52 protein-coding genes, 2 tRNA genes and 1 pseudogene (1 of these 55 running past the window's edge) are annotated in these 57,671 nt (G+C 48.6%); 46 read left to right on the forward strand and 9 right to left on the reverse strand.

What is annotated here, in order from left to right:
* Positions 1–46 precede the first annotated feature (46 nt).
* The 10 genes from PGL02S_RS21990 (at position 47) to yajC (ending at position 8,148) form a co-directional block, all read left to right on the forward strand.
* A tRNA-Leu gene (locus PGL02S_RS21990) sits at positions 47–126 on the forward strand.
* Between the two features lie 8 nt (positions 127–134).
* Positions 135–208, forward strand: a tRNA-Pro gene (locus PGL02S_RS21995).
* Positions 209–355: 147 nt separating this feature from the next.
* Positions 356–1,069, forward strand: coding sequence for a BofC C-terminal domain-containing protein (locus PGL02S_RS22000; RefSeq protein ID WP_036644846.1), 714 nt, complete (start codon positions 356–358; stop codon positions 1,067–1,069).
* 213 nt (positions 1,070–1,282) lie between these two features.
* Positions 1,283–1,786 carry a crossover junction endodeoxyribonuclease RuvC gene (gene ruvC / locus PGL02S_RS22005; protein WP_036644844.1) on the forward strand — a complete coding sequence of 168 codons (504 nt, stop codon included), beginning with the start codon at positions 1,283–1,285 and terminating at the stop codon, positions 1,784–1,786.
* Positions 1,783–2,400, forward strand: coding sequence for a Holliday junction branch migration protein RuvA (gene ruvA, locus PGL02S_RS22010; protein ID WP_036644842.1), 618 nt, complete (start codon positions 1,783–1,785; stop codon positions 2,398–2,400). The genes ruvC and ruvA overlap by 4 nt, the downstream gene beginning before the upstream one ends.
* 34 nt (positions 2,401–2,434) lie before the next feature.
* Positions 2,435–3,442, forward strand: a complete 1,008-nt coding sequence (gene ruvB / locus PGL02S_RS22015) for a Holliday junction branch migration DNA helicase RuvB (protein ID WP_006208833.1) — start codon at positions 2,435–2,437, stop codon at positions 3,440–3,442.
* 57 nt (positions 3,443–3,499) lie between these two features.
* A complete protein-coding gene (locus PGL02S_RS22020; RefSeq protein ID WP_036644840.1) occupies positions 3,500–5,590 on the forward strand; it encodes a SpoIID/LytB domain-containing protein in 2,091 nt (696 codons plus the stop codon).
* Positions 5,591–5,595: 5 nt separating this feature from the next.
* The gene (gene queA / locus PGL02S_RS22025) at positions 5,596–6,627 is read left to right on the forward strand and encodes a tRNA preQ1(34) S-adenosylmethionine ribosyltransferase-isomerase QueA (RefSeq protein WP_006208835.1); all 1,032 of its coding nucleotides are present in this window, start codon (positions 5,596–5,598) and stop codon (positions 6,625–6,627) included.
* Between the two features lie 21 nt (positions 6,628–6,648).
* Positions 6,649–7,788, forward strand: coding sequence for a tRNA guanosine(34) transglycosylase Tgt (gene tgt / locus PGL02S_RS22030; RefSeq protein WP_006208836.1), 1,140 nt, complete (start codon positions 6,649–6,651; stop codon positions 7,786–7,788).
* A 48-nt stretch (positions 7,789–7,836) separates the two neighbouring features.
* The gene (gene yajC / locus PGL02S_RS22035; protein WP_036644838.1) at positions 7,837–8,148 is read left to right on the forward strand and encodes a preprotein translocase subunit YajC; all 312 of its coding nucleotides are present in this window, start codon (positions 7,837–7,839) and stop codon (positions 8,146–8,148) included.
* A 141-nt stretch (positions 8,149–8,289) separates the two neighbouring features.
* Here the strand turns inward: yajC and PGL02S_RS22040 are convergent, their stop codons facing one another.
* On the reverse strand, positions 8,290–8,679 hold the full coding sequence (locus tag PGL02S_RS22040) for a TIGR04086 family membrane protein (RefSeq protein WP_006208838.1): 390 nt from the start codon (positions 8,677–8,679) through the stop codon (positions 8,290–8,292).
* Between the two features lie 195 nt (positions 8,680–8,874).
* On the opposite strand from PGL02S_RS22040, the gene PGL02S_RS22045 reads away from it, so the two are divergent.
* The gene (locus PGL02S_RS22045; RefSeq protein WP_006208839.1) at positions 8,875–9,672 is read left to right on the forward strand and encodes a DUF421 domain-containing protein; all 798 of its coding nucleotides are present in this window, start codon (positions 8,875–8,877) and stop codon (positions 9,670–9,672) included.
* On the opposite strand, the gene spoVB is transcribed toward PGL02S_RS22045, so the two are convergent.
* Positions 9,669–11,273, reverse strand: a complete 1,605-nt coding sequence (spoVB, locus tag PGL02S_RS22050) for a stage V sporulation protein B (protein ID WP_036644836.1) — start codon at positions 11,271–11,273, stop codon at positions 9,669–9,671. The genes PGL02S_RS22045 and spoVB overlap by 4 nt on opposite strands.
* 188 nt (positions 11,274–11,461) lie before the next feature.
* Between spoVB and PGL02S_RS22055 the strand changes: the two genes are divergently transcribed.
* The 6 genes from PGL02S_RS22055 to PGL02S_RS22080 all read left to right on the forward strand — a co-directional run bounded on the left by PGL02S_RS22055 (position 11,462) and on the right by PGL02S_RS22080 (position 18,116).
* Complete coding sequence (locus PGL02S_RS22055; protein WP_006208841.1) at positions 11,462–11,719, forward strand: post-transcriptional regulator; 258 nt, start codon at positions 11,462–11,464, stop codon at positions 11,717–11,719.
* Positions 11,720–11,849: 130 nt separating this feature from the next.
* Positions 11,850–13,100 (forward strand): protein translocase subunit SecD, encoded by a 1,251-nt coding sequence (gene secD / locus PGL02S_RS22060; protein WP_006208842.1) that lies wholly within the window; start codon positions 11,850–11,852, stop codon positions 13,098–13,100.
* Complete coding sequence (gene secF / locus PGL02S_RS22065) at positions 13,090–14,007, forward strand: protein translocase subunit SecF (RefSeq protein ID WP_006208843.1); 918 nt, start codon at positions 13,090–13,092, stop codon at positions 14,005–14,007. The genes secD and secF overlap by 11 nt, the downstream gene beginning before the upstream one ends.
* A 140-nt stretch (positions 14,008–14,147) precedes the next feature.
* Positions 14,148–15,113, forward strand: a complete 966-nt coding sequence (locus tag PGL02S_RS22070; protein ID WP_006208844.1) for a cation diffusion facilitator family transporter — start codon at positions 14,148–14,150, stop codon at positions 15,111–15,113.
* Between the two features lie 58 nt (positions 15,114–15,171).
* Positions 15,172–17,574 carry a single-stranded-DNA-specific exonuclease RecJ gene (gene recJ / locus PGL02S_RS22075; RefSeq protein ID WP_036644833.1) on the forward strand — a complete coding sequence of 801 codons (2,403 nt, stop codon included), beginning with the start codon at positions 15,172–15,174 and terminating at the stop codon, positions 17,572–17,574.
* A gap of 26 nt (positions 17,575–17,600) precedes the next feature.
* Positions 17,601–18,116, forward strand: coding sequence for an adenine phosphoribosyltransferase (locus PGL02S_RS22080; protein WP_006208846.1), 516 nt, complete (start codon positions 17,601–17,603; stop codon positions 18,114–18,116).
* Between the two features lie 94 nt (positions 18,117–18,210).
* Here PGL02S_RS22080 and uraA read toward each other — a convergent pair whose 3' ends face one another.
* Complete coding sequence (gene uraA / locus PGL02S_RS22085) at positions 18,211–19,509, reverse strand: uracil permease (RefSeq protein ID WP_036644832.1); 1,299 nt, start codon at positions 19,507–19,509, stop codon at positions 18,211–18,213.
* A gap of 302 nt (positions 19,510–19,811) precedes the next feature.
* Here uraA and PGL02S_RS22090 point away from each other — a divergent pair, with 302 nt between their 5' ends.
* From PGL02S_RS22090 to PGL02S_RS22130, 10 genes are all read left to right on the forward strand, one after another.
* On the forward strand, positions 19,812–21,989 hold the full coding sequence (locus PGL02S_RS22090; protein WP_006208848.1) for a RelA/SpoT family protein: 2,178 nt from the start codon (positions 19,812–19,814) through the stop codon (positions 21,987–21,989).
* A 133-nt stretch (positions 21,990–22,122) separates the two neighbouring features.
* Entirely contained in the window at positions 22,123–22,566 is a 444-nt protein-coding gene (gene dtd / locus PGL02S_RS22095; RefSeq protein ID WP_006208849.1) for a D-aminoacyl-tRNA deacylase, read from the forward strand.
* Between the two features lie 52 nt (positions 22,567–22,618).
* The gene (locus PGL02S_RS22100) at positions 22,619–22,837 is read left to right on the forward strand and encodes a hypothetical protein (RefSeq protein ID WP_127502952.1); all 219 of its coding nucleotides are present in this window, start codon (positions 22,619–22,621) and stop codon (positions 22,835–22,837) included.
* 186 nt (positions 22,838–23,023) lie between these two features.
* Entirely contained in the window at positions 23,024–23,530 is a 507-nt protein-coding gene (locus tag PGL02S_RS22105; RefSeq protein ID WP_036644831.1) for a type 1 glutamine amidotransferase domain-containing protein, read from the forward strand.
* Positions 23,531–23,607: 77 nt separating this feature from the next.
* On the forward strand, positions 23,608–24,057 hold the full coding sequence (locus PGL02S_RS22110) for a hypothetical protein (RefSeq protein ID WP_006208852.1): 450 nt from the start codon (positions 23,608–23,610) through the stop codon (positions 24,055–24,057).
* Between the two features lie 361 nt (positions 24,058–24,418).
* A complete protein-coding gene (locus PGL02S_RS28550) occupies positions 24,419–24,556 on the forward strand; it encodes a hypothetical protein (protein WP_167666160.1) in 138 nt (45 codons plus the stop codon).
* Between the two features lie 244 nt (positions 24,557–24,800).
* Positions 24,801–26,054 carry a histidine--tRNA ligase gene (gene hisS, locus PGL02S_RS22115; protein ID WP_036644829.1) on the forward strand — a complete coding sequence of 418 codons (1,254 nt, stop codon included), beginning with the start codon at positions 24,801–24,803 and terminating at the stop codon, positions 26,052–26,054.
* A gap of 47 nt (positions 26,055–26,101) precedes the next feature.
* Complete coding sequence (gene aspS / locus PGL02S_RS22120) at positions 26,102–27,877, forward strand: aspartate--tRNA ligase (RefSeq protein WP_036644828.1); 1,776 nt, start codon at positions 26,102–26,104, stop codon at positions 27,875–27,877.
* Between the two features lie 35 nt (positions 27,878–27,912).
* Entirely contained in the window at positions 27,913–28,668 is a 756-nt protein-coding gene (locus tag PGL02S_RS22125; protein WP_006208854.1) for a tRNA threonylcarbamoyladenosine dehydratase, read from the forward strand.
* 255 nt (positions 28,669–28,923) lie between these two features.
* Entirely contained in the window at positions 28,924–31,101 is a 2,178-nt protein-coding gene (locus PGL02S_RS22130; protein WP_036644826.1) for a HelD family protein, read from the forward strand.
* A gap of 110 nt (positions 31,102–31,211) precedes the next feature.
* Here PGL02S_RS22130 and PGL02S_RS28900 read toward each other — a convergent pair whose 3' ends face one another.
* On the reverse strand, positions 31,212–31,343 hold the full coding sequence (locus PGL02S_RS28900) for a hypothetical protein (protein ID WP_255308661.1): 132 nt from the start codon (positions 31,341–31,343) through the stop codon (positions 31,212–31,214).
* Between the two features lie 242 nt (positions 31,344–31,585).
* Between PGL02S_RS28900 and PGL02S_RS22135 the strand changes: the two genes are divergently transcribed.
* The 4 genes from PGL02S_RS22135 (at position 31,586) to nrdG (ending at position 36,491) form a co-directional block, all read left to right on the forward strand.
* On the forward strand, positions 31,586–32,893 hold the full coding sequence (locus tag PGL02S_RS22135) for a replication-associated recombination protein A (protein ID WP_036644823.1): 1,308 nt from the start codon (positions 31,586–31,588) through the stop codon (positions 32,891–32,893).
* A gap of 54 nt (positions 32,894–32,947) precedes the next feature.
* A complete protein-coding gene (locus PGL02S_RS22140; RefSeq protein ID WP_036644821.1) occupies positions 32,948–33,484 on the forward strand; it encodes a PCYCGC motif-containing (lipo)protein in 537 nt (178 codons plus the stop codon).
* A gap of 278 nt (positions 33,485–33,762) precedes the next feature.
* Complete coding sequence (locus tag PGL02S_RS22145; protein ID WP_081742881.1) at positions 33,763–35,991, forward strand: anaerobic ribonucleoside triphosphate reductase; 2,229 nt, start codon at positions 33,763–33,765, stop codon at positions 35,989–35,991.
* Positions 35,988–36,491: an anaerobic ribonucleoside-triphosphate reductase activating protein gene (gene nrdG, locus PGL02S_RS22150; RefSeq protein ID WP_036644818.1), complete on the forward strand. Its 504-nt coding sequence runs from the start codon at positions 35,988–35,990 to the stop codon at positions 36,489–36,491. Before PGL02S_RS22145 ends, nrdG begins: the two co-directional genes overlap by 4 nt.
* Before the next feature lie 88 nt (positions 36,492–36,579).
* On the opposite strand, the gene mnmA is transcribed toward nrdG, so the two are convergent.
* Positions 36,580–37,689 carry a tRNA 2-thiouridine(34) synthase MnmA gene (gene mnmA, locus PGL02S_RS22155; RefSeq protein WP_172963981.1) on the reverse strand — a complete coding sequence of 370 codons (1,110 nt, stop codon included), beginning with the start codon at positions 37,687–37,689 and terminating at the stop codon, positions 36,580–36,582.
* A gap of 302 nt (positions 37,690–37,991) precedes the next feature.
* On the opposite strand from mnmA, the gene cymR reads away from it, so the two are divergent.
* Entirely contained in the window at positions 37,992–38,411 is a 420-nt protein-coding gene (cymR, locus tag PGL02S_RS22160) for a cysteine metabolism transcriptional regulator CymR (RefSeq protein WP_006208860.1), read from the forward strand.
* 298 nt (positions 38,412–38,709) lie between these two features.
* Here the strand turns inward: cymR and PGL02S_RS22165 are convergent.
* The 3 genes and pseudogenes from PGL02S_RS22165 to PGL02S_RS22170 all read right to left on the reverse strand — a co-directional run.
* Positions 38,710–39,597, reverse strand: a pseudogene (locus tag PGL02S_RS22165) (IS3 family transposase); the annotation flags it as partial.
* Positions 39,537–39,890 (reverse strand): transposase, encoded by a 354-nt coding sequence (locus tag PGL02S_RS29135; protein ID WP_051449327.1) that lies wholly within the window; start codon positions 39,888–39,890, stop codon positions 39,537–39,539. The gene PGL02S_RS29135 and the pseudogene PGL02S_RS22165, both read right to left, overlap by 61 nt.
* Before the next feature lie 589 nt (positions 39,891–40,479).
* Entirely contained in the window at positions 40,480–41,343 is an 864-nt protein-coding gene (locus tag PGL02S_RS22170) for a hypothetical protein (protein WP_006208862.1), read from the reverse strand.
* A 511-nt stretch (positions 41,344–41,854) separates the two neighbouring features.
* Here PGL02S_RS22170 and PGL02S_RS22180 point away from each other — a divergent pair.
* The 14 genes from PGL02S_RS22180 (at position 41,855) to PGL02S_RS22245 (ending at position 57,542) form a co-directional block, all read left to right on the forward strand.
* Positions 41,855–43,000, forward strand: coding sequence for a cysteine desulfurase family protein (locus tag PGL02S_RS22180; protein WP_036642978.1), 1,146 nt, complete (start codon positions 41,855–41,857; stop codon positions 42,998–43,000).
* Between the two features lie 141 nt (positions 43,001–43,141).
* Complete coding sequence (locus PGL02S_RS22185; RefSeq protein WP_006208864.1) at positions 43,142–43,663, forward strand: PRC-barrel domain-containing protein; 522 nt, start codon at positions 43,142–43,144, stop codon at positions 43,661–43,663.
* 11 nt (positions 43,664–43,674) lie between these two features.
* Positions 43,675–43,884, forward strand: a complete 210-nt coding sequence (locus tag PGL02S_RS22190) for a hypothetical protein (protein WP_006208865.1) — start codon at positions 43,675–43,677, stop codon at positions 43,882–43,884.
* 158 nt (positions 43,885–44,042) lie between these two features.
* On the forward strand, positions 44,043–45,110 hold the full coding sequence (locus PGL02S_RS22195; protein WP_006208866.1) for an AI-2E family transporter: 1,068 nt from the start codon (positions 44,043–44,045) through the stop codon (positions 45,108–45,110).
* A 417-nt stretch (positions 45,111–45,527) separates the two neighbouring features.
* Complete coding sequence (gene alaS / locus PGL02S_RS22200) at positions 45,528–48,155, forward strand: alanine--tRNA ligase (protein WP_036642980.1); 2,628 nt, start codon at positions 45,528–45,530, stop codon at positions 48,153–48,155.
* 210 nt (positions 48,156–48,365) lie between these two features.
* The gene (locus tag PGL02S_RS22205; protein ID WP_006208869.1) at positions 48,366–48,626 is read left to right on the forward strand and encodes an IreB family regulatory phosphoprotein; all 261 of its coding nucleotides are present in this window, start codon (positions 48,366–48,368) and stop codon (positions 48,624–48,626) included.
* 12 nt (positions 48,627–48,638) lie between these two features.
* Positions 48,639–49,052, forward strand: a complete 414-nt coding sequence (ruvX, locus tag PGL02S_RS22210; protein ID WP_006208870.1) for a Holliday junction resolvase RuvX — start codon at positions 48,639–48,641, stop codon at positions 49,050–49,052.
* Between the two features lie 17 nt (positions 49,053–49,069).
* The gene (locus tag PGL02S_RS22215) at positions 49,070–49,372 is read left to right on the forward strand and encodes a DUF1292 domain-containing protein (RefSeq protein WP_006208871.1); all 303 of its coding nucleotides are present in this window, start codon (positions 49,070–49,072) and stop codon (positions 49,370–49,372) included.
* The gene (locus PGL02S_RS22220; RefSeq protein ID WP_006208872.1) at positions 49,372–49,683 is read left to right on the forward strand and encodes a DUF1292 domain-containing protein; all 312 of its coding nucleotides are present in this window, start codon (positions 49,372–49,374) and stop codon (positions 49,681–49,683) included. The genes PGL02S_RS22215 and PGL02S_RS22220 overlap by 1 nt, the downstream gene beginning before the upstream one ends.
* 95 nt (positions 49,684–49,778) lie before the next feature.
* On the forward strand, positions 49,779–50,822 hold the full coding sequence (gene mltG, locus PGL02S_RS22225; protein WP_006208873.1) for an endolytic transglycosylase MltG: 1,044 nt from the start codon (positions 49,779–49,781) through the stop codon (positions 50,820–50,822).
* Positions 50,823–50,898: 76 nt separating this feature from the next.
* Positions 50,899–51,831 (forward strand): peptidase U32 family protein, encoded by a 933-nt coding sequence (locus PGL02S_RS22230; RefSeq protein ID WP_036642983.1) that lies wholly within the window; start codon positions 50,899–50,901, stop codon positions 51,829–51,831.
* A gap of 12 nt (positions 51,832–51,843) precedes the next feature.
* A complete protein-coding gene (locus tag PGL02S_RS22235) occupies positions 51,844–53,187 on the forward strand; it encodes a peptidase U32 family protein (protein ID WP_036642985.1) in 1,344 nt (447 codons plus the stop codon).
* Positions 53,188–53,401: 214 nt separating this feature from the next.
* Positions 53,402–55,576: a methyl-accepting chemotaxis protein gene (locus PGL02S_RS22240; protein ID WP_036643039.1), complete on the forward strand. Its 2,175-nt coding sequence runs from the start codon at positions 53,402–53,404 to the stop codon at positions 55,574–55,576.
* A 169-nt stretch (positions 55,577–55,745) separates the two neighbouring features.
* Positions 55,746–57,542 carry a peptidoglycan D,D-transpeptidase FtsI family protein gene (locus PGL02S_RS22245; RefSeq protein ID WP_036642986.1) on the forward strand — a complete coding sequence of 599 codons (1,797 nt, stop codon included), beginning with the start codon at positions 55,746–55,748 and terminating at the stop codon, positions 57,540–57,542.
* Here PGL02S_RS22245 and PGL02S_RS22250 read toward each other — a convergent pair.
* Positions 57,485–57,671 carry the 3' end of an AI-2E family transporter gene (locus tag PGL02S_RS22250; protein WP_006208878.1) on the reverse strand. It continues 983 nt past the right edge of the window, so only the last 187 of its 1,170 coding nucleotides appear in the window; its start codon lies beyond the right edge, outside the window — the gene reads right to left on this strand; the stop codon is at positions 57,485–57,487. The two genes, PGL02S_RS22245 and PGL02S_RS22250, sit on opposite strands and share 58 nt — an antisense overlap.

A 57,671-nucleotide genomic window follows, 5' to 3' on the forward strand; every position in this document is an offset into this window, starting at 1 on the left:
CTTAAAAAAACTATTAAAATATTTGATTCATACGAAATTTCATTATGCCGGTGTGGCGGAATTGGCAGACGCGCGCGACTCAAAATCGTGAGGGAAACCGTGGGGGTTCGAGTCCCTTCACCGGCATTTATTAACGGGATGTAGCTCAGCTTGGTAGAGCACCTGGTTTGGGACCAGGGGGTCGCATGTTCAAATCGTGTCATCCCGATTCAAATAGAAAGACTGCTTTCAGATGATCTGAAAGCAGTCTTTCTTTGTTGCAGGTAGAAAATAATTCTAATTATAAATGCTCTGCTGAATAATTTGGCAGTGTCCCGGTCACAATATGAAAAACATTGAATAGAAGGGGATTACCTTGAGTGTTTTTCATTTTTTCAAGAAACTGTTCAGAAAACGCTGGAGACGCTGGAGACGCGCCATTTGGTCTTGTGCGATCGTTCTGATCGCAGGTGTCGTGATATGGTCCGGCCAGAATATAAAAGATCAGATGAAGAAGCTGCTCACGGCTACATCAGATGAAACACCACTGGCTGTGGAAACGATGCACTACCTGAAGATTGAAGACGACAAGCAGGAAGAGCGCATAGAGGATCAAAGGGAATTCATGCAGAAGTTGAATACGTCAAAGGGTAAGAAACATGTTCACGTTCGCATAACGTATGTGTGTGGCACCGAAGAACAAGATTTGGGACGGCTCACGGCAGACGGTATTTATGAATTGATGAATAAAAATCCTTTATGGCAGGGACGGTTGGATGATAAAGGCGAAGTCTGGCTGGAGCAAACCATTTCAGATCTTTCGCCAGCTTGTAAGAGACAAGCATATATTAGCGTCGATTCCAAAGGCAATTTAACGCTGTTTGATGGTCCGCCGGAAGAGGAGAAGGTCATGCGAACCTTTTTTCAGCTCGATGTCGGTTCGATGGAGTCTTCTTTGCCTAAGGATGTCATTAAGCAATTAGAAGACGGTATTCGTATTCAGGACATTGAAGAGTATAACAGTGTACTGTCAACCTTTAGCGACTACGCTCGGGATATGGCCGAGAATGTCATGAAGCCAAGCCCTTAAGTAGTTTCTGTTTTCGTATTTGCCGAATTAAGATAAAAAACTGCCCGAATCATTCGGGCAGTTTTTTGCGTTTCCGGGACAGCCGGAGAGAGCAAATATGAAAGTTATATTACGGCTAATCAAAGGTTTAAAGTTTTTCCTCAACTGAAGTCGATCTTTTGTTATAATGAGAGAACGATACATATGTTCGCTTCATCAGAGGAGAGATTGGTTTTGCGTATTTTAGGGATCGACCCGGGGATTGCGATTGTGGGTTTCGGGTTTGTAGATAAGGTTGGGAGCAAGGTGACTCCGGTGCAGTATGGCTGCATCCAGACGGAAGCCCATACACCGGATGAGGAGAGGCTGCTTCATGTATATGAAGGCATGCAGCAGCTTATTGATAAATACGAGCCTGAGGCTGTGGCATTTGAGAAATTGTTCTTTAACCGCAATGTAACGACGGCCATGTCGGTATCCCAAGCCAGAGGTGTTCTCATTCTTGCTGCCATCCAGCGGGGACTTCCGATTGCAGAGTATACACCGATGCAGGTGAAGCAGGCGATCGTCGGTTATGGCAAGGCAGAGAAGAAACAAGTTCAGGAGATGGTCAGGATGTTCCTGAAGCTGCAGAGCATCCCTAAACCTGACGATGTGGCAGATGCATTGGCGGTAGCGATTTGTCATGCGCATTCATATACACTTAATTCCATGTTAAATGAGGTATTGCGAAAATGATCGATTTTTTACGGGGACAGGTTGTCCACTTAGAAAGTGAATATATTGTACTGGATGTTCAGGGAGTCGGATACCGCGTGTTCTGCCCGAATCCGTATGCTTTTGCGAAAACCGAAGGGACAGTGACGGTGTATACACACCATCATGTGCGTGATGATGCGATCCTATTGTTTGGCTTCCCGTCAAGGGAGGAGCAAAAATTATTCCGTAAACTCATTGAGGTTTCGGGGATCGGACCGCGCGTGGCCCTTGGCATTTTGGGTGGGGGGTCTCCGGACCATGTTGTTTCAGCGATCTATCAGGAGAACGTATCCTTTCTCGTCAAACTGCCAGGAATCGGTAAGAAAACAGCGCAGCGCATGATTCTGGATCTTAAGGATAAACTCGAAGGATTCGGCAATGCGACGATGATGACAGGACTTTTTGCAATACAGGAACCGGAAGCGGAGAATGATGGTTCGGCATGGTCAGAGGCTCGCGAGGGATTGAAGGCTCTGGGTTACACGGATAGTGAACTGGACAAGGTCTGGCTCAAGATTAAGGATTCTGGGGCCAGCGGTGAATCCGTCGATGTGCTGATGAAACGGGCGCTGCAGCAGCTATTTGCCGGTTAGATAGAGAAATCGCTGCAGGAAAGGAGTTTTGTAGATGGACGATCGAATTATTTCCGCCAATCTGATGATGGACGAACAGGCTGTCGAGCTTAGTTTGCGTCCGCGTTATTTGGCTGAATATATAGGACAGAATCAGGTTAAGGAAAATCTCAAGGTATATATCGAAGCTGCAAAAATGCGCAACGAAGCGCTTGATCACGTGTTATTGTACGGTCCACCGGGGCTTGGCAAAACGACCCTGGCTAATATTATTGCCAATGAGCTTGGTGTTAATCTACGGACGACGTCCGGTCCGGCAATCGAACGACCGGGAGATTTGGCTGCACTTCTTACCAATCTGCAGGAAGGGGATGTCTTGTTTATTGATGAGATCCATCGCCTGCACCGGACGGTAGAGGAAGTGATGTATCCGGCCATGGAGGATTTTGCGCTGGATATTATGATTGGCAAAGGGCCAAGCGCACGCTCGGTGCGTCTGGATCTGCCGCCGTTCACGTTAATAGGCGCCACAACCAGGGCTGGGCTGCTCTCTGCGCCGCTTAGGGACCGTTTTGGAGTGGTTAGCCGGTTGGAATTCTATACGGTGGACGAGCTAAGTTACATCGTGTCACGCAATGCGGATCTCTTGGGGATCGAGATACTAGGTGATGCCGCTGACGAGATTGCCCTGAGATCGAGGGGGACGCCTCGTATCGCTAACCGGCTCTTGAAGCGTGTACGTGATTACGCCCAGGTTCGCGGCGATGGGATGATAACACCAGCCATTGCTCAAGAGGCTTTGAAGATGCTCCAGATTGACCCGATGGGTCTGGATTTTATCGATCATAAAATGCTTAATGCTATGATTCGAAGTTTCCGAGGCGGGCCAGTGGGTCTGGATACGATTGCGGCAACGATCGGAGAAGAGAGTCAAACGATTGAAGATGTGTATGAACCGTATCTCTTGCAGATTGGCTTTTTGCAGCGGACACCGCGAGGCAGGGTCGTTACTCCCACAGCATATCAACATTTAGGCATTCCTTTTCCGGAGGACCGCCGTTAGTTTATAGAGTCATGAAATTCATACTACATCCTAATAGCTACAGGAGGAAAGACGCAAATGGATAGGAACTGGACGAAATCATTATTCCGCTGGTCCGCAAAAGGATTCTTGGCACTGACAATTGCAGGAAGTGTATGGAGCGCACCAGCCGTGCATGCGGCTGCTCCTTCATTGGATACGATACGAGTCGCGATGTTTTTGGATCTGGGAAGTCAGTATAAGTCAACAACGAATGCAGTTACTCTGCAATCCATGGAAGCTTTAACGGCTTCAATGCTTGCTGCTGGCACTCTGGAAACACTCGTAAATATTCCTGCCAATCAGCAGGTTCGGATGAGTGTGGATACATACCGCGTCAAGGTGCTTGAGACAACGGATTGGAAAACAGCTTCAGAAGCAGCGAAGAAGCTGCAGGGCACGAGCGACAAACCGATGCTGTTTATTGATGGCAAGGTATATAAATTGTATGCCGGTATGTATGGAACCGAGAAATCAGCTATTGAAGCAGCAGCGAGAACAGCAAAGACTGCGGCTGCTCATCTGAACGGACAGACCCCTTCCGTCAAAGGCGGATTGCATCTGTCGGCTGGATCGTATGGCTCAGAAGCCCAGGCGGAGACGGTTCGTAAATCGTTTGCGGATGCAGGCATTGATGCATTCAACGTGCTGGTGCCGGCGGGAGGAGCTTCTACTTATGAGGTATGGGTAGGGGAAGCCGCGAACACATCGGATTTGGCAGCAATCAAACAGGAAGCGGGAAAAGTTTCTGCTGCACTTGTCGAACAGGATGCTAATACTTCAGGACTGATTCTGAGACGCGATGTCAGCCTGAACCTGGCAACCCCTCAAGAAACACAGCATTACATGTTGGCGGGCGCTCAGTCCACACTGCGCCTGGAAGGGAAGACAGGGGCTGCAACAAATGTGAAAGAGCGCACGGATCGTTCTTATCGAGGGACATTTGAGATCGGGCAAAAGAACGGCCAACTCTATCTTGTGAATGAATTGCCGTTCCAGCAGTACCTGTATTCCGTTGTCGGCGCCGAAGTGCCGTCTTCCTGGGGAGCAGAGGCTCTGAAAGCTCAAGCCGTTGCAGCGCGCAGTTATGCTCTATTCCAAGGCAGCAAGTTTGAAGTAGCACATGTGGTGGATACAACATTAAGCCAAGCCTATTATGGAACAGCCTATGAGTATGTCAGCATTATTCAGGCTGTAGATGCCACTGAAGGCGAAGTTGTTTTGAAGGACGGCAAGCTCGTGGAAACCGTATTTTCCTCCAACAGCGGGGGGATGACGGCGGACTCCACTGAGGTATGGGGAAACCGGAACGATCTGTTTACAGCAGTGGAAAGCCCAGGGGATTCTTCGTCCCAAGCTGCGCTCAAGTCATGGTATCATGTGCTCCTTCCGAGCGGGGTTACCGGTTATGTCCGTGAGGACAATGCAAAAGAAACCGGCAATAAAACCTCGGCAGGGCTTCTGTACATGACCGTCACTTCCAAGGATACGAATGTGCGGCAATTGCCGTTAATCCAATCGAACGTTGAGCCTGTGGGCAAGATGAATCCGGGAGACACTGCCGTTATTCTTGAAAAGGTGGCGGAGTCCAACAGTTATGATTGGGTTCGCGGTCCTTATACTTCAGACGAATTGCTGGCCTCTCTAAAAGGAAAAACAACTAACAGCCTGCCAGCCTCTATTTCTTCATTGGATGTAACGGAGCGAGGCCCATCCGGGCGTGCCCTTACGATTAAAGCTAATGGACAAGTGCTGGACGTCAAATATCCGGATATGTTCCGCTCTGCTTTCAACGGTCTGCCAAGCACGCTGTTTGATATTGAATCGACCGGAAGTTATACTGTATTGAGCGCGAATGGTGCGGTATCAACGGTTTCAAGCGGTCAAACGGTATCGGTCATCTCTGGAAGCGGAAACGGAAATGTTAGAGGCTCCGGGACCGTTGTGATGAATGGAACAGGGAAAGCACGTGTAATCGAGAACTCTTCCGGCTTCAAATTTACCGGCAAAGGCTTCGGTCATGGACTCGGCATGTCGCAGTGGGGTGCCAAAGGAATGGCCGATGAAGGGTATGATTATAAGCAGATACTCCAACACTATTACCGCAACACGATTATTACGAAGGACTGACCGACATGAATGTAGATTTGTATGATTTTGAATTACCCGAACAATTGATTGCGCAGACACCGCTGCTTGATCGAAGTTCGTCAAGACTTCTCACCCTTAACAAAGAGAGCGGGCAAATCAATCATCAAACGTTCGCAGATATCATAGACAGCCTGAATGCGGGAGACACGCTTGTATTAAATGATACGAAGGTGATTCCTGCACGATTGTTCGGCGAAAAGGAAGATACCGGTGCCAAGGCAGAGGTCCTTCTGCTGAAGAGTATGGGGCAAGACCGATGGGAAGCACTGGTGAAACCCGGCAAGAAGTTGAAAAAGGGAAATGTGATTTCCTTTGGTGATGGCAAATTAAAAGCGGTTATTGAGGAGGAAGGAGAGATGGGTGCGCGCACCCTTTCCTTCTCTTATAAAGGGATTTTTCAGGAGATTCTGGATGAGCTGGGTCAAATGCCGCTCCCGCCTTATATTAAAGAGAAGTTGGATGACCGGGATCGTTATCAGACCGTATACGCGAAGCACGAAGGATCCGCAGCTGCACCGACAGCAGGCCTTCACTTCACAGAGGCACTCCTGGAACAGATCCGTGCCAAGGGGGTGGACATCGCCTTCATCACCCTGCATGTGGGACTGGGAACATTCCGTCCGATGTCCGTGGATGTGGTCGAGGATCATGTCATGCATGAAGAGTATTATTCTCTCTCTCAGGAGACGGCAGATCTGCTTAATGAAACGAAGCGGCGCGGCGGCCGGGTCATAGCTGTTGGAACGACCTCATGCCGAACGCTGGAAACGGTAGGCTCACAGATGAACGGCGAGCCTCTCCGGGAGAGCAGCGGCTGGACAAGTATTTTTATCTATCCCGGGTATTCGTTTACGGTCGTGGATGCACTGATCACGAATTTCCATCTTCCCAAATCCACGCTGGTTATGCTGGTCAGTGCGCTGGCTGGACGTGAACACATTATGAAAGCGTACAAGGAAGCAGTTGAAGACAAGTACCGCTTCTTCAGCTTTGGCGACGCTATGTTTATCTATTAACTTCGGAGGTTGGTAATCACAATGGCAGCAGCTGTTACGTATGAACATATTAAAACGTGCAAACAATCAGGCGCTAGGCTTGGCAGGGTGCACACTCCTCACGGTGTGATCGATACACCGACTTTTATGCCGGTCGGAACATTGGCAACCGTAAAAACCATGAGCCCGGAAGAACTCAAAGCCATGGATGCTCACATTATTTTGAGTAATACCTATCATCTCTTTCTTCGTCCCGGGCATGACATCGTCAAGGAAGCAGGCGGACTTCACAAATTCATGAACTGGGACCGGCCGATCTTGACCGACAGCGGCGGCTTTCAGGTATTCAGCTTGGCAGAAATGAGGAAAATAACGGAGGAAGGCGTACATTTCCGTTCCCATCTGAACGGTGATAAACTGTTCATCTCTCCCGAGGTTGCCATGGAGATTCAGAACGCGCTGGGATCTGATATTATGATGGCCTTTGATGAATGCCCGCCTTATCCTGCGGAGTACGAATATGTGAAACAATCCACTGAGCGTACTTCCCGCTGGGCTGAACGCTGCCTTAAGAGTCATGCCAGACCGGAAGATCAAGCCCTGTTCGCGATCGTCCAGGGAGGCATGCATGAGGATCTGCGCCGCCAGAGCGCCCGGGATTTGACTTCCATGGATTTCCCGGGTTATGCTATTGGTGGACTTAGTGTGGGAGAATCGAAGCAGCTGATGTATGAAGTGCTGGATCACACGGTACCCCTGCTGCCGAACAATAAGCCTCGCTATTTGATGGGAGTCGGATCACCCGATGCGTTGATTGAGGGCTCGATTCGTGGTGTGGATATGTTCGATTGCGTGCTTCCGACTCGGATTGCCCGCAACGGGACAACGATGACAAGTCAAGGCCGTCTTGTCGTTCGAAATGCTCAATATGCCAGGGATTACGGACCGCTGGATCCGGAATGCGACTGCTACACTTGCCGTAACTACTCGCGTGCTTATTTGCGTCATCTGATCAAGAGCGATGAAACGTTCGGAATGAGATTGACGACGTATCATAATCTGCATTTCCTGCTCAATTTGATGCGGGGCGTACGCCAGAGTATTATGGAAGACCGTCTGCTTGATTTCCGCGATGAGTTTTTTGATAAGTACGGCCTACATGATAATAAAAAAGGGTTTTAAATTAAAATCATGGCCATCATGATAAGTTTTATGAAAGGGGGGAAAGATATGATAGAAACTTTTGATTTAGCAGCAGCGGCGAATGGCGGCAGTGGCAACATATTAGGTCTGATCTTGCCATTCGTATTGATGTTTGTTATCTTCTATTTCCTGCTTATTCGTCCACAGCAGAAGAAACAGAAGACTAGAAACGCAATGCTTAGCGCCTTGTCCAAAGGCGACAAAGTGGTAACAATTGGAGGACTTCACGGCACGATCGTGGAGATTACCGACGATATTGTGGTCTTGAAAGTGAACGATGTAACGAAGTTGACGTTCGACCGCAACTCGATCAGCCACAGTGTAAGCACGGATGCATAATCACGTCTCACCTACATATGGGATGTAATCGTGAAGATATGACAGCCATAACAAAGGCCGGTTCCTGATGGAATCGGCCTTTGTTTTTTTTGTGAGTAAAAGTGTAGCAATGGACTGTTCATGGAAGATTTAGGAAGTGTGTTATTTCTTCAAATTGACCCCGAACATTCCCCCGATTGCGCCAGCAGCAAAAACCATGGCAATCAGTGTCAAGTCTCCAAGAGACAAGGAGCTATCCAGGGCAAGAAAGCCAATGACGAGCAGTGTAACGCCGTATAACAGCCCTGTGAGGCAGCCGTAATACCAGCCTTTGTTTCCTGCTCGCTTCCCGCTTACACATCCACCGATAAACGCTGCGATAGCATGTACGAGAAACGTATAAAAGGATAAGTCGTCTTCAGCCAGCCCGCTGCTCCATAGCAGCAGTGATAAAGCCAGTGCACCCAGAAACATCCAGAAAAAAGAATACAAAAGACCTGAAAGAATCGGATTGGAGATCCTAAAGGTAAATACTCGTCGGATTGGTTCCATGAATCGTCCCCCTTAACTAATCTTGATTATTAAACATTGTATGGCCAAGCCTGTACATATAGTACAAACTGAACATTTTGCAACCGGTTTTGCATGATTACCATTAATTAAGCAATTGTAATCGAATGGGAAGAGGTGCAGCAGGCCAGAATAGCTGTACATGAGAATGTTCGACAAGCTAGGGAGGGATTGTTTATGTCTCATATGACTATTCTGATTCTGCGGACCATTCTGATGTATGTGGTCATTTTTGTCACCATGCGAATCATGGGCAAAAGGGAAATCGGAAAGCTGTCCATCTTCGATTTGGTCATATCCATCATGATCGCTGAAATTGCCGTTTTTGTACTGGAAGATGTCAATAAACCGATTTGGGAAGGGCTTGCTCCTATCGCCGTTCTGGTGGGCATTCAGGTAGGGCTTGCTTACATTGGCTTGAAGAATCGAAAGATACGCCTGTTTGCAGACGGAAGGCCAAGCGTATTGGTGTCCCGTGGCAAGCTGCACCGCAAAGAGATGACAAAATTGCGCTATAATCTGGATGATTTGATGCAGCAGCTAAGAGGCAAAGACATCGACAGCCTGGCGGATGTGGAGTTTGCGATTCTCGAAACTTCCGGCCAGCTCACCGTCATTCCAAAGGATGCTGACAGCAGTTCGAATAGCTCCAACAGCAGCAGCCACTCTTCAAGTTCATCAGAGACCCCGAGTTCCGCAAATTCTTCCGGTTCTTCTTCATCCAAATCCACATCCAAGGAAGTAGATCCAACCGTCGTCGATATTCCATACCACAAAATTACGTACGAAGGGCTTCCCATTCCGCTTATACTGGATGGAAAGGTACAGGACGAAAATCTGGAATTAATTGAAAAAACACGATTCTGGCTTAAAAACGAGATTCAAAATCATGGTGCCAAAGATTTTAAAGATATATTTTTGTGCTCGATTGACCATAAAGGACGTATTTACATTGACCGCAAGAATCGGGATTAACGGCGGCTCAATCGGCTGAACCAGGAACCAACGACGGGAACACGCTCCAGGTCACGAGGAGTGACCAGCCTGGTCATAAAAATAACGATCAAATAGACCATGACTCCAACCGTCGCAGAGGCCAGGAATTGCAGCCACGGTAAGGATGCAAACGGAAGATGTTTATAGCCATACAGAACACAGGCGCCCATAATGATCATAACGGCTCCGATTTTCACATAATCAAGCAGGCGGAACCGAAAGCCGATCAGTCTCGACAGGCTAAATCCATGCAGCAAAGTGACAGCGATGCTGTTTACGATGATGGCGATCACGGCACCCTTGATGCCGAAGGCCGGATTGGATGCCAAATAAACGATGAGGCTCATTTTGATGATAGCTCCGACCAGAGTATTCAATAGAGCACGACCTGGTCGGTCGAGTACCTGCAGTGCAGCTTGCAGGGGGGACTGCACGTACAAAAACAAAGCGAAGGGCGCCATGATTTTGAGCATATCGCTAATCTCGCTATTGTCGTATAACAGCAGACATAGCGGCTCGGCCAAAACAAACATGAGGATAGCAAAGGGAGCGCCTGAGACAAGGGCAAGCCGAAGGGATTGGTTCATCCGTTTGTGTATGGTAGCCCGATCATTACGCGCGGCTGCTTCTGAGAGTGAAGGAACAAGGGAAATGGCGAGAGAGACGGTCAGGGCACCGGGCAATAGCAGAAGCGGGATAATCATGCCCTGGAGAGCTCCATACTGGGCGGTAGCTACGGATGTCGCAATACCTGCCATGGCCAGACTGCGATTCGTCAGAATGGTCTCCAGCAAGTAAGAGAAGGAGCCAACCATTTTACCGCCGGTGACGGGTAAAGCGATACCGAATAAACGTTTCAGGATGCCTTTATTGGTGGGGGGCGTTTCCTTCACAATCGGTGCCGTGATTGCCTCTTGTGGTGATCTCGGCATCAGTTTGTTGGTTCTGCGTCCCTCACCAGAATATTGCAGCAGCAGTGCAATCATCCCGATCAGCTCTCCGACAGCTGTGCCGAGCATGGCTCCTGCCGCGCCGTATGCGATACCTTTGGGCATCAACAGATGGGCAAACCACAGCATGCAAATAATTCGGACAATCGTCTCGATCACAGAGGAGCTTGCGGAGGGAATCATGTTTTGTTTTCCTTGGAAGTATCCTCGATACACGGACGAAACGGCAATGATGATCAGCATGGGTGTCATGCTGATGAAGGTTTGATATACACGCTCGTCCGGCAAAAGAACACCGGTTACCCAAGGAGCAAGCAGCAGACTGAGTCCTGTAAAGAGGGTACCTGCTATCAGGGTCAGCATAAGGCTTACATGAAGAATCTGCTTGGAGGCATCCTGCTTCCCGGCTCCTTCGGCTTCAGCAACCATTTTGGCAATGGCCAGCGGAATTCCGCCCGTAATGATAGTTACGAGCACGATAAAGAAGGGATACCCCAACTGGTAAATGCCGACACCCTCGGGTCCAATGATCCGGGGGAGGGCGATACGGGGAATAAACCCGAGTAGGCGGTTTAATATGCCGGCTGCAAGTAAGATCAGCGTTCCTTTAATAAATGATTGCTTGTTCACTGTCCATCCCACTCCCTGGTTAAGACTGAATACGATGACACAACATGGCTATTCTTATGGATATGCCCTACCTGTCCCATCTGATGACTTTACTTTTTTTTCAGGACATGGTAGGAATAGAAGGAAAGCAAAGTAGGATGTCGAATGTATTTTAGGGACAACAGGGAGTCAGTGAGGAGGCCATATGCATGGAACTCGAGCAAATGAGCGAGGAAGAATTGATGAGCACCATTGAGATGGTATGCTTGAGCAAAGTTGAAGAAATGCATCTGATCGGGTACGAATATGTGACCAGCGATGATATTTGGAACTGTGTCAGCAGCAAGTATGAGAAGGAAGGCGTCCCATCCCTCCACAAACTGGTCAACGACATTCTGTCCTTGAAGGCAACAGCATTAATGAACTATATGACAATATCAGCATATAAGGGATCTTCTTTCGATTAATCGGAGAGGTCCCTTTTGCCTTGCGGAATAAGGGTTCATCCATAAGCCCGACAAATTTTGATAAATTGACTGGGTTTTATGACATCGCTATAATAGGAATATTGAGTAAAAAGGGGGAACAAGGGACGGCATGAAGAGAATTATCAGTTTCGTTGGAACCGTGCTCGTGATCACTATTTTAATGGCCGTTACAACTCCAGGCTTGTTGAAAGAGGTCCGTCTTGGTTTGGATCTAAAGGGTGGATTTGAAATCCTTTATGAAGCCGAGCCATTAATGGAAGGTCAGCAAGTCACAAAAGAAGCACTGCAGGAAACAGCGAAGAGCTTGCAAAAGCGCGCTGATGCGATGGGAACGTCAGAGCCGGAGGTTACGCCGGAAGGGACAAACCGGATTCGCCTGAAAGTGGCGGGCGTAACGGATGAGGCCGAAGTTCGAAAAACAATGAAAGAACCTGCAAACCTCACATTCCGAAGCAATGACGGCTGTAAAGAAGGCGAGGAGTTTTGTAAAATAGAGCTCCGCGGCGACGATTTTGTCGAGAATGGCGCATCGGTTGCCTATGACACGCTTAATCAGCCTATGATAGATATTAAAGTGAAGGACAAAGGGAAGTTCGCTGAAATTACAGAACGTCTTCTTGGTCAAGAGCTCGCTATCTTCATGGATGACCAACTTCTGTCGGCTCCGACGGTACGAGCTGTATTGACAGACGGCACTGCGCAAATTACAGGGAATTACTCCCTAGATGAAGCAAAACAGATCCGGGATACGATTAATCTCGGTGCTTTGCCACTGAAACTGGTAGAGAAATACTCCCAGAGCGTAGGGGCAACACTCGGTATGCAGTCTCTTACTAAAACGCTGCAAGCAGGTCTTATAGCGTCTGCTGCGATTCTGTTATTCATGATCATTAGATATCGTGTACCAGGTTTGCTTGCAAGTTTTGCACTCATTTTGCATACATGGCTGCTGATTCTTATTTTCGTATGGGCTGACTTTACCTTGACGCTTCCAGGTATCGCGGCATTCATACTTGGTATTGGTATGGCCGTTGATGCCAACATCATTACCTATGAACGTATTCGGGAAGAGATCAAGACAGGTAAGAGTGTGCCATCCGCAGTGAAATCGGGCGGTAAGTCGTCCCTGCGGGCAATTATGGACTCTAACTTGACAACGATTCTTGTTGCCGCTGTGATGTTCGGGTTTGGTACCGGTGCGGTTAAAGGTTTTGCGCTCGTATTGATCTTGGAGATTATCGTAAGTATTGCCACGAACGTTTATTTCTCCCGTTTCTTGCTCAATCTGCTTGTGAATATTGGTTGGGCCCGCAAACCGAGCCATTATGGCGTAAAGGAGCGTGACATTCGTGAGCTTTAAGAAATACGATTTCGTAAGCAAAAGCAGATTTTTCTATATACTATCCATAGCTATTACGATTCTGGGGTTGGTATTTCTCCTGACTCGAGGGCTTAACTACGGGGTTGACTTCCAATCAGGCTCCAACGTGGATATCTCACTCTCCAAACCGTTGACAACGGAGCAGATTGAATCCGTGCTAGCAGAAGCAGGGATCGGTGAAGATGCAAGTGTTACGCCGGGTAATGATCGTGTGAACATCCGGTTCAGCCAGGTACTCACCGAGGATCAGGATTTGAAGCTGAGATCCGGCATCGAGAAGCTGGATGACACGGCAACATTCGAGATCAATACGGTTGACCCCGAGATGGCCAAGGAGCTTGGACGGAACGCAATATATGCCGTACTTCTCTCATGTATCGGGATTATCATCTATGTCAGCATTCGCTTTGAATGGCGGTTTGCGATTGCAGCGATTGTAGCGCTCCTGCATGATGCATTTGTGGTTATCAGTATTTTCTCGATTCTCGGGTTGGAAGTGGATTTAACGTTCATCATTGCCGTTCTGACAATCATCGGTTATTCGATTAACGATACGATTGTTATCTTTGACCGGATACGGGAAAACTTAAGGTTTGCCAAGATTAAAAGATCATCGGATCTAAAAGATCTCGTAAACAAAAGTTTGCACCAGACGCTCGGTCGTTCGATTTATACGGCTTTGTCCGTATTCATCGCTGCGTTCTTCATGCTCTTGCTTGGCGGTGAGTCGATTCAGATGTTCTCGCTGGCGATTTGTATCGGTTTGGCTTTCGGTGCGTATTCTTCGATCTTTATTGCGAGTCCGTTGTGGCTTGTGCTTAAAAAACGTAATGTCAGCAATAAACCGAATGCACCTAAACCAAACAAAGATAAAATTGAAATTTAATCCAATGGGCTGATGGCGTTGCAATCTAGACAGCAGAGATCCTATACAAGTGAAAGCCGCGTCGTAGGCGACGCGGCTTTCTAAAGTTAACAGCATGATCATGTGCAGGATTGACTGGACACGATTGAGGGGGGCCTCAAGTGAACAATGAACGATTGAATCATACCGAAACTATCGTCTGGACAGGGATTGTAACTGATTTTGCATTGGCATTGTGCAAAGGCATTGTCGGTTATTTATCCGGCAGCAAGGCTCTAATCGGAGATGCTATGCACTCTGCGGCGAACGCAGTAACTTTATTGGTGAACCGGATGCCAAGCACAGGAATCTTTGGCTATAAGAGTTCCATTCGGAGCAAACGGGATGCACCTGAAACGGCGGAGCCAGTAATTTCGATCTTGTTTGCCGTATTGTTTATTATGGGCGGCATCCAAATTGCTATTTCAGCCATTCAGCACATGGCATCAGGCAACCTCCAGCCGCCAACCAAAGGCGCAATAATTGCAGTCCTTGTCTCACTGGCAGTAAATGAAGCCGTATTTCAGTACCAATACCGGCAGATCAAAAGAAACAATGATCCAAGGCACGCGATGCTGTCCGCTGACCACCGATTCGCACTATATTCTTCTCTTACGGTCTTGGTCGGGGTGTCTCTTTCCATGGGAGGCTTTTATTTCGAATGGGCTCCGCTGGTATACATGGACTCGATTGCAGCTCTTATTGTGTCTTGTCTCGTAGTGAGAAAAGGGTATATACTGATCGTTCATTCCGTTTATGGAACGCTTTTAGAAGAGAAGCGACATGAGCATGAAGCGGAGTTTATGGATACGATTCAGCGTGTGCACGGTGTCATAACGGTCACGGAACTGAAAGTTCAGGAATACGGACAGTTTCGCCATGTGAACATCGAGGTGAAAATCACCGTGAATCCGCGTACTTCCGTATTGGAGGCACAGGAAATTGCCGAGCGGATCCGAAAGCTTTTAACCCATCGCTTCATTCAGGTTACGGATGCCAAGATTGCCGTAGTTCCCTATGAACCGGGTTATCCGTATAAATCGAATTATGACTTGATGGACAATGATATGCCGACACTGACGCAGTAACGGATGAGTTACAGGCTAAGACAGCAGGAAAAAGGCAGGAAAAGGAAGGTGAGTCCCTGTGCTGTATTCCAAATACGAATGGCGAATACACCCGGCAGAGTCATCAATCACCGATAGGCTGGCTCAGGACCTGTCGTTGTCGCCCATTGTGGCTTCACTTATGGCTTCGCGGGGGATACAATCGGCCGAGGATGGACACAGATTTCTACATGGTACACTTGAGCTGACGCATGACCCTTCTCTCATGCAGGGAATGCAAGAGGCAGTACCGCGAATACGCAAAGCGCTGGAGGATCGTGAGCATATTCTGATCTATGGCGATTACGATGCAGATGGAGTATCCAGCACATCGTTGATGATTCATCTGATGCGTCATTTGGGCGCATCCTATGATATTTATATACCTCATCGTTCCAATGAAGGTTATGGTTTACATAATCATGCACTGGATTGGGCCCATCAACAAGGGGTCAGTTTGGTGATTACCGTAGATACGGGAATTAGTGCAGTCGAGCAAATTGCGTACGCGAACAGCTTGGGCATCGACGTGATTGTCACAGACCATCATGAGCCGCCTGAGACGCTGCCTGAGGCTTATGCACTGATCAACCCGAAGCTTCCCACATGTCCTTATCCTTTTAAGGGTTTGGCGGGCGTAGGCGTGGCGTACAAGCTGGCTCAGGCTCTTGTGGGGGAGCCGCCTGAGGAATGGCTCCAGATCGTTTCCATCGGGACGATAGCTGATTTGATGCCACTCACTGGAGAGAATAGGGTGCTGGTGAAGCACGGAATTGAATCGATGCGGAACACTCGTTATGAAGGCATTCGATGTTTGCTCGAGGTATCGGGGGTTCACGTGGAGCAGGTAACCGCAGTAAACGTGGCTTTTTCTATGGCACCACGAATTAATGCCAGCGGCCGCCTCGATCATGCAGGTCGTGCGGTTACGCTCCTCACAACAGAGCACAGGGAAGAAGCGGAGCGTTTAGCCTGGGAGCTGGATGGACTGAACAAGGAACGGCAGCAAGTGGTTGAGACCATTGTTGAGGAAGCCCTTGGAATGGTGCAGACCCGCTGGGGAGGGCGGGAGATTCCTCCCGTCATCGTGCTGGCCGGTGAAGGCTGGAATGTTGGTGTTGTTGGAATTGTGGCTTCCAAAATATTGGAGCGATTCTACAGACCTGTTGTCATACTCGGGATTGACCCCGATACGGGGAATTGCAAAGGCTCTGCCCGTTCGATTCCAGGATTCGATATCTATGCGGCTTTACACTCCTGTCGGGACGTGATGGACCATTTTGGCGGTCATCATTCTGCTGCCGGCATGAGCCTCCAGCGGGACCGCTTGGAAGAGTTTGAACGGGGACTTCATGTGTATGCAGAAGAAGCACTTGATGCAGAGCATCTCATTGCCGTATGTGATGCAGACCTCGAAGCCAGCATGTCGGAGATATCTGTGCCTGTTTTGGAGCAAATCGAACAGTTAGGACCGTTTGGGATGGCGAATGCTGTACCAAAGATTGTCTTTCGTGATGTTGTCATTAAGGATGTTCGGAAAATCGGCAAGGAAGGAAAACACCTGAAGCTTCGTATCCAGCAGAAGCGGGAAGTGATGGATGCCATCTCATTTGGATGGGGGCATCTTGCCGATATTTTGCCCGTAGGTACTATCGTGGACGTGTTGGGAGAGCTCTCCGTGAATGAATGGAACGGCAGCCGCAAGGTGCAGCTGATGATTCAGGACATTCGCGCCTCCTATCAGCAGGTATTTGATTATCGGGGAATCCAAGAGCCTTTGAAAGAAATTCAGAGGTGGAGAGCGGATCTGGAACCGCATCTCCGTTGTCCGGCTGCCCGTTCGGCAGTGGTATACGCAAAAGATTCACACCCGGAAATAAAAACCCAATTGTATGATATGTGCCTTTGGGTATATGATAGGAATGCTGGCGTCTTGCCGGATAATGAAATTGCTGAGAACCACAATCAAGAAGACATTTCCGTTTTGTTCGTACTGGACGTACCGGAGACGGCTGAACAGCTGGATGGGTTCATGTCAGCCTTCCATTCCGTTCCCAATATATTCATGTTACATCCGACCCGGAGTCAGCGTGAACGATTGCTAATTCCGGACCGGGAACAGTTTAAAAAGCTGTACGTTTCACTCGCTGGAATGACGTCCAGTCCCATGCCGGAGAACGAGGTTGTTGCGCGTCTGCAGCAGCAGGCTTCCTTGTCTCCACGCATGTTAGTCAAAGTGCTGGACGTGTTTGAAGAATTGGCGTTCATTCAGCGTGTCGAGGGACAAATTACTTTTATACCGAAGCCGGAGAAAAAACCGCTGGATGCTTCCCGTCACTTCAGGGAATTAAGCGATTTGGCGGATATGGAGCAGCATCTGCTTCATGCCGGTACCGAACAATTAACCCAGTGGATGATGTCCCGCACAAAAGGTGTATCTTAGCCGCAACCATACAGGAGGAGATTATTTTGGATTTTAAAGATTATATTCGTGTCATTCCCGATTTTCCGCAGGCGGGGATCAGCTTCAAAGATATTACCACACTGCTGAAGAACGGTGAGGCATATCGCAAATCCATCGAAGAATTGAAGGTCATGGTGTCCGATCTTAAGATCGATGTGATAGCTGGTCCCGAAGCTCGCGGATTTGTCGTGGGTGCACCGCTGGCGTATGCCCTTGGAGTCGGATTCGCTCCCATTCGCAAAAGCGGAAAGCTTCCATACGAAACGATTGAAGTGGGATATGACCTCGAGTATGGAAAAGATCGCTTGGCGATGCATACCGATGCCATCGAGAAGGGGCAAAATGTTCTGATTGCGGATGATCTCCTTGCAACTGGCGGGACCATTGCAACTTCAATTAACCTCATCCGTCAATTGGGCGGCAATGTGGTTGGAGCTGCCTTCATGATCGAACTTGCCGATTTGAATGGCCGTTCGAAGCTGGATGGAATCGATGTATTTACACTCATGAAATACGAGTAAACGACAAAGATCTTCCTGATTTTCCCGGGAAATATTAACGCCCTGAGCTATAAGCTCAGGGCGTTTTTTGATTTGAGATCCAGTTATGATGAAATCAATCTGGTGTTTTCTCCACGATCGGTCCATCATTTTTTTCATTGGAGAGACCGGTAATTTCGAATACTTTAAAGAGCAGAGCCATAACGACACCTACGATGGTTGCCAATGCCATACCCTTCAGTTCGACGGTATTGATCTTCAAAGTTACGCCGCTAATTCCTGTTACCAACACCAGTGTAGCCAGAATCATGTTGCTTGCTTTGGAGAAATCGACCTTTTGCTCAACGAAGATTCGAAGACCGGAAGCTGCAATAACTCCGAACAGCAACAGGGATACGCCGCCCATTACGGGTGTAGGAATGTTCGCTACAACGGCAGAGAACGTTCCGGAGAAGGAGAGTATGATCGCAATAACGGCTGCTCCGGCAATCACGAATATTGAGTATACCTTTGTAAGCGCCATGACACCAATATTTTCACCGTAGGTGGTATTCGGTGTTGAGCCTACAAACCCGGACAGGATAGTGGATATACCGTTGCCAAGCAGTGAACGATGAAGGCCGGGATCTTTAGAGAGGTCTTTGCCCACAATATTGCTGGTTACGAGCAAGTGGCCAATATGCTCAACGATAACAACGATCGCAACCGGAATGATGGTCCAGATCGCTCCGTTATCGAACACCGGTGTGGTCAGCTGCGGTGCTGACAAGAAGGTTGCATTCGCAATTTTCTCTGTGTCTACCACTCCAAGAACGAAGGAGAGTGCATACCCGACTACGATTCCGATCAGGATGTGAATGATTTTGGAGAAGCCGCGGAACAGGATGGAACCGAATACCGTGACGCCGAGCGTAACGAGCGAGATGGTAATGATTTTAGGATCAATGGCCTGTCCCTCTTCCGGCAAAAAGCCGGCCATGCCAGCAGCAACAGGAACAAGCTCAAGTCCGATCATCGCGATAATGGCACCCATAACCGCAGGCGGAAATACGAAGTCGATCCATTTGGTTCCTGCATATTTAACGATGAGAGCCACAAGACAGAAGATGATCCCCGTGACGATGAAGGCTCCCAATGCTTTGCCATAGTTGGCTTCCGGGTCACCGGCCAGTACGATCAGAACCGGCGAGATAAACGCAAAGCTGGAGCCGAGGTAGGCCGGGATTTTTCCTTTACATAAGAAAATGTAGAGCAGTGTACCAATACCGTTCATCAGCAGGATCATGCCAGGGTCCACGCCGAATATGTTCGGTACAAGCACCGTGCTTCCGAACATGGCAAACAAATGCTGCAGACTCAGAAGGAAGCCTGGACCAAACGGAAGTTTCTCATCTACTTGAATTTCACGTTGCAAACCATTTCACTCCTCTATAGGACTTTAAATATAGGACCGTTCGCGTACGATCTTTAATAGATTAAATACAATCGTTCGTTTTTTCAACAATAATTTTTATAGTTCGTCAAAATATCCAATTCATGTCAAGTTTTGATGTCTCCGCGCCGGAAACGGGCATACTATAAGTGTCAGGATGCTGCACATGTTGACGTATAACGCCACAAGCGTCATAATGATAGGAAAACAATCACGAGGGAACCTGCACGTTTTGACAAGGGCGGGTTCCATTTTATATAGAAAGGGAAGAGAAGGACTCCAAAATGGGCATAGAGCGATTACTCGAAAAGGCCAGCGCCTATATAAAAGAACCCGATCTTCTCCGCATTGAGGAAGCGTATGTATTTGCGGAGCAAGCCCACCACGGACAAGTGCGGAAATCGGGAGAACCTTATATTCTTCATCCGCTTGCGGTTGCAGACATCGTGGTGAACATGCAGGTGGACACGTTGTCTATTATTGCTGCACTGCTTCATGATGTCGTTGAGGATACAACTGTATCACTTGAGCAGATTCGCGAGCGCTTCGGGGATACGTGTGCAATGCTGGTGGATGGGTTGACTAAATTAGAACGTATCCAATTCCGGTCCAAGGAAGAGCAGCAAAACGAAAATTATCGTAAAATGTTTATCGCGATGGCACGGGATATCCGGGTGATCGTGATTAAGCTGGCGGACCGTCTTCATAATATGCGCACTCTTAAGTACCAGTCCGAGGAAAGCCAGCGTCGCATTTCCTATGAAACACTAGAGATCTTCTGCCCGATTGCCCATCGTCTCGGTATTTCCGCGATCAAGTGGGAAATGGAGGACATCGCGCTTCGTTACTTGAATCCGCAGCAGTATTACCGCATTGCGAATTTAATGCACAAGAAGCGGGCTGAACGGGAGCAGTACATCGACAACGTCATTGTCTGTATCCGGGAGAAGCTGGATGAAATGGGTATTCAAGCCGATCTGTCCGGCAGACCCAAGCATATCTACAGCGTGTTTAAGAAAATGACCGTAAAGAACAAGCAATTCAACGAAATCTACGATCTCCTTGCAATCCGCATTATTGTGGACAACATCAAGGATTGTTATGCTACGCTCGGCATCATTCATACTCTCTGGAAGCCGATGCCTGGCCGCTTCAAAGATTATATCGCCATGCCAAAAACAAATATGTATCAATCCCTCCACACGACCGTGGTTGGACCGAACGGGGAGCCGACAGAGGTTCAAATCCGCACCTGGGAGATGCATCGTACGGCAGAGTTCGGTATCGCGGCACACTGGGCCTACAAGGAAGGCTCAGGAGGCAACGGAGGCAGCTTCGACAACAAGATGACGTTCTTCCGTGAAATATTAGAGCTGCAGCATGAAACGAAGGATGCCTCAGAGTTTGTAGAATCTTTGAAAATGGACTTTTTCTCTGATTTGGTTTTTGTATTTACACCCAAAGGCGAAGTCATCGAGCTGCCTTCAGGCTCCGTACCGCTTGATTTTGCTTACCGGATTCATACGGAAGTAGGAAACCGCACCATCGGTGCCAAGGTTAACGGAAGGATCGTTCCGCTGGACTATCAGCTTAAGACCGGCGATATCGTGGAAATTTTGACCTCGAAGCATTCGTACGGCCCGAGTCAAGACTGGTTGAAGATTGCCCAATCCTCTCACGCCCGCAGCAAAATCAAGCAGTGGTTCAAGAAAGAGAAGCGGGAAGAGAACGTGGAGAAGGGACGCGAGATGCTGGAGCGCGAGATCAAGCGTCTGGGTCTTGAGGTATCCGAATGGATGACCGATGATAAATTAATGGAAGCGGCCAAGAAGTTTGCTTTTAATGACATTGAGGATATGTTGTCGGCCGTTGGCTTTGGGGGTATCACCGCCGCACAAATATGCACCAAAGTGACCGAGAAGCTCCGCAAGGAGCAGGAGGAAGCGAATCAGCTTGAATTGACTTCTGAGATGAAGGAGATCAAGCCGGCAGAGAAACGCAGCCGTCCGACCAACGGGGTACGGGTGAGGGGCATAGACAATCTGCTTGTGCGATTTGCGAGATGCTGTAATCCTGTCCCGGGAGACGACATTGTCGGTTATGTTACCCGGGGACGCGGGGTATCGGTTCACCGATCGGACTGTCCGAACCTGCCAACTACGGATGAAGGCGAAGATGCCGCACGTGTGATTGAGGTTGAATGGGAATCGACCATTGAGGCTAATTACAGCGTCGATATCGAAGTGACCGGTCACGATCGTAACGGATTGCTGAACGAGGTCCTCCAGGCCGTGTCAGAGAGCAAGACGAATATATCTGCCGTAACCGGTCGATCCGACAAGAATAAGATGGCGATGATCCACATGACGATTTTAATACGCAATACGGATCACCTCCAATCCGTTGTGGAACGGATCAAGCGGGTAAAGGATGTATATACCGTTCATCGAATCATGCAGTGATTGGAATGTTGGCATGGTCGTTCTGTTAAGGGGGCCCGGGCCTCATGACAGCACGGATTATTATATGAATGCGGTCTGTTATCCTGCGGGAGACAGGCCGTTTTATTATATGGAGATAAGGAGATATTCCGATATGAAAGTTGTTATTCAACGATGCAAGCATGCACAAGTGACGGTCGACAATGAAGTTGTTGGCAAGATTGGAGCCGGCTTGATGGTGCTTGTGGGTGTGACCCACGGCGATGAAGAGAAGGATGCCAAATATCTTGCCGACAAGGTGGCAGGGCTGCGGATTTTTGAGGATGAGGACGGAAAGATGAATTTCAGTGTTCAGGACGTTGGCGGAGCCATTCTCTCTGTCTCCCAATTCACTCTATATGGCGATACCCGGAAGGGAAAACGACCAAACTTTATGGCTGCGGCAAAGCCGGATGAAGCCAATGCCTTGTACGAGTTCTTTAATCGTGAGCTCTCGGCGAAGGGATTGCAGGTTGAGACAGGGGTGTTCGGAGCGATGATGGATGTGTCGCTGACCAATTGGGGACCCGTCACGCTGATTATCGACAGCAAGTCATAAATCTAGAATCGCATATGCAAATGCATGATATCAGAGAGATGGGGCATCCTGTGTGAGTAATCGCAGGTCCATTATTCTCTTTGGAAAAGGAGTCATGCTGCCTATGCGTCAATCCCCCAAATTCTCGATATGGAGCAGTTTGCCTGTGTTGGTCGGTTCAGGAGACATAAGGGAAGCAGCCAGCATGGAACGCATGGTTGCTGTTTCAGAGGAACCGGCACAGGAAAGAAACATTAAGGGAAATATTCGGAAACAGCTGCCGAGATCCTAGAATATAGCCGCAGTGAATAAGGATGATATTGCATTGATAAGCAGAGCCTGGGTGAGATAAACTCGGGCTTTTTCTGTTCCCTTCTAAAAAGGCACCCCCTTACCCGCTTCAATAATTCCACTGTTATAAAAAAGACATTACAGGGTAATAACAAATCGAGGACAATCATGAAGGGAGATATGCCAGATGAGTAAAATTGCATTTCTACTAGCTGACCAATTCGAAGATTCCGAGATGAAGACTCCTTATGATGCCGTGAAGGAAGCGGGACATCAAGCAGATATCATTGGATTGAAACAAGGACAAGAGGTAAAGGGCAAACAGGGCAAGGCCTCCTATACAACGGATAAGGCCATTGACGACGTCAATATAAACGATTATGATGCGGTGGTTATTCCAGGTGGATCTTCTCCGGAAAATTTACGTCTGGATTCCCATATATTGCAGTTCGTCACATCAGCGGACAAGTCAGGCAAACCGATTGCTTCGATATGCCATGGGCCGCAAATTCTCGCAAGTGCCGATCTGCTGAAGGGACGCACCATCACTTCCTATCCTCCGCTTCAGGACGATATGGTGAACGCTGGCGCAACCTTTAAGGATGAAGAAGTGGTCGTAGATCGAAACTTCATTACTTCCCGAACGCCGAAAGACGAGCCAGCCTTCGTGCGTGAGCTGCTAAAGGCACTGTAACGGAAAAATAGCTGTATGGGTTGTCTATGTTATACCGCTCTTTCAAACAAGTTGGTTGATAAAAAGGAGGAATGGACATGTCTAGACAAATTCAAGCCTATTTCAGAACGGAAGACGACGCCGAGGGCGCAAGGACGACACTGTTGACCTACGGCACCGAGCAGCTTGAGGTAGGACAGCTGCAGGATTCGGTTCGAGGGGGAGGGAATATTCTTGTCCCGCTCGTGCCTTGGGGTAATTCAGGCACAGGCGGAGCAACTGCGGGTGCCACGACGATGGGTGCACCCGGCGGAGTAGTAGGCGCTCCAGGCGTCATTGTGGGCTCGCGGGAAGCAAGCCGCGACCGGGCAGAGGATCGGCCTGACAGCGATGATATGAACGGAGACGGCTGGCGCGAGGCGGATGTGACGGACCGCGACTATGATGATCTGAGATACGTATTGTCCGTTAAAGTAAGGGACGAGGATTACGATCAGATTGTGCATGATCTGCGGGCAAATAACGCTTACGTGGAGCGTTTTGACTAAATAATAAAGGATAGCCTGGCATTGCAGTCCTATTGGATGATAATGATTGCAGCAAGCGAAGAAGGCATATCCCATTAACGTAAAGGGGCTGTTCCGTCATTGGAGCAGCCCCTTTGAAGCCGTTTAAATAAAAGCGCTTTCTCGCTTGTAATATAACTGTAATGTTTGTTCAATGTTCCTTTAATATTCGCTGTTTATAATAACAGCATGACCCCCTTTTTTATATAATATATGTTTTGGACCTACAACAGTGGTTTGTAGGTTTTTTTCTTTTTTCGGGTAAATTCTACAAAGTTTCTTGACTTTAGTGCGGCGGTTCATTAGAATCTAAAAATATAATGTTTTGGGTATACTATATTTTATGAATAACAGATTTCATGACGGGAACAAGTACTCCATCCCCACAAGACCAGAGAAGAATCCCCTGGCTGTAAGGATTCGCTTGATGAGTGGACGAATGACCTCCCCGAGAACAGACGGCGAAGCAAGCACCGGTTAACCGGTGGGATAGACAGTAGCCGAACTGCGCGGCCGGGCGTTAAACGGATGAAGCGGATGCTTGAACACGCCCTAACGCGTGTCATATCCGGAATGTGGGTGGTACCACGGGTGATATCGTCATGAACATCTCTCGTCCCTGTTGTCTTAGGACAGCGGGGCGGGAGATTTTTTGGTTTTATAACACAGATCAAGGCATGGACATGTTCAGTCGTGAAGATGTCAAAGGACGTGGAGGGATGAAGATGGCAAACGAGAAATTTGAAAAGCCGACTGGCACGCAGGACATACTTCCTGGAGCCGTCGAGAAATGGCAGTTTATCGAGGAGAAGGCACGGGATCTGTGCCGGAGATACAATTACCATGAAATTCGCACGCCGATGTTTGAGCAGACCGAACTGTTCAAACGCGGGGTAGGTGAAACCACCGATATCGTGGAGAAGGAAATGTACACATTCAAGGATAAAGGGGATCGCAGCATGACTCTGCGTCCTGAGGGAACAGCTGGCGTCGTTCGGGCTTATGTGCAAAACAAGCTCTATGGTGAACCTGACGTATCCAAATTGTACTACATCGGGCCGATGTTTCGTTATGAGCGGCCGCAGGCTGGCAGGTACCGTCAATTCCATCAGTTCGGGGTAGAGGTGTTCGGGACTGCGGAACCGGCCATTGACGCCGAAGTTATTGCACTCGGATACAGCTTCTACAAGGAGCTTGGGCTTAACGGAGTTAAAGCGGAGATTAACTCTGTAGGTACGCCAGAGGTTCGGGCGGCTTACCGAAACACACTTCTGGCCTTCCTGGAGCCGATGAAAGACAGCCTGTGCTCGGACTGCCAATCACGAATGGAGCGCAACCCGCTGCGTGTGCTGGATTGCAAGAAGGATCAAGGGAAGTTCGATGATGCTCCTTCGATCCTGGATAGCCTTGATGAGGAGTGCAGCACACACTTCGAGAAAGTAAAAGGATATCTGGATGCCATGGGCATTGAGTATGAGATCAATCCAAGACTCGTTCGGGGATTGGACTATTATACGCACACCGCATTTGAATTCAAAGCACAGGGGATCGGCGCAATTGACACGGTAGGCGGAGGCGGACGGTTTAATGGACTGGTTGATCAGATCGGTGGACCGGATCAGCCGGGTATCGGGTTCGGGATTGGTCTTGAGCGGATTCTATTGATCCTGGAGCATCAAGGCGTCAACCTGTCGGCTGCGAAGCCGCTGGATGTCTACCTGGTGGCGCTGGGCGAAGCGGCTGAGCGGGAAGTGGCAAAATTGATCTACGAGCTGCGCAGCAAGGGCGTATCTGCAGAACGGGATTATCTCGGCCGCAAAATGAAAGCCCAGATGAAATCTGCTGACCGTCTGCAGGCCAGATATGCCGCCATTTTGGGCGATGATGAACTGGCGCGCGGAGAAATCGCTCTGAAGTCGATGGAAACCGGCGAGCAGCGCATCGTGAAATTGGATAGTCTGGTTCAAGAGTTTGTTTAATCGTCGTGATTTAGCGACTTAATTATACTAAAGGGGAATGATAACCGATGAAAAGGACGCATCAATGCGGTCACCTGACAACCGCGCACATTGGAGAAAATGTAACACTGAACGGCTGGGTACAAACCCGCCGTGACTTGGGTGGAGTGCTGTTCATCGATCTTCGTGATCGCAGCGGCATTATGCAGATTGTATTCAATCCGGATTTCTCAGGCGAAGCTTTGGCAGTTGCCGACAAAGTTCGCAGCGAGTTTGTACTGGCTGTATCCGGTAAAGTCGTAAAGCGTGATCCTGAAACGTTCAACCCGAATCTGCCAACAGGCGAGATTGAAGTTCAAGTGACTAACATCGAAGTGCTGAACGCAGCAAAAACACCTCCGTTCTTCATCGAGGACGGTGTGGAGGTAGATGAGCAGCTTCGCCTGAAATACCGTTATCTGGACCTGCGTCGTCCGGAGATGCAGAAAACGCTGATGCTGCGCTCGAAAGCGTCAAAAATTTTCCGTGACTTCCTTGACGGGGAAGGCTTCGTGGATGTGGAAACACCTATTCTGACAAAGAGCACGCCGGAAGGCGCACGTGACTATCTTGTGCCAAGCCGCGTACATTCAGGCGAATTCTTTGCGCTTCCGCAATCCCCGCAAATTTACAAGCAGCTCCTCATGGTGAGCGGAATTGAGCGCTATTACCAAATTGCGCGCTGCTTCCGTGACGAAGACTTGCGGGCTGACCGTCAGCCGGAGTTCACCCAGGTCGACATTGAGACGTCCTTCCTGGAACGTGATGATCTGCTGACCATGATGGAGCAGCTGATGGTGAAGCTGTTCAAAGAAACCGTAGGTGTCGAGCTTGCAACGCCGTTCCAGCGTATCAGTCATGCTGAAGCCATGAGCAAATACGGCTCGGATAAGCCGGATCTTCGCTTCGGTCTGGAATTGATCGAAATGAACGATATCGTAGCAAACAGCGGTGTAAAAGTATTCTCTTCCGTCATCGAAAAGGGCGGCGAAGTGAAGTGTTTGAACGCTAAGGGCTGCGGTACTTGGACCCGTAAAGAGATTGACGATCTGGGACCGTATGCCGCCCGTTACGGAGCGAAGGGTCTTGCATGGATTCAAGTGAAGGAAGGCGAATTCAAAGGGCCTATCGTGAAGTTCTTCAGCGAAGAGGAGATTGAAGCCGTAAGAGAACGTACGGGAGCCGAAGATGGTGACTTGCTGCTGTTCTCCGCTGACAACAAAAAAGTGGTTGCGGATGTTCTCGGTGCACTCCGTCTGAAAATCGGACGTCAGCTTGGTTTGATTGACGATAACGAATACAAATTTGCTTGGGTGCTGGACTTCCCGCTGCTCAGCTATGACGAAGACGCGAAGCGTTATGTAGCCGAGCATCATCCGTTCACCCGTCCAAAACACGAAGATCTGGAGCTGCTGGACACGGACCCACTTGCCGTACGCGCGGAAGCCTATGATATCGTGTTGAACGGGTATGAAGTCGGTGGCGGTTCTATGCGGATCTATCAGCGAGAGATTCAGGAAAAAATGTTCGCCGCACTCGGACTGTCGCCGGAAGAGGCTCATGAGAAGTTCGGCTTCCTGCTGGACGCGTTTGAATACGGTACGCCTCCGCATGGCGGAATCGCCTTCGGTTTTGACCGTTTGGTCATGCTCCTTGCAGGGCGCACCAACCTGCGTGAAACGATTGCATTCCCGAAAACGGCCAGCGCAACGGATCTGTTGATGGATGCTCCTTCCCAAGTGGACGGTGGACAGCTGGAGCAGCTGCATATCAAACTTGCCAAGAAGCCGGGCGACGAGAAATAAGCCAGGTGTTCTCGATAAAGGAGGTTGCTTGAATTATGCTGCATCAGTTTTCCCGAACGGAATTAGCCATCGGCCCTGAGGGCCTTGAAGTGATGAAGAACAGTACGGTGGCTGTGCTCGGTATTGGCGGCGTGGGTTCCATCGCGGTGGAAGCCCTTGCCCGTACCGGGGTTGGCCGCATCATTCTGATCGATAAAGATGTGGTGGACATCACCAATATCAATCGTCAGATCCATGCGTTAACCACAACGGTGGGTCAGAAGAAAGCCGATCTGATGGTGGATCGGGTTAAACTGATCAATCCGGAGTGTGAAGCGATTGCGCTGAACATGTTCTACACCGAAGAGACGTATGAAGAGCTGTTCAAGTATGAGCTGGATTATGTGATCGATGCTTCGGACACGATTATTTATAAAGTGCATCTGATTAAGGAGTGCCTGCGGCGCGGCATTCCGATCATCTCCAGTATGGGTGCAGCCAACAAAATGGACCCAACGAAGTTCCAGGTAGCTGATATATCCAAAACTTCCATGGACCCGATTGCCCGAATTGTGCGCACGAAGCTGCGTAAAGACGGCATCAAAAAAGGGGTCAAGGTGGTATTCTCTCTAGAGGAGCCCATGAAACCCCGTAAGGACGTTACGGAGAAGATTGTGCCCGAGAATGCACCCGAGATTCGGAAGGCGAAACAGCCGCCGGCAAGCAATGCGTTTGTTCCTCCTGTAGCCGGTCTGATCATGGTTAGCGTAACCGTGAAAGAGCTGCTCGAAAAAGGCGGTGTATCCTTGTAAACGAGGCTTTTAGCAACAGCCGCAAAAATTTAAAAATATATAAAGACGCAGTATCCGAACAGGGGATGCTGCGTCTTTTGCTGCGATTGAAGGAATGCTTATGTAGCTGAACAAGCACTGCGTAATTCATGCGGCAGAGCTGTGCTAGTATATCCAGGCAAGTTGTGCTACAATGAAACTCCTTTTGTGTCGCGGTCATTTATAAAGCCAGAATTCCGATGCGAAAATAATATGTTTCTTAGGAGGTAACTGAAAGTGTCAGAATCTTTTCAAAGTGCCTATCAAGAAGAAGAGTCAAGGCTAAACGAGGTTATTGTCGAGATTGACCGTCAACTTGAGCGTTTGCGCGGCATTCCCGTATACACGGGTCATGATTTTACGGAGCAGGTGCTCGAAGCAGGACGGGAAGAGAAACGGCAAGCCCTCGCCAAAAGTTTGCCGGAGCCTTACTTCGGAAGGCTGGATTTTCAAGAAAACGGAAACGGAGCGAAGAAACCGCTCTACATTGGGAAGATAGGCTTCGATAAAGCAGATGCCGGGGATCATCCGATGGTGATTGACTGGCGCGCTCCTGTCGCGAGTCTTTTTTATTCGTTTACGGGCGGTGCCGATCCAGCATCATTCGAAGCACCCGAAGGAATCATCGAAGGTCTTGTGTATCTGAAACGCAACGTTGTAATCCGTAAGCAGATCCTGGAGCGGGTCTCCGACACGTACAATCGGGATAGCGGCGGACCCGCTGTATCCGATGAGTTCCTGGTCTACCGTCTCGGGGAAAACAAGGACAACCGGCTTCGGGATATCGTATCTACGATACAGGCCGAGCAGGACAAAATCATCCGGGCAGCGAAAAACACCGCCCTCATTATCCAAGGGGTTGCGGGAAGCGGCAAGACAACGGTAGCGCTGCACCGATTGGCTTATTTGCTCTATCAGTACAAGGAGCAGGTTACTGCGGAGAAAATGATTATTTTTGCGCCGAACCTGATGTTCCTGGATTACATATCCGATGTGCTGCCTGAGCTTGGGGTTGGCGACATTCAGCAGCGTACATTCGGCGACTGGGCTTCGGAGTTACTGGATATTCAGCTCTCCTCGGAAGATCATGCGCAGACGCTGAATCAATGGTTTGAGACAGAACCAGGGCAGGGAACGCCGGACATTGATGACAATGTCAGCGGCCGCTACAAAGGTTCACTAAGGCTAATGGAGCTTATCCGACGCTGTGTGGAATCGTTAGAAACCGAGGCGCTCCCTGTTGACGATTTCTCCCCATGGGATGGAGCCGTTCTAAAACAGGAGACGATATCCGAATGGTTCTACCAGGAATATAAGCCTTATCCGTTAGCGAAGCGCAAGGAACGGCTGCTGGCAAGATTACACCGCTGGGTAGAAATGGAGCTGAAGAAGTCCCCTTCGGCAGCCGTGATGAAAGAACGGAAGAAAAGGGCGGCTCAACGCGAAAAGGCTTATGGCAATCGATGGCCGAAGTTCGAGCCGGTTTCATTATATAAACAATTGTTCGGTGCGGCTAAAGCGGCCGGTACGTGGTTTGAAGAGCTGTCGGCCCTTATCCCGTCTGGCGTGCTTGCTGCAACGCGCAAAGATTTGAAGAAAAACGTGATCCGGGAAGAGGATCTCCCGGCACTGCTGTATTTCCACTGCCTGCTGAATGATATTTCCGGGGATCAGCGGTTTGACCATATCGTGATTGATGAAGCGCAGGATTTCTCTCCATTTCAGGTAGCCGTGCTGGACCTGTTCGTGAGAGGACATTCTTTCACGATATTAGGTGATTTATCGCAAGGTATCCATGCGTATCGTGGCGTTCATGCTTGGGAAGAGATGAGCTCCCTCTTCAAGGAAGAGGAGACGGCTTACTTTGCTCTGACGCGCAGCTATCGTTCCACGATGGAGATTATTGAATTTGCTAACGACATTCTGGAGAAGGGGGTCAGCAGTGACCTGCTGGCTGTACCCGTATTCCGAAGCGGCGATGCCGTCCGTCTTATACCATATGATTCAAAGGACTCCAGAACAGGTGACTTAGCACGGGCATTGGATACGCTCATCTCCAAAGAATACCGGACCGTTGCGATACTTACCCGCACCTTACGGGAAGCGAAAGATTTACATGAGCAATTAAGTCCCGATTGGCCCGACCTGAACCTGATAGATGGCAACAAAGGAACCTATCAGGGCGGCTATTCCATTCTCCCTGTGTATTTGTCCAAAGGGCTGGAGTTTGATGCCGTTGTCGTGGCGGATGCGGATGCGGCACATTATGCGGAGAAAGCTTGGGATGCCAAGCTAATGTATGTGGGCTGCACCCGGGCATTGCATGAGCTGTGGCTGCTGCATGGAGAGCCGCTGCCTTCCTATGTCATGACGGAAACGTCAGAGATTACTGTCAATGGTTGGCCTGTGGAGTAATGATGTAACATCACGGATGTTAGGGTGATCGAAATTAACAGAAAAAAAGCCTCTTTGGGGTGATACATGCATGCTTCATGTGCTCATCCCGACGAGGCTTTTTGCTGCGCTTATCCAAGCATTTGGTAGGAGGAACCCAACTGATCGATAAATCGAATCAAAGTCCAAACGATGAGAATAGAGAAAGCGGCAAGCAGCAGGATGATCAGAGTTATTTTCTTTCGTACAGGTTTACGGTTCATTTCATATCCTCCGGTCGTGGTTGATTCTAATCATACGTTGCTTAATCTTAAACGCTTTTGAAAGATAAAAGTTTGACTTTTTGTCAAAGCAAGCAGATATTCATCGGTGTTACCAGATCAACAAATTATGAAGTCATTGCCTTCCACAGGCACAGTTAAATCGAATATGATATGATAGAGCGTGACGGATTTTATTAAAACCGGCTTAGGATTGCATTGATATCAGACAAGGAAGTGTAGCAATGGATTTATTCAGTATCGGGCGTGAAGGGGACCGGGATTCCCGGCTGCTGGCCGATCGCATGCGCCCTTCGTCGCTTGATGAATATATAGGACAAGAACATATTATTGGACCGGGCAAGCTGCTTAGGCGGGCCATTGAGGCGGATCAGGTTTCCTCCATATTGCTGTATGGCCCGCCGGGTTGCGGCAAAACAACCCTCGCCCATATCATATCCCAGCAAACCAAGGGACATTTCGTTCGCCTTAATGCGGTGGAGGCGTCCGTTAAGGACGTTAGGGAAGTCATTGAGCAGGCTCAGAGCAACCGCAGTCTGTATGGGACCAAAACGATACTGTTCCTGGATGAGGTTCATCGCTTTAACAGTTCCAGGCAGGATGCGCTGCTGCCCGCCGTTGAGAACGGCACGATTATATTTATCGGTGCTACGACCGAGAACCCCTACCACTATGTGAATGGGGCCTTGATGAGCCGATCGACCTTATTCCAGCTTCAGCCGCTGACCAAGGAGCATTCCATGATTGCAATGCAGCGTGCTCTGGCAGATCAAGACAAAGGCCTCGGATTTATGGATCTCAGAGCGGAAGAGGAAGCGCTGGATCACATTGCAACCATGGCGAACGGCGATATCCGGCGCGCGCTGAATGCGCTGGAGCTGGCAGCCATGACTACGCCTCCGGATGCCAGCGGTACGATCCATATTACGCTGGATGTTGCGGAGGAATCGATTCGCAGGCCCATCGTGCGTGCCGATGAGTCCACACAGTATGATGTGCTGTCAGCCTTTCATAAGAGCATTCGGGGGTCCAGTGATGCGGCACTGTTCTGGTTTTTGTACGCGGTTGAAAAGCTCGGGATGGATCCGATGGTTTTCATTCGGCGTTTGATTGCCGCCAGCAGTGAGGATATCGGCTTAGCCAACCCGCAAGCGATGGTGCAGGCGGTAAGTGCGCTGGATGCGTACCGGAATAACGGTTGGCCGGAAGCGAAACTGAATATCGCCCAGGCGATTCTGTTTGCAGTGGAGAGCCCGAAATCGGACAGCGTTGTATCCGCCATCTCCCGTGCCATGTCGGCCATGGATGAGGTGAAATCAGCAGAGGTTCCGCTTCATCTGCGTGATACACATTATCAGGGAGCCGTGAAATTGGGACATATCGGCTACAAATACCCGCATGATTATCCAGGCCATTACGTGAAGCAGGATTATTTACCGAAGGAGCTCTCCCGCAGGGTGTTTTATCAGGCAACCGAGCAGGGGAACGAATCGAAGATCGCCCACAATCAGAGACTACGACGCGAAGAATAGCGGAACGGCTGAGCAACAGCCCTGCGACCGCTAGTTAATTGGAGGATAAAAGTGATGAGAACAGGGAAACAACGGTTTGTCATCCTGCTGCTGTCTGTTGGCATTTTGCTCAGCGGCTGTTCGGGAAAAAGCGTCCAGGAGCAGGTCACAAATGGGCAGGCTGCGGAAGCGGCGCATGAGCATGGGCACCAGACTCAGCTGACGAACGGGGATATTCAGGAGGCGACGGCTTCCATTGACGAGCTGCCTGATTTTTTGAAGAATCAGACCAGTGAACTTCAAACGATTTATGCGCTGTCTGCACAAGTGAGTGATGTGCTGAAATATATTCCTTGCTATTGCGGGTGCGGGGAAAGTGCCGGTCATGAGAGTAACTTGAACTGTTTTATCGATGAGATTCAAGAGGATGGGACCGTGGTATGGGATGATCATGGTACCCGCTGCGGAGTGTGCCTGGACATCGCCGTAGAATCTGCAAAAATGAGCAGCGAGGGCATGAGTTTGACGGATATCCGGACTGCCATCGACGAGAAATACAGCACCGGTTATGCCAAACCGACGCCAACTCCAATGCCGCCAGCTGCAAGCTGATCGGTTACTGGAATGAAGGAATGAAAATTCAGAAGATGCCGCTTGCGATTCATGAATCGTAGGCGGCATCTTTTTCGTTCGCCGGATTTACTTGGGCAAGCTGGCTGCCCAGGATTTGGGCGGTCTTCTTTCTCATTTGTCATTTTCCCTGCATGACTCTCTCCTGAACCGTGATCTATATCACAGCGCCAAACTATATATAGATGTAAATTTGTTTAACAAAACTATATATAGTGTGATAGTGATCTTGATCTATCTATAAGGAGTTGACCGAATTCATGAAAGTCATGAAGAGAGACGGATGCCTGGTGAATTTTGAGATGAGCCGGATTGTGAAGGCGGTGGATAAAGCATTTATAGCGGTAGAGGGTGCTTCCCGGGAGCAAGCTGCGTTAGAGATTGGCGTTCGGGCAGCCCATATAGCGGCGGGAATGGATCAGGTGACGGTGGAGGAGATTCAGGACATCGTGGTTGAACATTTGCAGAGCAGCGGTTATACAGAGGTAGCCGCGGCCTATCAGCAATACAGGGAAATCCGTGACCTGGAGCGGGTGCGCCGGGGGGAGCTGTATAAAATCAGCAGGGATGTGATTGGGGTAGCCAATCTCGATCTGCTGCGGGAGAATGCAAATCTGAACGGGGATTCCTTCAGCGGAAAAATGAGCCGTATCGGCTCCGAATATGCCAAGTGGATGGCAAGTCATTTCGTTCTCCCGGCGGAGCTTATGAGAGCTGTCAAGGACGGTTATGTATATGTGCATGATCTGGATCAGTATGCGCTCGGAACGACGAACTGTATATTCATCCCATTCAATCGTCTTTTGGAGCGGGGCTTTAATACCGGAAACGGATCCGTCCGGCCGCCGCAGAGTATTATGACGGCAATGGCGCTGGTAGCCATTATTTTTCAATCCCAGCAAAACAGTCAGTTCGGCGGTGTTTCGGGCAGTAAAATCGATTGGGATCTGGCACCGTATGTCGGTAAATCCTTTCGCCGGCATTTTCGCAAGGGTGTGGCCTATCTGGAGGAGGCAGCACAGAGAACATCGATGGCAGGTATTCTTCCGGACAATGAATTATACATAGACAATGAGCAGCTGAAGGAAACATACCCTCGAACTTACCGATACGCCTACAATGAGACGGTGAATGAAGTGAAGCAGGCTGCGGAATCCTTGATCCATAATTTGAATACGATGAGCAGCCGGGCAGGCGGTCAGATTCCCTTCACTTCGCTGAACTACGGCATGTGTACGTCCACCGAAGGGCGTCTGGTGTCCCATGCCCTGCTTGACGCCACGATGAGGGGACTTGGCGGGGGAGAGACGCCGATTTTTCCACAGCATATATTTCAGTGCAAGCAAGGGGTCAATCAAAGGGAAGGAGATCCCAATTATGACCTGTTCCTGAAAGCTGTAGAATGCTCCAGCCGCAGGCTGTACCCGAATTTTGTCAATGTGGACGCATCGTTTAACCTTGCCTACTACAGCCCGGACGATCCGGATACAATCATTGCCACCATGGGGTGCCGAACAAGGACGATTGCAGACCGTTTTGGGCGAAATCGCCTGAGTGGAAAAGGCAATTTGTCCTTCAACACCATTAATCTGGTCAGGCTTGGCATTGAGCATGGAATACTCGAAGGGAAGCGGGACTTACCGGATCTGACCCACTTCTTCAAGCAGCTGGATCATTATATGGTCATTGCGGTGGAGGGGCTGATTCATCGTTATGAGCTGCAAGCGGATCAACCGGCTAAAGCATCTGATTTTATGATGCGGGAAGGCGTGTGGGAAGGCGGCGAAGTGTTGTCACCGGAGGACAAGGTGCGGGATTTGATCAAACACGGCACCCTTGCGCTTGGATTTATCGGGCTGGCTGAATGCCTGAAGGCGTTAACCGGACAGCATCACGGGGAGGATGAGACCAGCCACCGGCTGGGGGTTGAGATCATAAGGCATATGCGGCAGTTTTGCGATGAGGCCAGTGAAAGATACAATCTGAACATCTCCTTGTTTGCAACACCTGCAGAGGGGTTATCCGGAAAATTCACGAAGCTGGATCGCCATACCTTCGGCGTGATCAAGGGGGTAACCGATCGCGAGTATTACACCAATTCCTTTCATGTTCCGGTTTACCATCCGATGGCAGCCTATCGAAAAATCCGCTCGGAAGCACCCTTTCACGAGCTGTGTAATGCAGGAGCCATTTCGTATGTAGAGCTGGATGGGAATGCGAGACAGAATACGGCTGCTTTTCGGGAGATCGTGCAGTTTGCCTTGCAGCAGAATATCGGGTATTTCTCTGTTAATCACCCTGTCGATCGGTGCCCGGCATGCAATTATGAGGGGATTATCGGGAGCGCTTGCCCCGGGTGTGGTGCTTCGGAAGCAGATGAGAACTTCCAGCGGCTGCGCAGGGTAACGGGGTATTTAACCGGCAATTATACCGAGCGCTTCAATTCCGCCAAACAGGCTGAGGTCAGGGACCGGGTGAAACATCTGTGAATGTGTGCGGATATTTGCCTGAGAGCATCAATGAAGGAGCCGGGCTTCGGGCCGTTCTTTTTGTCAGCGGGTGCCGTCATGCCTGCGAAGGATGTTTTAATGCGGCTTCCTGGGATTTTGAAGCAGGGGAACCGTTTGCAGAAGCGATGTCCATGAGAATACTCCAAGATATGTTGGATAATCCTTTACTGGATGGCTTGACCTTATGTGGCGGGGACCCGTTCTTCTCTCCGGAGGAATGCAGTGCGTTTCTGTACAGCTTCAGGAAGCTGTGTCCCGGGAAAAATGTATGGGCTTATACGGGATTCACCTTTGAAGCATTGATGAGGCAGCCGAAGCGGCGTGAATTGGCTTTGCTGTGCGACGTGATCGTGGATGGCAAATTTCAAATGGAGCTGAGAGATGTCTCCCTTCCTTTCAGAGGCAGCTCGAATCAGCGATTAATTGATGTAGCGGCCAGCGTGGAGCATGGAGACGTTGTGGAATGGGTTCTCCGATAATATTTCTTCTTATATAAAAAGAGCACACACTTCTCGGAACGGAAACCTTCCGGGTGAAGTGTGTGCTCTTCAAGTTTAAACCAGCCGATCAATAAGGCACTTTATCCGCCGTTTCGATCGTTCCACCGCCGATGCACTCATCCCCTTGATAGAAGACGACGGCTTGTCCAGGCGTGATTGCCTTTTGCGGCTTGGCAAAAGCAACATGAACGGTTCCGTCTTCGCGCGGGGTTATGGTTACTTCCTGATCGGGCTGACGGTAACGGAATTTGGCTGTGCAGGTGTAGGCGTCTTTGGGCATAGCGTCTTGACCTGCAATCCAGTTGATTCCGGAGGCAGCGAGTCCGGTTGAATACAAACTCGGATGATCGCCTTGAACTACGTAAAGAATATTGTTAGTCAAATCCTTATCGGCAACAAACCATGGCTCTCCGTTGCCGGAACCGCCGATTCCCAGACCCTGGCGTTGTCCCAGCGTGTAATACATCAAACCGTCATGACGGCCCTTCACTTCGCCGGTTACAATGTCTACCATATCCCCGGACTGAGCGGGGAGGTATTGTCCAAGAAACTCTTTGAAATTCCGTTCTCCGATGAAGCAGACGCCGGTGCTGTCTTTTTTCTTGGCGGTATACAGTCCTGCTTCCTCTGCGAGACGGCGAACTTCCGGCTTAGGCAGATGCCCGATGGGGAACATCGCTCTGGAGAGCTGCTCCTGGCTCAGTGCATTGAGGAAATAGGTTTGATCCTTGTTGCTGTCGACACCACGCAGCAAACGGTATTGTCCGTTTTCTTCGATGACACGGGCATAATGGCCGGTGGCCACATAATCGGCTCCCAGATCCATTGCCTTGTTCAGAAATTCACCGAATTTGATTTCACGGTTGCACATGACATCGGGGTTCGGTGTTCTCCCGGCTTTATATTCATCAAGAAAATAGGAAAATACTTTATCAAAGTATTCCTTCTCGAAATTGACGGTATAGTAGGGAATGTCGAGCTGCTCGCACACGCGGCGCACGTCTTCAGCGTCCGCTTCGGCTGTGCAGTAGCCAAGCTCATCGGTGTCATCCCAGTTTTTCATAAAGATGCCGATCACTTCATAGCCCTGCTGCTTGAGCAGGAGCGCTGTTACGGAGGAGTCGACTCCTCCTGACATGCCGACAACGATACGAGTGTTATGATTTTCATTTGCCATCGTTATCACCATTTTCATATTGAATTATGCCCATGGACGTATTTTAACATATTGGAACAAGGTTCACACGCTTCATTTTGTCCACTCAGGGTGAACATTTTTTGGTTTTCCAGCTGGAATATTACCCATTGAGGTTCAGGATATGTTACCATAAGCTGAGGGTAATGATCGGAATACGGAGAAAAACACAGAATTCGGTGTATCCTTCGCTGTGCGAGCCGTATGATCGCTTCACCCAACCACCTACAATTTATGTACAGGATGAACACAATATACAAATTACCGAAAGAGGTGTCACCCCCTTGAAGATATCAACTAAAGGAAGATACGGATTAACGATTATGATGGAGCTGGCTGCCAAGTTTGGCGAAGGCCCAACCTCACTGAAGAGCATTGCCGAGAAGAACCAGCTTTCCGAGCATTACCTGGAGCAATTGATTGCACCGCTTCGGAATGCAGGTTTGGTCAAAAGCATTCGCGGCGCGTACGGAGGATATATCCTTTCTCGCGACCCGGCTACCATCACGGCGGGTGATGTGATTCGCGTGCTGGAAGGCCCGATATCCCCTGTGGATTTTACGGAAGAGGACGATCCGGCGAAGCGGGATCTATGGCTGCGCATCCGCGACAGCATTGCTGAAGTTCTGGATTCCACAACACTCGATTACCTGATCAACTATCATGAACAGTCTGCTGCAGACAATTACATGTTCTACATTTGACAGGGATTTGAAATCCCGACTATTCAAAGGGATTGAGAGTTATTGAGGAAAAGCGTTACCCACAAGTTACCCACAACACTTAGTTTTTAAGGCCCATTCAAAATCATCTGCAATTTTTAACTGACGATTTTGGGTGACATGTAGATAGATAAGTGTTAAGAATCCCTTTACGCAGGAGTAGCGGTATCTTCCTCAGGTCCTGCCCTTTGTATTGCAGGATATCGAATACCACATAAGCACATAAAAAATAAAGACCCTATGTTGGTCATACCCCTGTCAAGTAGACAGGTGAAAAAGACTAAGCAGCCAGCGCGTGTCGGTACTCAATCGGCGCGCGCTGTTTAAGTTTTGCCTGAAAACGCTGGTAGTTGTAAAAGTAGATATAATCTTCAACGGCTTGATGTAACTCTTCTTCTGATTTACACTGAAGGAGGTACAACTTTTCTGTTTTGAGATGCGAAAAAAAGGATTCGATGCATGCATTATCTAGGCAGGTTGCTTTGCGAGAGTGGCTGCCTTTAATGCTGAATTCTTTTAACCGTGTGTTGTACGCCTGAGACGTGTATTGGAAGCCCTGATCCGAATGGAGCACGGCTTCTGAGACGTCTTTTTTTCTTATCCACTGCTCGACGGTATCGAGTACAAGTTCCAGATCGTTACGTCTAGAAATCTGCCAAGCTACAATCTCATTATTAAACAAATCTTGAATCACGGACAAATAATAAAAGTGTGTTCCGTCAGAGATATAGGTAATATCCGTCACCATTTTTTGTCCCGGGGCAGTAGCATGAAATTGCCGTTTGAGTCGGTTAGGGTACACCACGGATGGTGTATAACTAGATAATTTTCGTTTCTTTCGAATCACAGACTGAATCGACAGCTCTTTCATCAAACGCCATACCTTTTTGTGATTCACACGGTAACCAGCTTCCCACAAAGCCGTTACCATTCGAGGATAACCGAAATATGGATGAGCCAAGTGAGTAGCCATCATGTGTTCTTTGATCTCTTGATCCAGGCCTTCTTTTTGGCTACTACGATAAAGGCGCATTGACCGCCACTTGTAGTAACTGGCTCTAGGCACTCCCACAATAGCTAACAACCTTGTAACGCCGTGTTGGTCCCTCAATTCTTCGATGATTTCATAGTTTTGCTGTCGACTAAGGCTGTCTCCTTTAACAGATTGGGATACCGCTTTTTTAAATAATCTACCTGCGCTTTTAGATAATCTCGTTCTTCTTCGATACTTGAGAACGTCGTGCGAGGGCGTCCTTTCATGGGACCACCAGAGCCTTTACGCGTATCGAATACCTCTCCATCTCGATATTTTCTCACCCACGTTTTAAGTTGTGTACAACTTCGTATTCCCAGCTTGTCTGCTACAGCTTGATAGCTCATCGATCCCTCGAGGTAGCATTGAACTGCTCTTAATTTGAACTCCTCCGTATACGATTGAAAAACTTGTCCCTTTTTAGCCATAAAAATACCCCCTCCAAGTTCGCTCGATTCTCATGATAACATGAGGCTTTTTTCGAGTGTCTACTTTGAGGGGATAATACCAATGTTGGGTCTTTATTTTTTATGATTCATTTTTCACGAAAATTCTAGTAAGTATTATACCACTCAGTATTCCGAATATTATATTAACGTGTAATTTCATAAAGATGTTTGTGAAAAATGAGGGTTCAATATCTATAAAGAATGCGGGGAGCATTGCTAAAAATAATGAGACTAGAAAAGGAAATATTAATGAATAGTGTATGCTTATTTTCTTTTTTACAAGCTTAATGACATTTGACCAATCGAAAACAATACCTAGACAAAGACTGAGCAAAATAATTTTCAAACGCTCCATATTTGCTGCAGGGGACAGCTCATTAATATATTTGTTCATGGATACGTAGGAATGATCAATAGCGAGTAAAATAAAAAACATTACTACTCCGACAACAAGGAATGTGATGATTTTCCTCAATTTTATTTAACCCCTCCTTACGAATGAAATAAAAAAGCACCTCGGAAATCATTGTATGATTTCCGAGGAAAAGAGTTCATGAAGGTTGATATCTTAGTTGGTTGAATATATTCCTAACTTATTTTGCTTAAATACCTCATCTTGGACTTTATTCCATTCATCAGCTTTACCCGACCAGATTTCTCTACCTGACTCATCGTTTACTGTTACTTTTGGATTGATCGGTTTGGCTTGTCCTGATTCAATCGCTAAATCTAATTGTTTTCGTTCTTCTTTAATGTTCAATAATTCAGCATCTGGAAGATCGTTAGCATTGTTTTTTTCTGCTGAGAGTCTGCTACCAGTTTCCAGATACATACTTGATTTGCTCCCGATTTGTGCGTCCATTGCAAACAAGCCTGAGGCCGTCCATCCATTTAGAAATGTCCAATTCTCATTTCCATGAGCAAGCATTAGATTGCTGATTGAAGTATTTGATGTCCCCGTCCAGTTATAATCTACCCAAGCGTTTACACTTTGACCAGGGTTTATGAAATCACCGGTGTTATTATCTCCAAAAGTATACCGGTAAGTACTGGTAGTTCCACTAACAGAAATATTTACACTCCATGTTGATGCATCTGAATCATTTCCGCTAGAAGCGTACATGTTTTTAAACTGCAAATGAGTGTTTGGAAGTCCTATCCAGTGACTAGGGACAATCCCTCCACGACTTGTGTTCTCCATTGTGAAAAGTGTTGAAATAGTTTTTCCATTGCTTAAACCAACAGTGGGGGATAACAAAAATTGTGTTGTAGCATCGCCTCCCGAGCCACTTGCTCTGTACACATCAGTAGAGCTATTGTAGATAATTGAAACTGTTGAATCTGGATACGTAGTTGATGCGGAGGTGGCTATTGGGAACGAGAGACACATTACCATGGCAAGGGTAGTGATAATTGACTTCTTTTTCTTCAATGTAATTCCTCCTTATCTATAAGTTGCATAAACTTTACCAAATATTCCTTATACTCATCAAAGAGAGTGAAGAGAAATAAGCTCTTATATCCGCTGAATAACTAGATTAGACTTTGAATAACTCCAAATAACTGGAAATTCAATTATTCACCAAGTTAACAGGTATTGTCGTACTGATCCACACGTTTAGTCGAGAAATCAAGTTGTCCATGCCTGAGGGAGAATGGCATTGGATTAAGATCGACGAGATTGTTTCGGCAAATTGATCAAAAAGAAATCGAAAAGAAAAAAGGACTCCAGTTCTTAGCGGCGGAGTCCTTTTTCATTGCACCTCAATAAATATTAGTACCCACACCTCAACCACAAAAAGCTTGTAGGTTGTTGTTTGTCTTTATAGATTGTACTATTATAGAAGACGCTAAAATCTTGAATCTGAAAGGGTTGTTGTAGAATGAACTTTAGTCTTGTAGATCCTGTCAGATATATGTTGTACATTTAAGGGTGACCTATTATGAAATCGATATATCTGGATCATGCCGCATCAACTCCGGTGCACCCGGAAGTTGCCCAGCGGATGATGAATGTGATGACAGGCCAATACGGCAACGCTTCAAGCGTCCATGCCTTTGGACGAGAAGCGAAGAAGATTGTAAGCGGGGCGCGTGATCAAATCGCGGCCCTTTTAGGATGCCAGTCGGACGAGCTGGTGTTTACCGCAGGCGGAACCGAAAGCGATAATCTGGCTATTTTGGGAATGCTGGAATCGCTCGGAACAAAGGGCAAACACGTCATTACATCAGCGATCGAGCACCATGCAGTGCTTCATACATGCCATGAGCTGGAACGGCAGGGCTGTGAGGTGACCTATGTCCCTGTAGACAGTACAGGGCGTGTGTCCGTGGAGGACATTGTCGGCGCGATCAAAGACAACACGGTGCTTGTGACGATTATGTACGGTAATAATGAAGTAGGCACTGTTCAACCGATTGCTGAGATCGGCGAGGTATGCCGCAGCCGGGGAATTGTGTTCCACAGTGATGCTGTGCAAGCTCTGGGCTCAGAGGCAATCTCATGCCGCGACCTGCCGGTGGATATGTGGAGCTTCTCCGCTCACAAAATCAACGGGCCGCAGGGCGTTGGGGCTTTGGTTGTCCGCAGAGGACTCAGTGTATCCCCACGCCTGTTCGGAGGGCTGCAGGAGAAGAAACGTCGTGCCGGAACCGAGAATATGGCTGGAATAGCCGGTTTTGCAGCGGCTGTGGAATTGGCCGTGAGAAACATGGAGCAGCGTATTCAGCATTACAGCGGGCTGAGATCAACCCTGCTTCAGGGTCTTCGTCAGGAGATTGGCGAGGATTCTTTTGTGATCAACGGAAACCTGGATCATTACCTACCTCACATCCTAAATATCAGCTTTCCTGGTTCCAACACGGAGTCTATGCTGATGAACCTCGATATGGAAGGGATTGCGGCAGCAAGCGGCTCAGCCTGCACGTCGGGATCTCTGGAAGTATCCCATGTACTCCAATCCATGAAACTTTCTGACCCTGTTTTGCGCTCTGCGATTCGTTTTAGTTTCGGTTTGGGTAATACTACTCAAGAAATGGAGTACACTGCCCAAAAAATTGGAACCATCCTTAATCGGTTACGTAAATAGATGTTAAGGGATTTCTCCTTCTAAGGAAAAGGGGGTATGCGTTCGTCCATTTCATCCTTTGAGATTGGCCGTTAGTCGGATGTCGTTTTGACCGGCGGTTGATTTTAAACCCATGGAGGATGAGGAGGTGTCCACCGTATTATGAAACTTCAAGAAATGATTGGACTGGCTGTATTCGACGTGGAGAACGGTAAGGAAATCGGCAAAATCCACGATTTTATACTAGATGAGAACTGGTTGATCACCGGATTGGAACTGGACGGCAAGGCTTTGTTTTCCACTCATGTGAAAAGCGTCTCATGGGAAGATATTGTAGCCTATGGGGAAGATGCCGTCATGATTCGCAACCAGGAGGCTGTCCGAAAGCTGGGCGCCAATGATATACCGCTTACGTACCTGTTGGGCAAGCGCAAACTGAAAGAGATGCAGGTCTTGACCGAGGATGGAATCCTGCTTGGACGTATATCGGATGTTTATTTTGAGCAGGAACAGGGCAATACAATACTAGGGTTAGAAATATCTGATGGATTTGTATCGGATTTGATCGAAGGTCGCAAATGGCTGCCTTGCACAGCGGAAATGGCTATCGGCGAGAGTGCCGTCATGGTACCCCCGATGAGCGAACAGCGTCTGGAAAAAGCCATTAATTCTGTGAACGGATAGGGTGAGGTAGGATGAAATGTCCAAACTGTAGTTCCAAAGATATCGGAAAGATTGGCTCCCACCAGTTTTATTGCTGGGGTTGCTTTATCGAATTGACAGTCAACGGAGAGAAAATGTCAGTATACCAAGTAGAAGAGGACGGCACGCTCAGCTCGCTGGATGACCTGTTCTTCGGCGATGAAATGCAGCCGGATTTCCCTCAAATACACGCGTCCTCTTAAAGTGCGCGTACATATTACAAGATAAACGACTCCTTGCCAAAGGCCGATGCGGCTGTATAGCAGGAGTCTTTTTTCATGTCCGCTGCTGGAAATCTTAGTTTATTTCTGGAAGCTTGTACATATACTACAGGATAGCTTGCGAAAAAGGAGGGTACCCTGTGGAACAGCTGACGGAGAGCAAGTGGTTTCGATTATTGGTATGGTTGATGCTTGGATTGATCTCTCTTTACTTTGTCTGGCTGCTGCGTCCGCTGTTTCTGGATGTCTATCGATTTCTCAAGGCTGTTCTGGCACCATTTCTGGTTGCCATGATCATATCTTATGTGCTCAATCCGGTTGTATGCATGCTCTCCGACCGCAAAGTTCCCCGCAGCATGGCCGTGCTGATCATTTATGCCGTCTTTCTGACCTCGCTCGCGGTCATTCTGATTAATATGATTCCGATGCTGATTCGGCAGCTGGAAGAGCTTAATGAGCATCTGCCCGAATTAACAATGAATGCTCAAAGTCTCATGACCAATCTGGATAGCAGGCTGCTGCCGCCTGGGGTTCGCACGGGGATGAACAGCTGGTTCTTTCAGATGGAATCGAGGCTCGCTGGCGGCATCACGGCTTTTATGGACAATATCGGCAACACCATCAACATCCTGTTTAATGTATTGATTGTTCCGTTCCTGATCTTTTACATATTAAAAGATTTTGAGGTGTTCCAGCGAACCGCCGTATCGTATCTGCCCCGGAGTCATCGCAAATCAATTGTCATGCTGCTTAAGGAGATCGACACGGCGCTTGGGAATTATGTCCGCGGGCAGTTTCTGGTGTGCTTGATCATCGGCGTTCTGGCTTACGTGGGGTATATTATCGTGGGCATGCCTTACGCACTGCTGCTGGCCAGCATCGTGGCGGTGTTCAACATCATTCCGTATTTAGGCCCTTTTCTCGGCGCGGCTCCTGCGCTTGTGATGGCATCCACCATTTCATGGAAGATGGTGCTGCTAGTGGTGGTTGTGAATATGATCTGTCAGACGCTGGAGAGCAACGTCATTTCACCCCAAGTGGTGGGAAAAAAGCTGCATATGCATCCACTGTTGATCATTTTTGCCCTGTTAGTCGGGGGGCAGTTGGCAGGAACAGTGGGCTTGATTTTGGCTGTGCCCGTTTTTGCTGTCATCAAAGTGCTGCTGCAGCATTTTTTTGCCTATTATGTAAGAAGGAAATCAGGCTGATTGCTCCAATTCAGACTTGCCATGCTCCTGCATTGACAGATAGATTCACCCTAGATATACTTGAAATGTTAGATCCATAACCGTACAAATCGATGAGAAAATCAAGTAGGCTTAGAGTACCTTGCTCAGAGAACAGGTTCCTTACGGGCAATCATCCGTCTGGCTGCGAGAACCTGGAAGTGTCCCAAGCTGAACAGCTAATTTTTGAGTGTGAGTCAAATTCACCGGCTGGCCCCCGTTATCAAGCTGCAACAAGGCGATCGTCACGTGCTTCTCCAGGGAACAGTCTGGAGCTGAAATGGGCGATAACCAGGGTGGTACCGCGAGAACATCGTCCCTGAATTATTTCAGGGGCGTTTTTTGTGTTTGGATGCAAGACAATCCGATCCCTATATTACGACTGGAGGATGTGTAGAGATGAAAGCTAGTGAAATCCGTTCCAAATGGCTGGAGTTTTTTGCTGAGAAAGGCCACAATATTGAACCGAGTGCATCGCTTGTACCGCATAATGACCCGTCCCTGCTCTGGATTAATGCAGGTATGGCTCCGCTCAAGCCTTACTTTGACGGGCGCGTGAAGCCTGAGAATCCGAGAATCGCAAACTCGCAAAAATGTATTCGTACCAACGATATTGAGAATGTCGGCAAGACGCGCCGTCACCATACGTTTTTTGAAATGCTGGGCAACTTCTCCATCGGAGACTATTTTAAAGAAGAAGTTATCACGTGGGCCTGGGAATTTTTGACCGACAAGAAGTGGATCGGATTCGATCCCGAGAAGCTTTCTGTCACTGTTTATCCCGAAGACGAAGAAGCATTTAAATTGTGGAATGAAAAAATAGGTCTGCCGGAGAGCCGCATCATTAAGCTGCAGGATAACTTTTGGGAGATTGGCGAAGGTCCTTGCGGCCCTTGTACCGAAATTTTCTATGACCGTGGCGAAGAATACGGCAAGGGCACTCCGGAATCGGAGATGTTTCCTGGCGGAGAGAATGAACGCTGGCTTGAAGTGTGGAACCTGGTATTCACCCAGTTCAACCTGAACAAGGACGGCAGTTATACGCCGCTTCCCAACAAAAATATTGATACGGGCGCCGGTCTGGAGCGCTTTGCATCCATTCTGCAAAATGTAGACTCCAACTTCGACACCGATTTGTTCCAGCCTATTATTCAGAGAACGGCGGAACTGGCTGGCGTGAAATATAATGATTCTCCTGAGTATGATGTGGCCCTGAAGGTTATTGCCGACCATATTCGCACGGTTGTGTTTGCCGTAGGTGATGGCGTGTTGCCTTCGAATGAAGGACGCGGTTACGTGATCCGCCGTTTGCTCCGTCGTGCGGTGCGTTATGGCAAGGTGCTGGGGCTGGACAAACCGTTCATGTACACCTTGACTGAAACCGTGGGCGATATTATGGGAGTGTACTACCCGGAGGTCGTGGAGAAACGCGCATTCATTGAGAAGGTGGTTGCGACGGAAGAGGAACAGTTCCACAAAACGCTTTCGGATGGGCTCGGCATCTTGGCGGAGGTCAGCGCTGAAGCCAAAAAGCAGGGAAAATCGGTGATCAGCGGCAGCGACGCATTCAAATTGTATGATACCTATGGCTTCCCGTTTGATTTGACGGAAGATTATGCTTCTGAGAACGGTTTGACCGTGGACCGCGAAGGCTTTGACGCCGCGATGAAGGAACAGCGCGATCGTGCGCGTGCAGCCCGTCATGAGACGGAAAGCATGAAGATACAAGGTGGCGTTCTTTCCGATTATACGGTTAAAAGTGAATTTGTTGGATATAATGACACCGTTCGCGAGGCGAAAGTACTCGCCATCGTGTCCGATGACAGTTTTGCCGACAGCGTGAGCGAAGGCCAGACCTGTCAAGTCATTCTGGATGCTACGCCGTTCTATGCCGAAAGCGGCGGTCAGGTGAGCGATCAGGGTGTTTTGGAGGGCGGATCTGTCCGTGCCCGAGTCGAAGGTCTCTTCAAGGCTCCTCATGGACAGCATGTACACTTTGTAACTGTAGAACTCGGCGAGCTTAAAGTGGGCGATACCGTGACAGCGCAGGTGAATGCCTCCATGCGCAATGATATCGTCAAGAACCATACGGCGACTCACCTTCTGCACAAAGCGTTAAAAGAAGTGTTGGGCGATCATGTGAACCAGGCAGGTTCCCTGGTTGAGCCGCAGCGTCTGCGTTTTGACTTCTCCCATTTTGGCAGCATCACGCAAGAGGAGCTTGGCGATATTGAGCGCCGGGTTAATGAGCAGGTATGGAAGAGCATCCCGGTTGTCATCGAACGCAAGGGCATTGACGAAGCGAAAGCAATGGGCGCCATGGCTTTGTTCGGAGAGAAGTACGGCGACATCGTCCGAGTGGTTCAAGTCGGCGATTACAGCATCGAGCTGTGCGGCGGATGTCATGTGGGGAATACGTCCCAGATCGGAATCTTTAAGCTGCTGGGCGAGAGCGGGATCGGATCGGGCGTACGCCGGATTGAGGCGGTAACGGGCCGCTATGCTTACGAGCATCTGGAGGAACAGTTGGATCTGCTCAAACAAGCCGCCGGCCTGCTGAAGAGCAATCTTACGGATGTGCCGAAGCGGATTGAGGGCCTGAATCAACAAGTGAAGGATCTTGCCCGCGAGAACGAGTCCCTGCAAGGCAAGCTGGGGGCCATTGAGGCCAGCCAATTGACCGATAAAGTGAAGCAGGTTGGAAATACGCCTCTGCTTGCTGTGGAAGTACAGGCAGGCAGCATGGACGGACTTCGGGGTATCGCCGACGAATTGAAAGGCAAATTGCCGGATGCCATTCTGGTACTCGGTTCCAAGGCAGATGACAAGGTGAATTTTGTTGTAGCTGTTCCGCAGGATCTGGTGAAAAAGGGCTACCATGCAGGCAAGCTCGTTAAGGAAGTGGCTTCGGTATGCGGCGGTGGTGGTGGCGGCCGTCCGGATATGGCGCAAGCCGGAGGCAAGGATGCTTCCAAGCTTGCCCAAGCGCTGCAGCACGCAGAGGAACTTGTGGCCAAGGGCGTATAACCTTTCTTGTCCAGATTGTGTACAGCAAACCGGAATCAATATTTTTGCTGTACACAATCCTGAATTTTTTGGAACACTTCCTAAATATTTCGCTTTGGATTTCCGTAGAGACTTAGGGTTATGTTATGATATAACTAGATCAAGCTGGTAAATATTTATTCGACGAAGCATGGTAAATCATGTTCTTTGAAGAAGCGAGGTGTGTCACACATGGACTCCATGGATAAGACAGTCAAGTTCAATGTAAAAGGTGATGAGAAGGAGGCTTCCGCCCAGGACATTCTACTTTCGGTATATGATTCGCTGGTAGAGAAGGAGTACAATCCGATTAACCAAATCGTAGGGTATCTTTTGTCCGGGGATCCAGCTTATATACCTCGGCACAATAATGCCAGAAGTTTGATCCGGAAGAAAGAGCGAGATGAATTGATTGAAGAACTGGTCCGGTTCTATTTAGCCAGTCACCGTTAGGAGTACACAGGGATGAAGAAAATCATGGGATTAGATTACGGGGACCGCAGAATCGGTGTTGCCATAAGCGATGTGTTCGGATGGACGGCCCAAGGGGTTGAAGTTATCGAACGCCGCCGTGATGAAGGTGAGCTGGTCAGGATTGCCACACTCGTCAAAGAGAACGAGGTCGGTGAGGTTGTAGTCGGCTTGCCTAAAAATATGAATGGCACGATTGGTCCACGGGGCGAAATCTGCATGGAATTCGCAAATACATTGCGAGAGTCCCTATCCTTGCCCGTTCACCTTTGGGATGAACGGCTATCAACAGTATCCGCTGAAAGGACATTGCTTGAAGCCGATGTCAGCCGAAAGAAGCGAAAACAGGTTGTAGATAAGATGGCGGCAAGCTTGATTTTGCAAAACTACTTGGATTCTAAAAGGTAAAGGTGAGGGTGATAACAATGGCTAATGAGCATATTGGTATGGAAGAAGAACCGGAAATTATTTATATTCCTGATGATGAAGGCAACGAGGAAGAATTCGAAGTCATCATGAAATTCGAGGTTGATGGCTCGGATGCTAAATATATGATGGTTGTACCAAGAGAGTCCGCAGACGAAGAAACAGACGAGGTCTACGCCTTCCGTTATGAGGAAGATGGAGAAGATCTGAAATTGTTTATGATTGAAGACGATGAAGAATGGGCCATTGTTGAGGAAACCTTCAATACGCTCGTGGATGAGCTGGACGGGAGAGACGAATGATGACTGATTTTTCGGTTGAAAATATCGTATGGACCCAAGTACTTAAGGAAGCATTCGGTGAGAGTGTGGAGCTTGAGGACGACAAAGGCCATATCGAGGTATATGATATTGCCGCCGAATTTGAAGTGGATGGCCAAGGATATGCCATTCTGGTTCAGCCGGACCGTACGGATGAGGAGTACGAGGTGCTTCGTATCGTAAAGGATGCGGATGGCGGATTGGAACTCTCAACCATCGATGATGACGAGGAATGGGAGAACGTATCGGAGCTGTACGATGAGCTGACGTTTCCCGAGGGAGACGAGGATTAATTGTTCTCGTAAGAGGCACGTGCTTACGTTTTCAAATGAAAGTTCAGGAAGGGGCGGAGCTTGTCCGCCCCTTTTGGTGTGAAGGGATGAGTAGATTGAAGAAACTGGCTATTGCGGTATTGGTTCTGATCCTTATTGCCGGCGGAGGCTTGTTCTACATTTGGAACGGTTTACAGCCTGTTACAACCTCTGAAACACCGGTTGAATTCACGGTGGAGTCCGGAATGAGCACATCATCCATTGCCGATCTGCTTGAGGACAAGGGTCTGATCAAGAACGCCCTTATACTTAAAGGTTATCTGAAGATTACGAACGAAGGCAGCCGGCTTATGGCCGGCACGTATGAGGCTACACCGGGAACCCCCTTCAAGGAGCTGCTGTCCAAGATGAGCAACGGTGAAGTGAAGGCGGAGGAAATGGTCCGGTTCACCATTCCTGAGGGTTACACCATTCTCCAGATGGCAGAAACCATCGCTCGTGAGAGCGGAATCGATGAGAAGGAATTTCTGGATGCTGTGGATCAGACTACCGGTTGGGACGTACCGATTGTAGGTGAGATCCCGGAAGGAACGGATCTCAGGCACCATCTGGAGGGCTATTTGTTTCCTGCAACCTACGATGTGCCGAAGAAGGATCTAACAGCTAAAGGCATTGTGGAGACCATGCTCAAGGAAACCGAGAAACGTCTTGCGGAAATTCCTGATTTGCAGAGCCAACTGGAGGCACGCGGCGTGACGTTCCATGAGCTCATGACCATTGCTTCACTGGTTGAGCGGGAAGTGGTTGCAGAGCAGGAGCGAGCTCTTGTAGCCGGCGTTATCTATAACAGGCTGGAAGAAGATATGCGGCTTGAGATTGATGCGACTGTTCAATACCTGTTAGATAAACCGAAGGAACGGTTGCTTTATGCTGATCTGGAGGTTGAAAGCCCGTATAACACCTACCGACAAAAGGGGCTGCCGCCCGGTCCAATCTCGAGCCCGAGTTTGGAGTCCATTCAGGCCGCTCTGAATCCGGAGAAATCAGACTATTTGTTCTACGTAACCAAGAAAGACGGTACGCAAGAGCATTTGTTTGCTAAAACGTATAAAGAGCATTTGAAAAACATTGAGAAGAGTAAGAAAATGGCACAACCATAATATGACTTGATCAAAAGATCCGGATTCAATAGACAGGATCCTTTTTGAACAACCCCGAATAGGGAGGAAATATTTCATGAGTATCAAACCTGAATTATTGGCGGCTGCTGGTTCCTTGGAAGATGCTGCTGCTTACCTGGAAGCGGGAGCGGATGCTTTGCTGGTTGGTGAAGATCGTTTTGGCATGCGTCTGCCCGGCAGTCTGACCTTGAACGACATTCGTCAAGTAGTCCAGCATGCGCATGGACGGGGAAGTAAAGTGTATGTAAGCTTAAATAACCTGATGACCAATGATTTGCTGCCTGAGCTTCCTGCTTATGTCAAGGCACTGGGTGAAATCGGCGTGGATGCGGTGGAGTTTAACGATCCGTCCGTACTTACTGCGGTGAAGGAGCTAGCTCCTCAGATTAAACTGCACTGGAATGCGGAAATGACGGCCACAAACTACTCAACGTCCAATTACTGGGGGAGCAAAGGCGCATCCCGGGTCATTCTTGCGCGTGAATTAAATATGGATGAAGTAACGGACATGAAGCCGCTGCTTCAAGTGGAAGCACAGGTTCAGGTCCATGGCATGACCAATATCTACCATTCCAAGCGGCGTCTGGTGAACAGTTATATGTCGCAGCAAGGTAGACCCGTAAATGAAGGCAGTCTGGACAAGGAACGGGGACTGTTTCTCATTGAGGCTGAGCGCCAAGACGAGAAATATCCCATTTACGAAGACGTCAACGGAACTCATATTATGAGTTCGGAGGATATTTGTATCCTCGAGGATCTGCATCTGTTGATGGCAGCCGGTCTTGACAGCTTTAAGGTGGAGACGCTGCTGAAGCCGCGCCAATATAATAAGCTTGTGATAAGCATTTACCGCAAGGCGATTGATTTATATACTGCGGACCCTTCTTCCTATGCATTTCAGGAGGATTGGATGGATGAAATTCGTGCCATTCAGGATCCGGAGCGAGAGTTATCGTTTGGATTTTTCTATAAGGAACAAGTTTATTAAGGAGTGTACAGCATGGAAGCAATGGCACAGCCAAAATACAAGGGCAAACGCTATCGCCTGGACAAGCCAGAACTGCTCGCCCCGGCTGGTAATTTGGAAAAGTTGAAATTTGCGGTGCACTACGGCGCCGATGCAGTTTATATTGGAGGACAGAAATACGGTCTTCGTTCGAACGCGGACAATTTCAGCTTCGAGGAAATGAAGGAAGGCGTGGAGTTCGCCAAGAAATACGGTGCTAAAGTATTCGTGGCAACCAATATCTACGCGCATAATGAGGACGTAGAGGGGATTGAATCCTATCTGCGCAGCTTGGAGGAAGCGGGCATCGCAGCGATTATAGCCGCAGATCCGGCCATCATTGAGGTTGCCAAGCGTGCCGCGCCCAAACTTGAGGTTCATCTGAGCACACAACAGTCTACGCTTAATTGGCAGGCCGTGAAGTTCTGGAAGGATGAAGGATTACCAAGGGTTGTGCTGGGCCGCGAGACGAGCATAGAAGAAATTGCAATGATTAAAGAGCATGTTGATATTGAGATCGAAGCCTTTATTCATGGTGCGATGTGTTCCTCCTTTTCCGGACGCTGTGTGTTGTCAAATCATTTTACGGATCGTGACTCCAACCGGGGCGGCTGCTGCCAATCCTGCCGCTGGAAATACGATTTGTTTGAGGATGGAAGAGAAGATAACGGCAACTGGGTATCCGAAGAGGTGCAGATGATGGAACAGCGGGCATCGAGGCCGTCTCCATTCAAACCGGGCGTTACACAGATTCCGTTGTTTCAACCGGAGGACAACCAATTTACCATGGGGTCGAAGGATCTTTGCATGCTGGAGCATATTCCGGACCTGATTGAGGTCGGCATTGACAGCTTCAAGATTGAGGGCCGGATGAAATCCATTCATTACGTAGCTACGGTTGTTAATGTGTACAGACAGGCGATTGATTCCTATATGGCAGACCCTGAACATTACGTGCTGAAGCCGGAATGGATCGAGGAAATCAACAAAGCGGCCAATCGACCGCTGAATACCGGATTCTTCTATGATACCCCGGATCATGAGGACCATATCTATGAACCGGAAGAGAAGGCCGTGCCTTATGATTTTGCCGGATTGGTTATGGCGTATGACAAGCACTCAGGTACAGCTGTAATACAGCAGCGAAACCATTTTAAGCCTGGTGACGAAATTGAGTTTTTTGGCCCAGAAGGTACCTTCTTCAAGCAGGTAGTTGGCCCTATTCAGGATGAGGATGGAAATGAGCTGAACGCGGCACGGCATCCCTTACAGCTTATTCGCTTGCAAGTGGATCAGCCGGTGCGTAACTTTGATATGATGCGAAAGCGCAAAGGGTAAAAAAGATATAGTTCTATATAACTACACACATGAGAATCCGGGTCCGTGGATGGACCTTGGATTCTTTTTATTTTCAAAAAAATTAGGAGTAATGGATTATTTTTTTGCGAAAACCCAAAGGAAAACACCTCCAATTGTCGAAATAAAAAGTAACGAATACGTTCAAGAGATTAGCCGGCGTATTAATATTATGATTGTGGTAGGTGAACAGCTAATGTCAGAAGTCGAACAGCATGATAAGAAGCCGAAAAGAGACAAGAAGCTCGGGGGAAACAAAGAGAAAAAGAAAGCACCTTCGGCATCAACGGGAATACATAATGCAAAGTCGTTCATTTCAAACATGGGAACGGCCATCAGCCGAATGCCTGTGAACCCGGCAAAATCCGTAGGGATCCGGTTGTTTTTAATCTTTTTGTCAGCGATCGTATTTTTTGTTATCGTGTTGGGTTATCTCTCTTACAGTAAAGCGAAGAGCACCATTGAGAAGAATGCTGCAAACGGCAATCAGCAGACGATCATTCAAACTTCTGAGAAAATCGACATCATCTTGGATAAGTACGAGAACGCTGGACGGCAAATTTTCTATGATATTGAACTGCAGAAGCTGTTGTCAGAGTACTCGGATAAAAATTTGAGTGATTATGATTCGTTTACCGTAGAACGCAGCATTCGGGATAAACTATCTAACCAAATCACGTCAGATTCGTCCATAAGGGCTATTTATCTGATCCCTAACAAAGGCGAGAAGATGATCTCGGCGGGTCAAACCTCGGAGACCTCCAAAACCGTGCTTGAACAAAGCTGGTATACAGAGCTGAAGGATGGCGACAAAAAGATTGTGTGGCTGCCAACCACTCAGAACAGCGGAGCTCCGTACTTTACGATTGCGCGCTCTCTTGGATCGATGAATGATCTGACTTCTACGTACGTTGTTATGTTTGAACTTAACGCGTCCGTACTGGATACGCAGCTGAAGGGGATTGACCTGGGTGAAAACGGCCAGCTGCAGTTGATCAGCCCAGAGGGCACGATTGTATCCTCCAGTGAGAGTTCGATCGTGGGCTCAGAGACAGCTTGGGCATTTACAAAGGAATTCAAGAAAGAAATGAAGACGGATAACGTAAGAACCAAGGATGAGAACGGCAAGCAGGTATTGGCCGTTTATAATACGCTGAGCACCAATGATTGGAAGCTTGTGGGATCGGTTCAAACCAGTGAACTGACGAAGGATGCAACGAGCATTTTGACAATAACGCTGATAGTGGCAGCCGTTGACGTTATATTCGCCATACTGATCGGTATTTGGATGGTGAGAATGATTGCCCGTCCATTAGGCAAGCTCAACCTCCTGATGAAGGAAGGCGCAAAAGGTAATCTGAATGTTCGCACAGACCATAAGAGCCAGGATGAAATCGGTCAGCTCTCTGCAAGTTTTAACGATATGATGGAGCAGATTACCGGCCTCGTGCAGCAAACAAGCAATACGGCTCAGGAAGTACTCAAGACGGCTGCAGAGTTAAGTGATGCCTCGAAGAAAACGGCCATCTCTGCAAAAGAAATTGCCGTTGCCACCGAGGAGATTGCGAACGGAGCCAGCAGCTTGGCAGTTGAAGCCGAGCGCGGCAGCGATCTGACCAACAACATCTCGAAGCAGATGCAAATTGTTGTTACGGCTAACGAAGAGATGGGCAAATCGGCCCGTCATGTGGAAAGCTCCAGTGAGCTGGGTACGAAGCATCTGAGCGACTTGCTCGACAAGACACACCAGACCGAGGATATGACACGTTCCATGATGCACAAGGTGGATGGCTTGAAGGAAACGACTTCTTCGGTTGTCAAAGTGCTGGATGTACTACAGAACATCACGAAGCAAACGAACATCCTTTCCTTGAATGCAACGATTGAAGCGGCCCGTGCAGGAGCAGCGGGCAAAGGGTTTATGGTTGTCGCCGATGAAATCCGCCAGTTGGCAGACCAGTCCAGGCAATCCATAGATATGGTTAGCCAGATCACAGACCGTATCATGACCGAAATGAACGAAACCGTTCAGGTACTGCTGGATGCAAATCCGTTGTTCAAAGGCCAGATGGATGCCGTGAAGGAAACGAATGACATCTTCGTATCCGTCCAGCAGCAGATGGTAGACTTTATCGAACGTTTGGATTCTGTAACGCATTCCATTGATGAGCTGAACGAATCCCAGAATGTGCTCTCTGAAGCGATGAGCAACGTCAGTGCGGTTGCCGAGGAATCCTCGGCGACTTCCGAAGAGGTAGCTTCTCTCTCAACGGAGCAGCAAAGTGTTAGCAGTCAGTTGGTTAATCTGTCATCACAGCTGGAAAATGTATCGAATGAGCTTAAAGAGACCTTGTCTCGCTTTAGACTGTAATATTCCATTCATAGACTGCTCCATCAGTTAAGACTGATGGAGCAGTCTTTTTTGTCTACCCGGCTCACTCATTATCTTCTGATAATCCTCCCCTATCAGTTCAATGTGATTGATTCAGGTTCCACATGGAAATAATGGAATAATAAAGAACTAATTGGAGGAGCAGGACATGAGGCTGATCCGAAACAAGCGAATTACATACGGATGGCTGATATTGACGATGCTTATCGCCATTTTGACCCTAAGACTCGCATGGGTGCAGCTCGTGATGAAACATCAGCGGGTCCCCGGCAGTCGGCATACGATGGTTGAGGCCTCCCTCATACAGCGAGAACGGGGCATTGTGCTGGATTCTGGCCGCGGTCAATTTACAGACCGGAACGGAAAGCCGCTCACGGGTAAGCTGGTTTGGACAGCGGTGTTGTTCCCGGTAAGCGAGAAAGAGCTGAAGGACTCCCATAATCAGTTAGTTCAGCTGGCCCGCATCCTGGGGACAAATAAGGATCGTTTGGTACAGACATGGGGCAAGCTAAAGGAGCCGAAGTTGTGGCATGGAGAGAATACGGTCATTCCTCGTACCCTAACCAAAGCTCAGATCCAGCAGATCCAAGAGCTTGAACTTCCCAAACTCAAGGTTCTTCCTTATGAGCAGCGCTATGGCAATCGCCAATCGGGCATGCAGTGGCTTGGTTTTGTATCCGGCCAGCGGAAGGAGAATCTGTTCTTTCGTGATTATCCGGAGGTTACGGGAACGAGCGGTTTGGAGAAAACGATGGATTCACTGATACGGGGAGAAGGTCCTACCATCGTTTATTTTCCAGTCAACAGTACCAATGAGGTGATACAGGATATCAAGCCGATGGTAAAGGCGCCGGATAATCCGTACTATCCCTTGAGGGTATCCACAACGATTGATATTGATATTCAAAAAGGGATCGAAGCTATAACGGAGAAAGTGGGCATGAAGGAAGGGGCCGTTGTTGTACTGGATGCGCACAATGCCGATATTGTTTCTATGGTCTCAAGGCCGTTCTATAATCCGGAGCAGATTCACCCAAAGGACGGGCAGTGGGAAAATCGTGCCTTGAAAGCGGCAACTCCTGGCTCCATTTTCAAAATTGTCACGGCATCTGCAATTCTTGAGCATGATTTAAGCTCCCCTGAAGAGCACTTCCATTGTGACGGCGAATACGGCAAGTTCGGACTTTCCTGCTGGAAAGAGGGAGGACATGGAACGATTGGGCTTCGCGAGGGTTTTGCCGAATCATGTAATGTCGTCTTCGCTACCCTTGCGGAAAGATTATCCGCACAGCAAATAGCGGATGCGGCATCGGCGCTTGGTTTTGGGCAAACTGTGGGCTGGAGATCACAGGAATTCTTAGGTCTTCGTTCTTTTGTTCCATTGGACCATGAGGAGAAGGGGACGGTATTCTCGGACTCCGTGGATGCTTCTGATGCAGGGGTTAGGGTACAGACTAGCATAGGGCAAAGGGATGCGGCCGTGTCCCCGCTGCAGGCGGCAAATGCGATTGTGACTCTGCTTCACGGCGGTGTAAAGACCAAACCTCGTATTCTACAACAGATTCGGTACGCTAATGGCCAATTGCTTCAGGATACCCATCCGCTTAAGGAGCGTAAGTCAGCACAAGGTATTTCCCGGGAAACCTCATCCATTCTGCTGGAATGGATGGAGGATGTGGTTCAAGAGGGGACAGGCAGTTCTTTGAAAAACCGGAAATGGACACTTGCAGGGAAATCTGGAACGGCTCAGGTAACCGTAAAGGGCCGTCCCCGAAACAACCAGTGGTTTATCGGTTACGGCCCCGTGGAGAAGCCACGATACGCTGTGGCTGTGTTGGTGGAGAATCGGAGTCCAAGCAGCAGCAATCAGGCGGCGGAGATATTCGGTCAGGTTTCTGACTTCTTGGCTTCGGTTGAATCGCCCTCGGGCTCGGGCTCCGCATAAGAGCGGGACATGTCCCAAGGAGACACATCGAATTCTTCTCTCGGCAGATGAATCCATTGCTGCAGGTATCCTTGTGTAAGCAATTCCTTAATGAGAATCAGCAGGATCGGAGCCAGAATCAAACCGGCA

This window comes from Paenibacillus glucanolyticus NBRC 15330, from assembly GCF_004000885.1.
GTDB lineage: Bacteria > Bacillota > Bacilli > Paenibacillales > Paenibacillaceae > Paenibacillus_AQ > Paenibacillus_AQ glucanolyticus.

Excerpts from the sequence above, each read along its gene's own strand:
- ruvA (WP_036644842.1), top strand. The coding sequence starts at position 1,783 with ATGATCGATTTTTTACGGGGACAGGTTGTCCACTTAGAAAGTGAATAT.
- ruvB (WP_006208833.1), top strand. The coding sequence starts at position 2,435 with ATGGACGATCGAATTATTTCCGCCAATCTGATGATGGACGAACAGGCT.
- PGL02S_RS22020 (WP_036644840.1), top strand. The coding sequence starts at position 3,500 with ATGGATAGGAACTGGACGAAATCATTATTCCGCTGGTCCGCAAAAGGA.
- queA (WP_006208835.1), top strand. The coding sequence starts at position 5,596 with ATGAATGTAGATTTGTATGATTTTGAATTACCCGAACAATTGATTGCG.
- tgt (WP_006208836.1), top strand. The coding sequence starts at position 6,649 with ATGGCAGCAGCTGTTACGTATGAACATATTAAAACGTGCAAACAATCA.
- yajC (WP_036644838.1), top strand. The coding sequence starts at position 7,837 with ATGATAGAAACTTTTGATTTAGCAGCAGCGGCGAATGGCGGCAGTGGC.
- PGL02S_RS22040 (WP_006208838.1), bottom strand. The coding sequence starts at position 8,679 with ATGGAACCAATCCGACGAGTATTTACCTTTAGGATCTCCAATCCGATT.
- PGL02S_RS22045 (WP_006208839.1), top strand. The coding sequence starts at position 8,875 with ATGTCTCATATGACTATTCTGATTCTGCGGACCATTCTGATGTATGTG.
- PGL02S_RS22055 (WP_006208841.1), top strand. The coding sequence starts at position 11,462 with ATGGAACTCGAGCAAATGAGCGAGGAAGAATTGATGAGCACCATTGAG.
- secD (WP_006208842.1), top strand. The coding sequence starts at position 11,850 with ATGAAGAGAATTATCAGTTTCGTTGGAACCGTGCTCGTGATCACTATT.
- PGL02S_RS22090 (WP_006208848.1), top strand. The coding sequence starts at position 19,812 with ATGGGCATAGAGCGATTACTCGAAAAGGCCAGCGCCTATATAAAAGAA.
- dtd (WP_006208849.1), top strand. The coding sequence starts at position 22,123 with ATGAAAGTTGTTATTCAACGATGCAAGCATGCACAAGTGACGGTCGAC.
- PGL02S_RS22105 (WP_036644831.1), top strand. The coding sequence starts at position 23,024 with ATGAGTAAAATTGCATTTCTACTAGCTGACCAATTCGAAGATTCCGAG.
- PGL02S_RS22110 (WP_006208852.1), top strand. The coding sequence starts at position 23,608 with ATGTCTAGACAAATTCAAGCCTATTTCAGAACGGAAGACGACGCCGAG.
- PGL02S_RS28550 (WP_167666160.1), top strand. The coding sequence starts at position 24,419 with ATGAATAACAGATTTCATGACGGGAACAAGTACTCCATCCCCACAAGA.
- hisS (WP_036644829.1), top strand. The coding sequence starts at position 24,801 with ATGGCAAACGAGAAATTTGAAAAGCCGACTGGCACGCAGGACATACTT.
- aspS (WP_036644828.1), top strand. The coding sequence starts at position 26,102 with ATGAAAAGGACGCATCAATGCGGTCACCTGACAACCGCGCACATTGGA.
- PGL02S_RS22125 (WP_006208854.1), top strand. The coding sequence starts at position 27,913 with ATGCTGCATCAGTTTTCCCGAACGGAATTAGCCATCGGCCCTGAGGGC.
- PGL02S_RS28900 (WP_255308661.1), bottom strand. The coding sequence starts at position 31,343 with ATGAACCGTAAACCTGTACGAAAGAAAATAACTCTGATCATCCTGCTG.
- PGL02S_RS22135 (WP_036644823.1), top strand. The coding sequence starts at position 31,586 with ATGGATTTATTCAGTATCGGGCGTGAAGGGGACCGGGATTCCCGGCTG.
- PGL02S_RS22140 (WP_036644821.1), top strand. The coding sequence starts at position 32,948 with ATGAGAACAGGGAAACAACGGTTTGTCATCCTGCTGCTGTCTGTTGGC.
- PGL02S_RS22145 (WP_081742881.1), top strand. The coding sequence starts at position 33,763 with ATGAAAGTCATGAAGAGAGACGGATGCCTGGTGAATTTTGAGATGAGC.
- mnmA (WP_172963981.1), bottom strand. The coding sequence starts at position 37,689 with ATGGCAAATGAAAATCATAACACTCGTATCGTTGTCGGCATGTCAGGA.
- PGL02S_RS29135 (WP_051449327.1), bottom strand. The coding sequence starts at position 39,890 with ATGGCTAAAAAGGGACAAGTTTTTCAATCGTATACGGAGGAGTTCAAA.
- PGL02S_RS22180 (WP_036642978.1), top strand. The coding sequence starts at position 41,855 with ATGAAATCGATATATCTGGATCATGCCGCATCAACTCCGGTGCACCCG.
- PGL02S_RS22185 (WP_006208864.1), top strand. The coding sequence starts at position 43,142 with ATGAAACTTCAAGAAATGATTGGACTGGCTGTATTCGACGTGGAGAAC.
- PGL02S_RS22190 (WP_006208865.1), top strand. The coding sequence starts at position 43,675 with ATGAAATGTCCAAACTGTAGTTCCAAAGATATCGGAAAGATTGGCTCC.
- alaS (WP_036642980.1), top strand. The coding sequence starts at position 45,528 with ATGAAAGCTAGTGAAATCCGTTCCAAATGGCTGGAGTTTTTTGCTGAG.
- PGL02S_RS22205 (WP_006208869.1), top strand. The coding sequence starts at position 48,366 with ATGGACTCCATGGATAAGACAGTCAAGTTCAATGTAAAAGGTGATGAG.
- ruvX (WP_006208870.1), top strand. The coding sequence starts at position 48,639 with ATGAAGAAAATCATGGGATTAGATTACGGGGACCGCAGAATCGGTGTT.
- PGL02S_RS22215 (WP_006208871.1), top strand. The coding sequence starts at position 49,070 with ATGGCTAATGAGCATATTGGTATGGAAGAAGAACCGGAAATTATTTAT.
- PGL02S_RS22220 (WP_006208872.1), top strand. The coding sequence starts at position 49,372 with ATGACTGATTTTTCGGTTGAAAATATCGTATGGACCCAAGTACTTAAG.
- PGL02S_RS22230 (WP_036642983.1), top strand. The coding sequence starts at position 50,899 with ATGAGTATCAAACCTGAATTATTGGCGGCTGCTGGTTCCTTGGAAGAT.
- PGL02S_RS22235 (WP_036642985.1), top strand. The coding sequence starts at position 51,844 with ATGGAAGCAATGGCACAGCCAAAATACAAGGGCAAACGCTATCGCCTG.
- PGL02S_RS22240 (WP_036643039.1), top strand. The coding sequence starts at position 53,402 with ATGTCAGAAGTCGAACAGCATGATAAGAAGCCGAAAAGAGACAAGAAG.
- PGL02S_RS22245 (WP_036642986.1), top strand. The coding sequence starts at position 55,746 with ATGAGGCTGATCCGAAACAAGCGAATTACATACGGATGGCTGATATTG.